Genomic DNA, 57,191 nt, shown 5'->3' on the forward strand with positions numbered 1-57,191 from the left:
AAAAGAAATTCGGACTTTCATTGAATTAATCAAGCAAGAATTTCCAACAGTTTCTATCAATCTCTACTCTGGAAAGAACTGGCTAGCCGACCGTTTTGATAAGTGGATCCAGATTGAAGCTGACATCACTGGAGAAGTCCCCACAATTCAAAATCTACTCATTCCTGTCTTAGATGTACTTGTCCCAATCCACAAACTTCTCTTGATTGATGAACCTACAATAATTCAGCGTCTCTACAATTATCTCCAAACTCTTGATTTTCCCAATACAGCTTTCTATCTTTCAAAAGATAATTACTTAGAGGTCACTGCTAAGAATGTCTCCAAAGAAAATGCCCTCCAAGAAATCGCTCAACACTATCAAATTCCGCTTCCTCAAGTCATGGCAATCGGAGATAATTTTAATGACCTTCCGATGATAAAGTTAGCGGGTTTTGGAGTCGCCATGGGAAACGCCCCTGAACCTGTAAAAGTTCAAGCCACAGCTATTACTCAGACCAATAACCGACATGGTGTTGCCAAGGCCATTGAAGATTATATCTTGATTGGATGTAAATAAAATTGTCAAAGTGCTGAAACATAAACGTTCTGACATAATAATACTGGTAAATCGTATCTTTTTACAAGTCGTATCATCCCTTTCTCCCATTCTAAAAGAGTCTGAGACAAAATAGTTCTCAGTCACAAAAAAGCTAGAGATTCCCAATTATGGAACTCTAGCTTTTTAAGTTTGAGTCGTTCTCTTATTGTATTTAAGGAGATTATTGGCCATGAGCACTAAACCCATGTCAATTTTCACCTGACGCTTGCCTCTTAGGTTACATCTCTTGTAACCCAAATAAGCCTTTATCTGCCCAAAGACAGGTTCCACATCAATCTTACGTTGATTGAAAATCTGTCTACCTTCGGGAGATAAAAGCGCTTGGCATTCTTTAGCTTTTAAGTGTTGATAACGTTCGTTGATATATAGTCCCTTTTGAGGGGCTGATTTAGGTTCATCAGCGTAGTAAACCTTGATTTCCTGTTGAAAGTCCGTCTGTGTTTTCTGATGTTTGATATGATGAAAACGATAGCACCAGCCATCAGGATGAGTGTAGCTATCCTCCTTGTCATCATAGTACCAATTCGCTAAGTTTCTAGCCGACTGTTTATACCCTTTCTTCTGTTCCTGATCAAACATGGCATATTTAATCAGATGGTTCACCTCATTTTCATCTAAACGAAGGAGGTTCTCTTCACTTCCATAGCCGGCATCTGCGACAACGGTCTTCAAGTCATGTGGATAAGTTTCAAGGAATGGCAGGAGAGTCTTGGTATCTGTCGGATTTGAGAAGACATCATAATGAAGAACAAATTGATTTTCAGTAGCGATTTGAAGATTGTAAGCAGCCTTGAGTTGACCATTCTTCATGTGGTCTTCTTTCATCCGCATAAAAGTGGCATCTGTATCTGTTTTGGAAAAGCTGTTACGCCCTTCAAATGTCTCTTGGTAGCCTTCATATTTTTCAGCACGTACTGAAAAATCATCCTTGACTTTACGCAGGACTTTCTTGAGTTTCCGACGTTGAGTTTTACGTTCATCCTTTCCTTTAACGGGTGTCTCCTCAATGTCTTGGTTCAGTTTTTCCAATTCTTCTTCGAGGACTTGAGCGAATTCAATCAACTGCTCTGAAGCAATCGGTTCTTCTTCGTCCAGCCTAATGGCCTGATGGATAAGGGGAGTGATTTCTTCTTGAAAATAGACCTGTATCTGTTCTTGAAGTTTGACGGAAAACTTGTCTGTGGCCTTTTTCCACACGAAACTATACTTGTTAGCGTTGGCTTCAATCTTAGTCCCGTCAATAAACAGACAATCTAAGGTCACTAACTCTTCCATTTTTAAACGAAGATTGAGGTCAATGAAAAGATCACGAATGAGGTCTTCCATCCCTTTAGCGACTCGAAATCGATTGATAGTGCGGTAGCTGACAACCAACTGTCCTGTTAGGTACTGCATAGCCAGATTTTCAATCATCATTTTTTCGATTTTTCGTCCAGAGAAAATCCCTTGCGAGTAGGCAAATAGTAGAGCGGCTAAAAGCATTTTAGGGTGATAAGACGGGCGACCAAAGTTATGATAGAACGTGTGGAAGTGACGATCCTCCAAGGCATTCACCACTTTTTCAATAGTAAAGACGAGATGGTCTTGTGGCAAGAAAGAACTGATTTCTAGTGGTAAAGTTGTTTGATTTGTGTTATAGTGAATATGCATGGGATAGCCTTTCTAAATGGTTTATTGGGCAATTCTATTTTAGCAAGACTATCGTAACCATGCAAAAAGCAACGGCAAATCCGTTGCTTTTTTTGTAGCAAAGGGACTATTGTCCCAGACTCTTTTATGATTATTTAAAATCCTTGGCATCGCCGTCATAATTTGCCCATTCTTTGCTAAAGAATCGATTATTTATCTGATAGTTAGGAGCTGGTTTTGGATTTGAAATAAAAGGATTCACAGCCTTATCAAACGCTAGCCAACCAAGCCATCCCATATGAATCGTATCCTGCATAAAGTAAGGTTTTCCGCCATCGTTTGAAAAGTCAGCAATATTCTTGAATCCTTGACTTTCTAGTTGATAACGAATTTTTTTCACAGCCTGTTGGTATTTTTCCTGACTCAATCCTGTGTAAGCCGTCCATTTCGCATTAACGGGCGGAATCACAAAAATTGGATTGATTTTTGACTTTGCGAACTGATTCAAGACAAGCTGCAAATCATTATACTCAGGAGATTTGGTATAAGAAAACCTTTTTTGCGTTCCTTTAAGTTTCTTTATGCGCTTTCGCAAGCGATGTTTATAAAACTTATTGTCAATTCCTAAGTCATTGTTTGTTGTATTCCTCTGAGCATCTCTTGTCGCAAATTTCTCTAGATCTGAGTAAGAAAATTTATCTGGCAATCGATTGACCTGAGGTTGTACTAATTTTTCATAATTCTCATTATGTTCGGAAAAAAGGGAGCTAAAAAGAGCGTCTTCGCGGTTATTCAAGCGGCTTATAAGGCGAATGTACTGTTTATCGAAATTTGACAGTTTCTGATTGTCAGAGACTTTTTTTACATTATCTTTCATAGCTACTGTCGGATACAGTTGTAAGAGACGCTTCGCCGCATATTGAGCAGCAATGTCTCCTTCTTGTTGGTGCAAGAAACTAGTTAATTGATCACTATTAAAATATTGTTGAAAAGCTGCAGGGCTGTAACCTTTTTTTGTAAACCATTGAGGAGAAATCACATAAACAGCTGTTTTATTTTCTATTTGGGGGAGCATTTGTTGCATCCCAAAATATTGTGTGAGAGATGCCGCTCCACGTTGTCCCAAAAAATATGGACGATAATTCCGCTTGTATTTTTCAGACAAAACAGCAGGGTGCATACTATCAAATCGCAACCATTCACTTGACCCAAAGTAAGGAACAAAACGATGCTTTTTATCTGTTAAAGCACGTACTTTTTGTGTTCTTCCTTTGAAACTTCCTGCTGTCAAGGTAACGGCTGAACGTTTTTCTGATTGATAATCATGTCGCTGCTTGGTTGGATAGAAAAATAGTAAGGTTACAACCATCAAAAAGGCACAGATAACCGGACCTAAAATAAGCCATAAACGTTTAAGCATTACGAAGCTCCGTTACACCTTCAATAATTTTATTAGCTGTATTCCAATCGTCGCGACCAAATTCTGATACTGGAACATGAATATCAAAGCGATTTTCTAACTCAACAATCAATTCAACTGTTCCCATACTATCCAGAACGCCTGCATCAAACAAATCTTCATCCATCATGTCTGATATATCTTCCATAAACAATTCATCAATAATTTCCAATACTTCTGCTTTTATATCCATTAGAGAACTCCTTTTTATTTTTTAAACCATAAATCATTCAAAAATCCTGAAAAGATTAAGAATGAAAACATTACAACATTAAAGGTGATAAACATTCCCGCTACTTGCGTCCATTTGTTATCTGACAAGGGAGGTAAATTCTTCTTTTTCCGCTCTTTATTGATGATCTTCTTCTTTCGCACCCAAGCATCATTGATAACGAGTCCTAGACCGTGAAAGAGTCCATAAGCAATATAATACCAAGTGACTCCGTGCCAAAAGCCCATGACTAGCATATTGATGATATAAGCTACACTTGAAGTGGTATTCCGATTTTTAAAAACTTTGTTTCGGATAAATACTGTAACCAGACGCATAAAGACAAAGTCACGGAACCAAAATGATAAACTCATATGCCAACGATTCCAAAATTCTTTCAAATCATGCGAAATAAAAGGCTTATTAAAGTTAATCGGACTTTTAATTCCCATTAGATTGGAAATAGCAAGGGCAAACATCGAATAGCCTGCAAAGTCAAAGAACAAATCCAGTCCAAAGATATACATTACTCCTAGCGTCGGTAGATTAAACCAACCACCCATTTGTAATGCGTACTGCTTCAAAGGCGGTAATATCATAGAGCCGAAGATATGTGCTAAAATAAACTTATATAGGAAACCTAGCATGATATAATGCACTGATTTCTCAAGCATATCCAACAATTCATCACGCTCAGGAATCTTTTCATAGTCTTGATTAAAACGTTTGAAGCGATCAATCGGTCCACTTGAAAAAGTTGGCATAAAGAGCATGAAACGTAAAAATTCCCATAAACTAAAGTCTTTGAGCACACCATCTCGAAGTTCAATCATCATTCCTACTGAACGGAAAGTTAAGTAGGAAATTCCTAAAAAGCCCAATAGTGATTGATGACCATAAATAGCCGGCGTTACCTTTACAAAGAAAAGCGGCAGAACAGAGAGCGCAACATGTAAATAGAATATCCACTTACTATCTCTTGTTTTTCGATAAATTTTATAAGTCCAAACCCAAAGCATTTGCCAAAGAACATAAAACAGTAGAGCATAGATTTGCGTTAATTTAGGTCCAATTAACATAAAAATGATGAAAGCTAAACTAACTAAGGCCTCATAAATGGGAAATCTCTTTTTGAAGAACAAACCAACAAAGATAGGCAAAACAGCTAAAATGATATACACAAAATATTGTGGATCCCCGTACGGTTCCAAATGAGGAATCTGTCTTATGAAATCCATCATCGATTGTTAACCTCACTAATCAAACCTTTAATATCAATCTTCCCATTCGGTGTTAGTGGTAAAGATTCACGATAAAGGAATTTTGAAGGCATCATATAAGACATCATAATATCTTGTAAGTCATCCTTGATAGCTTTTGTGATGTCGATCTCACGCTCAAATTGTTCTTTCACTCCGTCTTTCAAGATAACATAGGCTAAAAGATTTTGTACTTTATGATCTTTGTTATATCGCGGTACAGCCACAGCCGAGTCGACATATTTGGATTTGTTCAGATTTTGTGAGACATCTTCCAGCTCAATGCGGAAACCATTAAACTTAATTTGGAAGTCCATGCGACCACCGTAAAGAAGTAAACCTTCGTCAGTCATGGTGCCAACATCTCCTGTATGATAGGCTGGTAGCCCTTCAAATTCAAAGAATGCTTCAGCTGTTTTTTCTAGATTGTTCATATAGCCTTTTGACACAGCGGGTCCAGAAACGATAATTTCGCCTTGCTCACCGTTTGGTAACTTGTTTCCATCTTCGTCAATAACAAAGGTTGGTGAATCTAGTTTGGTATAACCAATCGGCAAGCGTTTCATGTTTGCTAGCATATCATCTGTTATGGCAACGGCAGATAAAGCCACCGTTGCTTCTGTCGGACCGTAAGCATTGATAATACGCGCATTTGGGAAACGGTCACGCAATTTTTGTGCTGTTTTAACCGTCAATTCTTCCCCGTCAAAGTAGAAATGCGTAATGCTTGGCATTTTTCCAGCGTTGAAATCTTCCGATAGCATCGCCATATCTGCAAAAGACGGTGTTGATGTCCAAATGGCAATCGGCAAATTCAAGATAGTTTCAAATAACTGCTTGAAATCTTGCGTAATGGCAGACGGAACCGCAAAAAGTGTGCCTCCAAGTGCTAAGGTTGGCGCCCAATACATAACCGATAAATCAAAAGAATACGGTGGCTGTGCCAGCATTTGTGGCTGCTCTGGAGTCGCAAATTCCTTATCTGTAATCATCCAGTTAGTGAAACTGAGCAAATTATCGTGCGAGATTTGCACACCCTTTGGCTTTCCAGTCGTTCCTGAAGTGAAGATGATATAGTAATTATCATCCCCTTTAACAGAATGTGTAAGCTGGTAAGGCTTTTTTTCTGCAAAAGCTGCTTGAACTGTTGCTAAATCAAGAATTGGTATCGATTTATCTTTCAGTGGAAATTCATTGATTGCAATGATGAGACTAGGTTGTGCCACTTCCACAATTGCTGTCACACGTTCAAGGGCGGAATGACTATCAATCGGGATATAGGCATGACCTGACTTCGTTAAGGCTACAAAAGTCGCCAACATGTCGTATTCTTGCCCACCAAAAACTACTACTGGTGATTTCTCAGGAAGCGCAAGGCTATCAATCTTTGCAGCAAGGGAATCTGAGTCCACTTTCAAATCATGATAAGTATGAACTTCTCCGAGGACATTGTAAACTGGAAAATCTGGTTGAGACTGAGCAAAATACTCAATCGTTTCAATCATATCATTAATTACTGAATTGGTCACAATCTGCTCCTAAAATTCATTGTAGATAAAACCACCTTGACCTTGGCCAAGATAATTAAAGAAATAAAGCAAGGCTAAAAATATCACAAAATAAAGTAGCGTCTGCCCAAAAAATTTAAAAATTATTTTATGTTTTTTCATTATATTCATCACTTTTGTCTTACTTCTAAGATAGACTTAGTATATTTTACCATTTTCTAGCGCAATTTTTCAATACAAAACATTCTTTAATTAATGAATTAAGCTAGAATTAAGGTTTATTTACAACAAACCTAGGGAAATCACAGATGTGCTGTCTCAAAAAACTAGAAAAGAAAATGGTTTTAGACTTACATTTTAAAAATATATAAAAATTTTATATATTTTCTTGACTTTGAAAGTGAAAAGCACTATACTATGTATAGAAAAATTATATATAAAAATATTATACATAGGAGGTGACTCATGTATTTTCCAACATCTTCTACCCTGATTGAATTTCTCATTCTAGCGATTTTGGAAAGTGAAGATTCCTATGGCTATGAGATTAGCCAAACGATTAAATTGATTGCCAATATCAAGGAATCAACCTTATATCCTATTTTAAAAAAGTTAGAAAAGAAGCGTTACTTAACAACTTATTCTCAAGAATATCAAGGTCGAAAACGAAAGTATTACTCTCTTACTTCAAATGGACGGGAGCAATTAAGTACCCTTAAGGAGGAGTGGAAAGTGTATACAGCGACAGTCAACGGTATTATAGAAGGGAGCGTTCGTCATGACAAGAACTGATTATTTAGCCGCATTAGAGAAATACTTAAAAACATTACCTGAGGCAGACTATAAAGAAGCGATGGATTATTTTACGGAATACTTTGAAGACGCTGGATCTGAAAATGAAGCACTAGTTATTAAAGAGTTAGGAGATCCTAGAGATGCAGCAGAAGAGATTATTCGCTCGCTTTCAGTACATTCGACAGAAGAGATAAATTCTGATAGTCCAGCAAAACAACCATCTCCGAATATTCATCCTTCACAATATGCTAGCGACACTTATATTTTTGAAGATTACTCAACCGTCTCTGAATTGCATATTGATGTGAGTACTAAAGATATTCAAATTGAGCCTTCACCTGATGCTTTCTTTCATATCAAATACTACAACGGAAAGAGCAGCAACCAGTTAAGTTCGATTGTTCGTGACAAGAAATGGTATATTACAGAAAAAGGAGCAGCAAACTCTAGTGGTTTGAACTGGATTATTCATGTCATGAAAAATGGTCTGGATCGTTATCCAGTTTGCATTCAAATCCCAAGAGAAAACCCTCTTCAAGTCTTCTCTTTGCAATCTTCTTCAGGTGATGTTGCTATCTCTCGTCTTCAAACACAAAAGGGAGATATCGAACTTGCAAGTGGCGATCTGTCCATGCGGCATTGTCAATTACAACAGACCGATGTTACCCTTACTAGTGGCGATATCCATCTGGCACATGCCAAATTAACAGATTGTAAAATTACTCTTGTATCAGGTGATCTCGACACGCATTCTTTAGAAATTGCTGGTAAAACCTCTATTCAAACAACAAGCGGAGATGTTACGCTTCATTTGTTGCACCATGATTTTAGCTATGATATTGAAACGGTACATGGAGATATTTCTATTTCTGATCAGCTCCAGCCAAGCCACCAAATTGTTGGCAACACAATCCATCATAAAGTATCAACTTCTACAGATTCTCTTGCTATCCAAGCTGTCAGCGGAGACATCAATCTTTATTAGAGGTTTAGCATGAAACAGATTGATTGGTTATTCTTTGATGTTGGCTCACCTTTGGTAAATGAAGAAAAAGTCTATCAAGATCGGATTAAACAGGCTCTTGCTGATACTAATATTTCTTATGCAGCATTTTATCAAACTATGATCCACTATTTTATGGAAAATAAAAAAGGCGATGTAGAAGCTCTGAAATATTATGGCTTGAAATGTCCGTCTTGGAAGTCTGATTTAGAAACGCTATATCCTGGCTGCAAACATGTGCTAAAAACTCTTCACTCACACTACAAGATTGGTGTCCTTGCTAATCAATTGCCGAATTTACTGGCAAGATTGAGAAACTTTGGTATTGATTCTTACATAGATCTCATTATTTCTTCTGCCGATGTTGGCCTGGCAAAAGCTAATCTAGCCATTTTTAAGCTGGCTCTCCAACAAGCAAACTGCTTGGCTGAACACGCTGTGATGATTGGCGACCGTTTAGACAATGATATTCTTCCAGCTAAACAACTTGGTATGCGAACTATTTGGATCCGGCAGGGTTTTAGTCGCTTGACTCACATAACTAATCCAGCAGAAACTCCTGATTGGACTATTGATAATTTGACAGAAATAGGAGATATTTTGAAGAATTAGTAACATAAAAAGCTAGAGCAAGAAACTCTAGTTTTTTACTGTCATTAATTTTATTACAGCATATATTTTCCTTCAAAAATAGACTTGTTTTTTACTATTGTGCTATATTGAAGCGCAAGGAAGGGGAATTGTTTAAGCAGTTCCTTAATGTTATTCTTAAATTGTATGATTGGTTTTATTGTGAAGGTCAAACGAAAGAGGTTGGGGCTCCCCAACCTCTTTTTATGCTATTTCCGACCTCCGCTCATCCCATTTGCATTTTGAGTAGTTAGGCTAGCTGTTGCAGTCGTGGATTGTCCATTGACTGTAATGGTGTAGCTTTTACCGTCTTTAATAGCAGCTGAGCTCGCCAGAACAGATTGGAAATTCTTAGCAGCGGTGTAGCTGAGGATTTCTTTTCCTGACGAATCAGAAATCGTCACCTTAGCACCAGCATTCCCAGATACATTCGTAAGGATAGAGGCCTGTTTAGAGTTTGAGCCAAAGCCCATTGCCATGCCATTGCTACCGACCATTACAACGGTGCCACCAGTAATGGTGCCATTGCCATCATAGTCAAGAGCGCCATTGCCACCATTTGTGGGACCATCCACATAAACTTCCCCACCTGAAAGGGTTAAATCCCCGTTAGAATCCAAACCGTCACCTTGTGCGTTAATCTTTATCTTACCACCAGTAATTGTCAGGCTGACACCAGCAGTAGCTTGTCCCGGATTCTTTTTACTACTACTGCTACCGTCTGCGGCATTGATTCCATCGTCATTCGCTGTCAAGTCTAAATCCCCACCGTTAATGGTTACGGTTTTGCCTTCCAGCGCTTCTTCGCTCTTTTCTACCTTAATCGTACCACCATCAATAAGAGCAGTATTAGAAGCATGAATACCATCATCTCCAGCGTGAATGGTTATCTTGCCAGAATGGATATAGAAATTCCCTAGAGACGTATCTTTATCATTGTCTGCATGAATTGCATCATAAGTAGCAGTCAAATTCATTGTTGCGGCTTTGATATTGATTGCGTCATTAGCTGAAAGGGCGTTTTTATAACCTTTAATCGTATAAGTTCCGCCTGAAATACGCAAATCATCATTAGACTCAATAGCATTCCCATAATTGCCTTCTACCGTCAAACTGCCAGAACCATTGAAAATGAGATCATCTTTACTGTAAATTGCAGCATCATACTTTGTATTCTTGTGATGGGCAGAATCCGAAATCGTATTCTTACTACCTTTTGCAAGGGTGATAAAAGTCTTATCTGCATTTTCTACGACAATTGCAGCATCTGTTCCAGTCATCCTGACACCATTCAGAACTAGCTGAACCTTATCTTTTTTCTTAACTTTCACAATGATTTGAACGTTTTCACTTGAACCAGACAAGATATATGTCCCAGCTTTAGTAATTGTCACCGTAGATCCCGACACTTCTGCACCAGAACCAGAAGCCTTAGCAGATGAACCGCTCAGACTAATCTTAGTTGCTTTTGATTCATCATAAGAAGCATCTTGGTCACGCTTGGTAAAATAATTGGACAGTGTAACGGTCGTTACCTTACTGGTGCTAGAGGAATTGGTACTGGTTGAACTACCGTTTTTCGCACCACATGCTCCCAAAGCAACTGTCAATAGGATAAGCAGAATCAAACGTTTGAACTGTTTTCGTTTTGAGGTTGATTTTCTCATGGCTGTCCTCCTTTTACAGTTCATTTTCTTTTGTGACATAGCGGCTAATGGCAATCTCTAAATTCCCATTTCGCGTCCGCAGAGCGTCTACCAATTCTTTCTCTGTCATCGTACCATTTAATTGGACAATATACTTAATCTTGAACAAACTTCCCATATCAGACGTTTTGACATTTGCCAGTTCAACATAGTTGGTCGCCTTTTGAAAGATGTCATCAAAGACCATCTCATAATCCAAACTTTCTGGAATGACAACAGTCACTTGGCGCATAGAATGCTTCATTTGCCCAAAATTCACCGTTTCCAGCAACAACATAACCACCGACATAATGATTGTAAAGACGCTAGCAAAAATAAGATAGCCCATGCCGACAGCAATCCCAATCGTCATAACAAGGAAAATTGCGAGCAATTCCTTAGCACCACCCGGTGCTGAACGAAAGCGAATCAAGCTGAAAGCTCCCATTACCGCAACCCCTGCTCCCAGACTACCATTTACTAAAAAAATGACAATAGCAATCAAAGTCGGTAGCATAACCAAAGTCATCATAAAGGACTTGCTGTAAATGGTTTTGTACTGATAAACCTTGGCTAATATCAGTCCCAGCACAAGGGCAACACCAATCGTACCAAACATACTGGCTGGATTGATTGTTGTTCCTGTAAAAACGTTATTAAATAACTGATCGAACATGTCTGATTACTCCTTTATAGTCTGTTGTTTTCTTATAGGCGACTCCATATTTTGAGAAAGATTTTGGAAAAACGTGGTAGCAGTCCAAAATTTCTGCCAGCCAGAGTGGATACGCCCCAGGTACCTTAATTTCCATGATAACATGGTTGTCAGGTAGCAGGTTCTTGCCATCTTTTCCTGCTAACAAACTTAATTTTTTCGTTCGATAAGCGACATCATAATCGATGGTAATCCGCACATTTGAATCTTCCAAACCTTTTAAAGAGTAGCGGTTGTAGTAAATATACATCATGGGCTGCACACCTCCATACCGCTTGCAGAGCCATTCGATTTCTTTCTTAATTTGCGAATCCTCAAGCTGGCATTCCCCCGCGAGGTATCGCTCTGCTGTCAACAACTCAGTCGCAATCCGACGTTTATACACAACCTTACGCACTTTTTTCTTGATTTCCAAAAAAACTTGGCTATCAGCCTGAGGGCTAGCGTCATAAGTCCGCACGCGCAATTTTTCCTTGAAATAAGGCTTCTCCAAAGACTCCCGAATCATCTGATAGGTCGGCGTGTCATAGTAGAGGTTGCCAATCGTTGAATAGGCATGCTCGTCTTCTGCCATATACGCTTCAAACTCCTTTAGCAAATCTGCCAACGTTTCCTTTGAGATGACATACTTGGTTTCTATCCGTTGAAATTTATCTTTAAATGTTTTTTTAGCCATGAGATTGCTCTCCTTTGTCGTTCTTTATCTACGTAGTTTACGGGCAAATCCTTAAAAGAAAGCTAAAGAAAACTTAAAGAAAACAAAACACCCCCATTTTCTGGAGGTGTTTAATAGATGTCTGTAGAATGAAATAGAAAATAGAAGTTGTCACATCTTATTATTCACTCTTCTCTGCTTTTTCTCTTTTGATAAGAAAAGTACAAATAACGAGAATATCTGCTATCAGCAAAATCCAGTACCACACGGTATCACCGCTTATTGGACCAGAAGAGAAAGTACGTAAAAAATAAAACATCATATACAAGGAAATATCATTATAAAATTCCCAGTTAAAATGATAGCTGCCTACTGGATAAGATCGCTTATGAGAGCACTCTGGCACAAAGATCTGTAAGAGCAAAAATATTCCCAGTACAGTAAAATAAATCACATTGAATACGTCCCATTTCGCATAAGGATCGACCGAGGAAAAGAATATCATCATGCTCAACAGATAAAACCGCCACCGAAACCAAAATTCGTTATTAAAATGAAATCTTATCATCCCATCACACTTTCTAATTTTCTGCTCGTTCCTCTTCGTCTTTATCCTACCACTCTGACAGACAAACTTCAAGTAAGATGAAGGAGAAATGTTAACTGATTTCTGCTACTTTTCCTGCTTCTGCTTTAGGCTCTTTGCCCTTGCGACGGGCAAGGACATCCGCATAGTGCTTGCGGCTGTTATTGAGCACGGAAAGGAAGGTCGCATAAAAGCCATCGTCTTTGACTTGGTGCAAAATCACCACATAGTCCGCCAACTGTTGGTAAGGCGTCGCCACTTCTTTGCGCAATCGCTTGACATCATAGCTCACTTTTTGCAACTTCTCTTGGGAGCGAGAAGCAAAAAGTTGTTCAAAAGCCGAATGGCTTTCGGTCAGATTTTCAACGAATTTCCCAAGCGCTAAAGTCCCCACCTGCTCCTTATATGGGGCTGTTTTTAGCTTGTCCAGTAAGCTGACAACGAGGGCTGTTTCTTCCTCGTAATGCTTCTGATGAGCGTCTTTGTATTGGTCAAACAAGCGTTTCAAGCTGGCATAAGCTGCCTTTTCCTCTTCCCGCTTGGCTGCCCGATAAGGTTTCAGCGCATCGCGAAGAGCTTGCAAATCAGCGTCGCGCAATTCGTCAGCCGCACTAATCGAAGCTGATTTTTCACTCGCCCGAATCTGACCGAGAGAGGCTTGATAAGCAGGCAAGGCTGATTTTATCTTCTTGACGAGAGCGGTAATGACATCCTCATTTTTAAAGTCGAGCGCTTCTTTCTCCACATCATCTAAAAAACGAGTGATAAACTGCGTGAATTCCGCATGACGGAGATTACTAATTTTAAGTCCAATGAGCTTTTCTTGCTTCATAAATTCCTTCTTTCCTTTTTTACTTGTCACTTAAAGCGACCGTTTCAATGACTTCTCCTTTTTCCGTCAGCGCGGCGGATAACCTCAACTACTTTTCGTTTGCTTCGTCCGCCCAGCGGAAAGTTTCCCTTACTTTTGGTTTACTCCGTCCGCCCGGCGGACAGCATGAATCAAAAGAAGTTTATCTCGTCCGCCGGGCGGACGGAGTGAACAACAATCAGTTTGCCTTGTCAGCTCCGCGGACGAAATAAAATTGTCTCGCCTCACCTCATTAGCCAACGAAATCCAGAAAAATCATCTCATTTAGTATAACATGAATGGGAAATTTTCTGAAAAAGAGGAGTGTTTTTTGAAAAAGTTCAATATTTCATTATTATATTAAACCATTCTGGTAAAGTCGTCTGCTCTTCATTCAAGACTTCAAAACCATTGTCTTTTTTTAAATAAATCAGCGTAGGTACACCAGTCACATTATATTTTTCCATAGCTTTCTTTATTTGAGAATTCTTATGAGAATCTTCTGTATTTAAGTAATAAATTTTAAAAGGCGTATGATACAAGTCTGATGTTTCTTTCAAGACCGGAAGAAATTCTCTACAAAACGGGCACGTCTCACGACCAAAATAGAGCAAATTTCCCTTTGTTAATTTATTGTTTAAAACATTTTCTGCATTCGTCTCTTGAAAGCTCTTTACAATTTCTTTGTATAATTTTGTCAATTTTAAATCGTGTTCTACCTCATTTTCACTTGTTGAAACCTGAGAAACACTTGAAACTGTAGAGCTTTCAGAAGCTTGTGATGAAGAGGTGCATGCAGAGAGGAAAAAGAGAGTTGTGCAAATAATAATGAAGTATAGACTCATGCGAATACATTTCATAAAAATTCTCCTTAATCTTTTGGGATTTTTTTATTATTGTCGTTAAAAGCAGAATTATATATGCTCCCAAAAATAGAATATCACCTATCACATCATCATGTGAGAAATATAAAAAGTACAGTATCAATACAATTGTATAAAAATAGAAATGATATTTCTTATAAAAGTATTTGTCAAAAGAATATTTTTTCTTCATTATTTTCACTCCTTTTTTAACACAGAAATAATAAGTCTATTTCGCTATGCTTTTAAGCATTGATATACTACTGGTCCATACGCCATAAGCAGAGAATACCATGTGGTTGAAAAGCTAAATACACCAAGCCCTAAAGCCCATAAACAATCTCTTTGCGCTGGTGTAAGAGTAGCCGAAGCACTCCCATCTTTCAAACAATATCTTTTGTAAGTATAGCTATTCTTGTTCATATCTCCACATACACCTCGATCCCGGAAAGGAACTACTTCTTCATATTTCATACTATTCGCATAAATAACAGAAGTTGAGGACGGTATAACTGTTGCACCGATCATAAAAGCTGCTGCAATCGTAAGGAAAATTTTATATAATTTTTTCATAGTATATACCTTTTTCTTTATAAAGACAAATACTTTTAAAAAAACAATACTAATTACATCAACACTTATAGTACATTGGTTTCACTCCTCCCTTTCTTTAAATTGTAGCACTATATACCAAATGGTGGCCACCATGGAAATGTACCAATTATTGCAGTAATAAAAGATAGTATTGAGAAAAATCTAAATTTTTTCATATATTTTCATCTCCTTGTCTTTATTTATCCTTATGATATAATATTATGAAAAGGCATTCACAAAATGCCCACTATTTTCACATTTCATATTTAACACAAGGAGTCGCCTATGCATTGGGATATTGGCACAGTTTACAAGACGATTCGAAAATCAAAGGGAATCACCCAGCAAGAGATTTGCGGAGATTGGATTTCGCGCTCCAATCTTTCCAAGTTTGAAAGCAACCAATCCGTTCCCAGCTATGAAACCATGGAATTTCTGCTCCACCAGATTGACATGAGCTTTGGGGAATTTGAATATATTTGTGATTACTATAAACCGCGGACAAGACAAGTGATTATCAATCAGATGTCCAATCATTTATCTACTTCAGATAGTACAGAATTGATTAAAATTGCTCAGCTTTGTAAAGAACACTTAAAAAAAGTTGAACATGATCTTCCTATCCAGCACATACTAGAGACCTTAAATATTATCATAGAAATCCGAAAAAATAGTTTTAGTGACCACTCTAGAGAATTAGCTGAAGCCATGTGGTCTGATCTTAAAAGGCGTGATATTTGGTACAAAAACGACTTTAATATGCTAGGTGTGATTCTCTTTATTTTTCCTATTGAGACGCTTCAGGATATTACAGAAAAAATCTTAATTAACCTTGAAAAATACAAGGATTACAAAAGCATCAAAAATGCCCAAGTTTCCTTGCTGCTCAACCTTTCTACTATCTATCTCTGTAATCAATTATTAGATGACTGCGAACACATCTCCGCTATCGCCTTAGACTTAGCCAAACAACTCAAGCGCTATGATTTTCTCGGCTTTGCTCAAGTCCGTCTTGGAATCTGTCAAGCAAATGATGAACTAACACGGAAAGGGCTTAGTCTGTTGGAATTAACCGAAGAAACAAAATTGTTAGAAGATTTACAAGAAGAAGTCAAACAATATCGTGCTTCCTATTTCTCTCATATTTCACATGGAATTTCAACCACTTCAATAGAAACGGAGAAGTAAATGACTTACAACGGATTTGTATTTTTTGATATTGATGGTACTTTAGTAAATAGTCAGGGACAAGTTCCGATAGAAAATAAAAGAGCCATTGCTCAACTACGAGCCAATGGCTTTCTTCCCATTGTCTGTACCGGACGTGGCCGCGGAGAAATGGGAACGGTTCTGGAAGACGCTGGGATTCATTCTGCCATTTTGCTAAACGGAATGGAAATTCTCTATGAGAAGCAATTCCTGTTTGAAGGACGGATTGCACAAAACAGCATTCTCAAGCTCCTGCAACTGGCAAAGGAAAATAAGCACGGCCTCGGTTTTTATTCACAAGGAGAAATGCGTGTGACAGCACTCAGTTCAACTGTTCAGCAGAATTTCCGTTATTTCCATCAAGACCTGCCCCAAGTTGGACCGACCATTTACCAAAACCAGCCTTGTCAGATGTTGCTCATTTTTAGTGAAGATCCCGAAAAAGACACTCAGTACCAAACAGAAGTCCCTGAACTGCACTTTTTCCGTAACAGCCCTTACTCGATAGACATCACGCCGCACGGTTGTAATAAAGGCTCTGGAATTCAGCACCTACTGACCTTATTAGCAGATGAAGCACCAACTTACGCATTCGGAGACGGACTCAATGACCTATCAATGTTTGAAAGAGCGGATTATTCAATTGCAATGGGCAATAGCCAAGCAATCGTCAAAGAAGCAGCCACTTTCATCACGCGCTCTAATGATGAAAATGGCATTCCACACGCCCTTGCTCACTTTGGTTTAATTTAAAAAGAAGCTCCTGTATTCGAGATACAAGAGCTTTTAGATTAGACTAATTCTTTTTTATTCGGATTGTAGACCAAGAAACCAAGACCGACAAAGAGCAGCAGAACAACTGTCATGAAGGCAACTTGTCCACCGACTTGCCCTGTTATCGAAATTGTTTGACGCAAAGCCGAAACAGAGTAACTCATTGGCAACCAAGGATTGATATTTTGGAAAATCTTATCCGTCAACGGAAGTGGGTAAGTCCCTGCACTAGAGGCTAGTTGCAACAATAACAAAATCAAGGAGGTGAAAGCACCAAGCTTAGTGTCCCACGTTACCAGAGCCGTCACCACCGCCATGAAGCACATGCTCGTTAAAAGAATGATTCCAAGCGTTGCCCATTCATGATTGGCAGTCAAGCCAATCATGTGCACTGCACCATACACCAATAAACCTGCCAAGAGAGAAATAACGCCATTGACCTGAATACGTGCTTTCAGCCATTCCATACGTGTCTCAGGTTTCTTACCAGAAGGCAACGTGTTAAAAATGATATTGGTTGAAATCGCTGCTACAAAAAGTGCCACAGAAATCATGTATGGAGCCATACCGATACCATTTTTACCAACATGGTCTTTATCTATTTTCTTCGTTGTCAATGGATTTGCGAGAGCTTTAGCATTGGCTTTATTGGTTGTCACCATAGATAATTGATTTTTGGCATCTGTCAAACCTGCTGTCAAGGCGTCCACACCCGACACAAGCCTTCCCAAATTAGACGTCATCATTGAACTACCATCCGCCAGCTTCGTAGAACCATCTGCTATTTTACCAGCACCATCAGACAACTTACCTACTCCTGACACTAGTGCCGCAGAATTGCTAACTAATTGATTGGCTCCTGCTGCCAATTTTGCCAAGCCTGCGTCAATTTGACCATTATTACCAGCTAATTGATTGGCTCCAGAAGCAACCTTTGCCATTCCAGATGTCAATTGACTGTTTTTACTAGCTAAAACCTTAGAACCTGAACTAATTTTCGCCATGCTAGATGTTAGTTGCTCGTTATGACTAGATAAGGTGTTAGCTCCTGCCGTAATTTGAGCCACTCCATTTGTATAGTCTGTCACACCTTTCACCAATCGACCAGCACCCGTTGCTAAACTCCTTTGCAATTGGTCAACTCCTGCTGCCACTTGACTAGCACCCGTAGTCGATTGTTGTAATGCCGCAAGAATGCTTTCTTGAGATTGTTGTGCACTCGTTTGGAGACTTGAAAGAGCACCTTTGGCTTGTTCGATGACAGCGATGCTTTGTTGGTTAGAAGATTGATCTGGCAAATTTTCCACTTGCGCCTTGAGCGCTTGAATCGTTGTCAACATCTTTGTCACGGCTGTAGAAGTTTGGCTTGGAGCTTGTGAAATAGCGGTATTGATTTCTGCTTGTTCACTAGCACTTAATTTTTGATAAGCAGCTGTAGCAGCTACGTTATTTGTAATCGTAGCCTTATCTGTCGCAACACTATTGACAAGCATATTTGCAGTTGTTTCCATATCATTCAAAGCAGTTGTCATGCTCGCTTTAGCAGCTGACAAGTCTGAACCTGTTGACAGAGCAGTTTGAACAGCAGTTAAACCTGTTTGCAAAGCTTGTAGTTTTTGAACTTGCTCAGCTGTCATACCAGATTGTTTAACAGTCGCCATCAAAGTGTTCAGACCCGTAGCTAGTTGATGCGCACCGCTTGATAATTTTTGAATTTCCTCATTAGAAGCAGTTAATTGATTGACTCCTGCCAATAAATTTTTTGATTGATCATTTAATTGATTGGCACCACCTGCAAGATTTGCCACGCCATTAGTATAGTCGCTTAAGCCATCTGAAAATTGTTCTGAACCGTCCGCTAACTGACCAACAGCATTTGTATAGTCTGTCAACCCTTTTGATAATGTTGTTGAGCCAGAAGCTAATTGACCGACACCTGATGTATAAGCTGAAAGGCGTGTTGACAAGGTACCAATCCCGTCTGACAACTGACGCACACCAAGAGTATACGTTCCCAAACCTGTCGTTAATGTATTAGCACCATCCGCAAACGTCATACTAGAACTAGATAAAGTCTGTAAATTATCTGTCAAGGTTTGACTACCCTCTTTCAATTGTTGACCACCAGAAGCGAGTTGACCACTACCAGAAGCAGCTGTTGTCATACCTTTTCTCAATTTATTCATACTCTTAAAAAGAGAAGTCATATACGTATTGGTCACATTGTTTGCGACAGTTTGTTGAAGTCGCGTCATAGCCGAATCACTCATCTTACTAGCAATAAAGCTATGTCCACTAGACGTTTGATAATCAATCTGCATTTTTTGTGGCTTATTATCCAGAATACTAGCTGCCTTTTGGGATAAATCACTCGGAAGCGTGATAATCATATAATAATCACCCTTCTCCAAACCTTTCTTTGCCTTTGCTTCAGATACAAAATGAAAATCTAAAGCATCATTCTTTTTAAGGCTTTTCACCATATCATCCCCAACAGACAACGTGTTACTGTTAAATCTTGCATGTTGATCCTTATTCACCACTGCTACTGGTAATTCCGATACTTTTCCATAAGGATTCCACATTGAACTCAAAAAAATAACATTATAAAGAGCCGGAATCAAGGAAACACCAATCATGACAATAATGAAGAGTGGTTTTTTAAAAATTGCTTTCCATTCGTTGAACATTTTTTCTCCTCTATCTTAGACACTCTGTATAAAAATTTTAATTTTTGAAATATTTTTATACACATTGTCTAAATATTTGATATAATAGATTATACAGTTTCTGAAATTTTTCACAAGAGAAAAAATTCATTTTTATACATGTTGTATAAAATTGTTCAAAAGAGGAAAGGCATATGGTAGAAAGTAACAAACGTCAAAAAACGAAAATGATTATTGAAAATGCAATGGTCGATCTGCTTAAACACGAATCATTCGATCAGATTAGCACTGTCAAGTTGACAAAAACGGCCGGTATCAGTCGCAGCAGTTTTTATACACACTATAAAGATAAATATGATATGATTGAGCATTATCAACAGAAACTTTTCCATAAGTTAGAATACATTTTTGAGAAGTATGCTCAAGACAAGCGTAGCGCGATTATAGAAGTTTTTGATTTCCTTACACGCGAATCCCTCCTTTCTGCTTTGTTAACAGAAAACGGAACAAAAGAAATCCAAACATTTTTACGTCATAAATTTCAAATTATGCTGGCTGAAGACCTACAAGAGCGCTTTAGTAGTAAACTACTAAGTCAAGTGGAGAAAGAATATAGCTATGTTTACCTGACAAACGCCTTTTTTGGGGTTTGTCAAATGTGGATTGCTAGAGGGAAAAAAGAGAGCCCTGAACAAATGGCAGATTTTCTTTTAAAAATGTTGGATTAGAAGATAATTCTATTTTGCTACTATCAAGATTATTCAAATATTAACGAATAAAGCCATTTAGTGTTAAAATGTGAAAAACTTCAAGACAAAAATGCTCATCACTTTTAAAACTAGAAAAGAGAAAACGAATTTGAACTGCACCCCAAAAGTTAGACAGAAAAAATCTAACTTTTTTGAGGTCAGTACATTTGTTTTCTCTTTTTTGATATTTTCAATGAGTCATAAAAAAGAAGCTGGGAGTCTTCCCAACTTCGGATAAGTCTTAGATTAAAGTTGTTTGTTGTAGTATTCAACGACAAGCGCTTCATTGATTTCTGGGTTGATTTCGTCGCGCTCTGGCAAACGAGTTAATGAACCTTCCAATTTGTCAGCATCAAACGATACGAATGCCGGACGTCCAAGAGTTGCTTCAACCGCTTCAAGAATTGCAGGTACTTTCAATGATTTTTCACGAACTGAAATCACTTGACCTGGGATTACGCGGTATGATGGGATATCAACGCGTTTTCCATCAACAAGGATATGACCGTGGTTTACGAATTGACGAGCTTGACGACGAGTAGTTGCAAGTCCAAGACGATAAACAACATTATCCAAGCGACGTTCCAAAAGAAGCATGAAGTTGAAACCAAGGATTCCACCTTTGATTTTAGTAGCTTGTACGAACAAGTTACGGAATTGTTTTTCACCTACACCGTAAGTGAAACGAAGTTTTTGTTTTTCAGCCAATTGCAAACCGTATTCTGACAATTTGCTACGGTTGTTTGGCCCATGTTGACCAGGTACATAGTTACGGCGAGCCAATTCTTTACCTGTACCAGTAAGAGAAAGACCCAAACGACGAGCTTGTTTCCAAGATGGTCCTGTATAACGTGACATAAAAATGTCCTCCTATAAAGTATTTTTGAGGAAATAGTCACTTAGAAAGCCCTGATTCGTGCAGAACATTTTCGCCTAAACAGCCAAGGCTACTTTTATAGCTATGTTCTGTTGACGAGCTTCATGCTCTCCTGCTGCTATTTCACACAAAAGCCATTATATCAAAAAAAATCCTATCTGTAAAGACGGATTTTGTCAGATTATTTCTTTCTATGGAAAGAACCTTTCTTTTTCAATAATTCCTCTATCGCAATTATATTTTGCCGTTCAGATGTTGCTAAAATAGTTTCAAACCCCAGACTTTTAGCAGTATCTAGATTAACCTGTAGATCATCTATAAACACACATTGACTAGCTTGCAATGTATACTGGGTCAGTAATTTTTGATAGATACTTTTATCTGGTTTTGCACATCCTACTTCATAAGAAAGGATTTTCCCCGTCAATACTTTTGTCATTGGTAATAAACCGGCATTTTCAACTATATAAAAGATCTCACTGGTAGTAGATAAAATATAAATACTATACCCCATCTGAACCCATTCAAAAATTTTCTCTTGTAGCTGATAATAGCTATCTATTACCTCATACCAACGAGTAAAAACAGCTTCAACAGTAGGAGCATACGAACCGTCTAGCAATTTTTGAGCTTTCCGAATGGCTTGTTTCAAGCTTAATTCTCCAATATCCGTCTGAGCCCAAATTCCCGAGTCAAAAACAGCCGTTTTGACACGCTTACGATCTTCTTCATCCTCTACGAAAGCAGCTAAAATCTTAGCAGGGTTCCATTCAATTAAAACATTGCCAAAATCAAAAATTAGATTTTTAATCATTTCTTACTCCAGCCGCATTACATTAAAATAAATTTATCTTAATCTAAATACCGAATCAAGTTTTTCTCTGTTAAAATATCCGAATAAGTATAGGATTCGACGTAAGTATTTTCAATTTCACCTGGATTACTACTATTGTTGGTATATTCAACGATAAACAAAGAAGGATAGACTTCGATTAAACGACCTTGCTTATTTTTTTGACGTTTACGACCGTTTTCAAGAGTCATTTCTACCATTTTTCCTTCATGGGCCTTGATTTCTTCTTTAATTTTTCTCATTTTTGCAACATCTGTAAATGCATCACTCATTATCTATTCCTCTCTCTTAGAAATACTTGAAAACTTATTGTATTCTTTTTGAAAAATCAATTCCACCGTACCACGTGCACCGCTACGGTTCTTTTCGATAATCACTTCGACTTTGTTGTTTGGAATCCCTTCAGTTTCTTCACCGCCCCGTTCATAATAGTCATCGCGGTAAAGAAAAGCTACAATATCTGCATCCTGCTCAATTGAACCAGACTCACGAATATCTGACAAAACTGGTCTCTTATCCTGACGTTGCTCCACACTACGCGAAAGCTGGCTCAGCGCAATAACAGGCACTTTCAACTCTTTTGCTAAAATCTTTAATTGACGAGAAATTTCAGAAACTTCCTGTTGACGATTTTCTCGACCAGTCCCTGTAATTAATTGCAAGTAATCAATTAAAATCAAGCCAAGATTTCCTGTTTCTTGCGCTAATTTTCGAGCACGTGAACGAATCTCTGTAATCCGAATTCCTGGTGTATCGTCAATGTAAATGCTAGCTTCTGCTAAATTTCCTTGTGCAATCGCATACTTGCTCCATTCTTCATCTGTCAATTGTCCCGTTCGAATTGAATGCGATTCAATCAAACCCTCAGCCGCCAACATCCGGTCTACTAAGCTCTCGGCACCCATTTCTAGAGAAAAAATAGCAACTGTTTTATCTAGCTTGGTTCCAATATTTTGTGCAATATTGAGGGCAAAAGCAGTCTTACCAACCGCAGGACGAGCTGCCACAATGATGAGCTCTTCTTCATGGAGACCAGTCGTCATATGATCTAAATCTTGATAACCTGTCGCAATCCCTGTAATATCAGAAGTTTGTTGGGAGCGTGTTTCCAAACTACCGAAATTAAGATTCAAAATCTCTTTGATATTTTTAAAACCACTTCGACTAGCATTTTCACTAACATCAATTAACGCTTTTTCCGCTCCAGCAATGATTTCATCTGCAGGACTAGCACCATCATAAGCTAGGTTGATAGAGTCTGTCAAACGTGAAATTAACCGCCGCAGAACAGCCTTCTCTGCTACAATTTTAGCATAATATTCAGCATTGGCAGAAGTCGGCACTGAATTTACAACTTCAACCAAGTAAGACAAACCACCAATGTTTTGCAAATCACCCTGACTGTCTAAAATATTACGAACAGTCGTTGCATCAATGGCATCACCTCGATCTGCCAAATCAATCATCGCTTTAAAAATTAAGCGATTGGCATATTTAAAGAAGTCGTTTGGCTCGATATATTCACGAACAAAAACTAGCTTACTCTCATCAATAAAAATCGCACCTAAAACAGATTGTTCTGCCAAAATGTCTTGCGGCTGTACTCGCAATTCATCAATATCTGCCATAAGACCTCCTCTCTCAAAAAATAATCTTCTTTATTAGCCTTCTTTTACACGTAAATTGATAACGCTAGTCACATCTTGATAAATTTTCACTGGCACATCAATCAAGCCAACAGAACGAATAGGATTCTTGACTTGAATCAATCGTTTATCAATCTTAATTCCAAATTGCTTTTGTAATTCTTCAGCAATTTTTTTATTGGTAATAGAACCAAAAGTACGTCCATCTGGTCCTACTTTTTCAGTAAATTCAACAATTGTATTTTCTGCTTCCAGCTTTTCCTTAATAGCTTGTGCTTCAGCTAACATTTCTGCATGCGCTTTTTCTTCTGATTTTTGTTTACCACGAAGTTCACCAATAGCTGCAGCAGTTGCTTCCTTTGCAAGATTTTTTTTAATCAAAAAGTTCTGTGCATAACCAGTTGGCACCTCTTTAATCTCGCCTTTTTTCCCTTTTCCTTTAACATCTGCTAAAAAAATTACTTTCATTTCTTTAACTCCTTATCTTTTAGTACTTCATGAACAATAATTTCATTCAACCGTTGGATGATTTGTGCGATTGTCTGGTCAGAAATTTGCGCTGCTGCCAAATTAAAATGACCGCCTCCGCCAAGCTCTTCCATAATCCGCTGTACATTGATTTTACTACGACTACGAGCAGATATCGATATACTATTTTGTTTATTTTTGCTGACAACAAAACTCGCTTCAATTCCCGACATAGCTAGCATAGCATCTGCAGCTTTACTAATAACAACTGTATCATAGCATTTTTCTTCTGCTCCAGTGGCTACAAGTACATTTGGCAAGATTTTCTTACCATTTAAAATTAGCTCATTCACCTCACGGTACTCATCAAAGTCTGTGGCAGAAATATCCTGAATGGCTACACTGTCACTTCCACGCGTGCGCAAATAACTTGCTACATCAAATGTTCGACTAGTGACACGCGAAGAAAATTTCTTCGTATCCAGCATAATTCCAGCCATCAATACACTAGCTTGCATTTTACTCAAACGTCGATGCTTAGAATTTTGGAATTGAATCAATTCTGTCACTAATTCACAAGCACTGCTTGCTCCACTTTCAATGTAGCTAATAATGGCATTTTCTGGAAAATCCTGGTCTCTTCTATGGTGGTCAATGACGATAATTTGATGAAATAAATCATAAAATTCCTTTGATAAGGTCAGAGCTGTTTTTGAATGATCCACCATGATTAGTAAAGAGCGATTCGTTACCATTGTCATCGCATCAGCGACCGAAAGAAGATTGGTCTCTCCTTCATCTTGCAATCTATGAACTGCTCGCTCAATATCAGCAGCCATTTGATGAGGATCATAGACAGCATAGGTCTGATCAATAATATTGCTAGCAAATACTTGCATTCCAACAGCAGAGCCCAGTGCATCCATATCCAAATTTCTATGCCCAACCACAAAAACTTGGTCCACACTTTTAATCTTATCTGAAATAGCAGTCATCATAGCGCGCGTGCGAGTACGCGTCCGTTTCACAGATGCAGCTGATCCACCACCAAAATAAACTGGATTCTTTGACTCATCATTTTCTTTTACAACAGCCTGATCACCACCACGAACTTCAGCAAGGTTCAAGTTTAACAGAGCTACTTTACCAATCTGTTCATGATTGCTATCTCCATACGAAAATCCCATACTCAAAGTAAGAGGAATTTCCCGCTTTTTCGCCTCTTCCCTAAACTGATCAATCACTGTGAACTTATCTTGCATTAACTGATCCAAAACTGTGTAATCTGTAAAAATATAAAAACGATCCATCCCCACACGACGAGAAAACATGGCGTATTTTTCGGCAAATTCAGCAACAAACTTTGCGATGAAACTATTAATATGACTAATATCTGAATCTGACACAACATCCTCCAGATCATCATAATTATCAACTGAAACAATGCCGATAACTGGTCTTGTCGTCACGAGTTCTGTAGTTGCTTCATATTCGCTAGACGCATCAAAAAAGTAAAACACACTTGAAGCCTGATCCATATACACTGAATATTTGGTATCACCAATCGTTGCATACGATCCTGTATTTTCAAATGGTATTTTAGTGATTTTTTGCAGTAAATCCATATCAAACTCACCATCTTCATTGGTGAGAACCAACTCTGCATAGGGATTAAACCATTCAACATTTCCAGATGCTTGGTCTACTTTCACAACACCAACTGGCATCCTTTCAAGTAATGACGCCAAACTGTTTTCTGCTTGATTGTTTACATACTGGATTTGTTCTACTTCATTAAGTTCATAACTTTTTTGTTGGAAAATCAATAGAAAAATCAAAATAGCCAGCACCAAAAAAAGCACAACTAACATCAAAATGCCGCTACCAAGAACTCTTAATAAAATAGCTAAAATTCCAAAGGAAATAACACCCATGATTACAAAATGGATTGGAGTAAAACGAAATTTTTCCATCATAAACCTCTTAACCGCCATTTTACCATAAAAGCTCTAAAAAAGCGAGCTTTCCCTGTATAAAGCAAGCCAAATATCTTGTTAGACATCAATCTTTCTATTACTACTTGGTCTACTTTACAAGGAAAAACAAGTTCTGTCACTGTTTTCTCAACTTTACTAACTCAATAGTTTACAAACTTGTCAAACATTTTTCACGAAAAAGATACTTGTTCAATAGTATGAACAAGTATCTTCATCATTATTTTTTTGTTTTTTCCTGGTTTTTCGAAATACTTCGTGATTTACCTTCCAAATAAACCATCAAAATAGAAATATCTGCAGGATTGACACCAGAAATCCGACTAGCCTGACCAATAGTTTCTGGATTTATTTTCTTAAACTTTTGACGAGCTTCTGTAGCAATAGAATCAATATCATCCCAATCTATAGTTGCCGGAATACGTTTTTCTTCCATGCGCTTCATCTTCTCAACCTGATCCAGCGCTTTAGAGATATAACCCTCGTATTTGACTTCGATCTCAATCAATTCAATAATTTTTTCATCTAAATCTTCCGCTGCTGAGCCGATAAAATTGACAACATCTTGATATGAAACTTCTGGACGACGTAAAAATTCTTTCGCTGTAACTGCATCTGTCAATGGTTTAAAGCCTAATTTTTCAACCATTTCATTCGTTTCTTTAATTGGCTTTAATTTAATAGAATTCAAACGCTTCATTTCAGTTTCATATTGATGTTTCTTAATTTCAAAACGCAGCCAGCGCTCATCATCAACCAATCCTACTTTACGTCCAATTTCAGTCAATCGCATATCCGCATTGTCATGACGTAAAATGAGACGATATTCGGCTCTACTAGTCAAAAGACGATACGGCTCTACCGTTCCCTTAGTGACCAAGTCATCAATCATGACCCCAATATAACCATCACTGCGTTTCAAAATCAGTTCCGGTTTTCCTTGAACTTTTAGAGCTGCATTGATTCCTGCAACAATGCCTTGTCCCGCTGCTTCTTCATAACCAGACGTCCCATTCGTTTGCCCAGCTGTAAACAAACCTGAGATTTTCTTAGTTTCTAGAGTAGCACGAAGCTGATGTGGCATAATCATATCATATTCAATCGCATAGCCAGTTCGCATCAATTCAGCATTTTCAAGTCCCTTAATAGAATGCACTAAGTCTTTTTGAACATCTTCTGGCAAACTCGTTGAAAGCCCCTGAATATAAACTTCTTCTGTATCTCGTCCTTCCGGTTCCAAGAAAAGTTGGTGGCGTTCTTTATCTGCAAAACGAACAATTTTGTCCTCAATTGACGGGCAGTAACGTGGACCAACACCCTTCACCATTCCTAAAAACATTGGTGCACGATAAAGATTGTTTTGAATAATTTCATGACTCCCTGCATTAGTATAAGTCAACCAACAAGGAATCTGATCCTTAATATAATCTTCATCTCTAGAAGTGTAAGAGAAATGGTTTGCCTTCTTATCTCCTGGCTGAATTTCTGTTTTATCATAATCAATTGACGCCGCCTTTACACGTGGTGGCGTTCCTGTTTTAAAACGTCCAATTTCAAACCCTAAGTCACGTAAATTATCTGCTAAGTTAATTGCAGCTAAACTATGATTAGGACCAGAAGAATACTTCAAATCCCCAATAATAATTTCTCCACGCAGGGCTGTACCGGTCGTTACAACAACTGCCTTTGCAGCAAACTCTTGATGCGTAGCTGTTTTCACACCAATGACTTTCCCATTCTCAACTAGAATCTCATCTATAACGGTTTGACGCAAAGTCAGATTTTCTTGGTGTTGAACCGTCTTACGCATTTCTCTGGAATAGAGTTCTTTATCTGCTTGAGCACGAAGAGCACGAACAGCAGGCCCTTTCCCAGTATTAAGCATCTTCATCTGAATATAAGTTTTATCTATATTCTTAGCCATCTCTCCGCCTAGAGCATCCACTTCCCGTACAACAATTCCCTTAGCAGAACCTCCAATAGAAGGATTACAAGGCATAAAGGCTAACATTTCAATATTGATTGTCGCAAGTAAAACTTTACAGCTCATCCGGCTGGCTGCTAGTGAAGCCTCAACACCTGCATGCCCTGCTCCAATTACGACAATATCATAACTTTCAGTAAAATTGTATGTCATCTTTTCTTTCCTTATTTTTTCACCAAAAAAGTCAAACCTCTAGAAGTGCAGGACAAAAAGCCTGCAACATCCATGAGCTTTGACCATCATAGTTATTGCTACATCTATTTTAGCAGATTGCTAAAATATGTCAATCTAAATATACTGTTGAAGCTTTCCATTTTTATAGGCATTATCAATCAAACCACCACCCAAACATTCTTCTCCATCATAAAAAACAACAGCTTGTCCAGGTGTAATAGCGCGTTGCAATTCTGCAAAGTTGACAGTTGCCTTGTCACCCTTTACAGTAACTGTCACCTTAGAATCTGGCTGACGATAGCGAAACTTAGCAGTACATTCCATAGTAAATTCTTCTGGCATTTCTTTTGTGAAATGAACCTGACTAGCGTCAAGGCTGGTTGACATTAAGTTGTCATGATAAAAGCCTTGACCAACATAAAGAATATTTTGACTGAGATCTTTTCCAACAACGAACCAAGGTTCATTATCACCACCATGCTGACCACCAATTCCAAGACCACCTCGCTGGCCAATAGTATAATACATCAACCCAGCATGCTGACCCATATCTCGGCCATCCAGAGTCATCATGCGGCCGGGATGGGCTGGTAAGTATTGACTCAGAAACTCTTTAAAATTCTTTTCGCCGATGAAGCAAATACCCGTCGAGTCTTTTTTCTTAGCTGTAGCCAAACCAGCTTTTTCAGCTATTGCTCGAACTTCTGGCTTTTCTAGATGCCCCAGAGGAAACATGGTCTTCCGAAGTTGTTCCTGAGACAGTTGACTTAGGAAGTAAGTCTGATCCTTATTATTGTCCTTACCTCTCAGCATGTGGACTAAGCCATCTTCATCTCTCTTCACCTGAGCATAATGACCAGTTGCAACATAATCTGCTCCCAGTGTCAAAGCATAGTCAAGGAAGGCTTTAAACTTGATTTCCTTGTTACACATGACATCTGGGTTTGGAGTCCTACCAGCTTGGTATTCTGCCAAGAAATATTCAAAAACGCGATCCCAGTACTCCTTTTCAAAGTTGACAGAGTAGTAAGGAATGCCAATTTGATCTGCAACAGCTGCTACATCCTTGTAGTCTTCTGTAGCTGTGCAAACACCAAATTCATTTGTATCGTCCCAGTTTTTCATGAAAATGCCAATCACATCATAACCTTGCTCTTTCAAGAGCAAAGCAGTTACTGATGAATCAACACCTCCGCTCATACCAACAACGACACGAATTTTAGAGTTATCACTCATTGTATTCTCCCATCTTTTCGTTATTTCACGATTGAAGGTCGTGCTGTGCTTTCAACGATTGAAGGTCGCTTAGAGCAAGGTTTATTATAACATGAAATAAGTTTAAGAACAAATTTCAACAGCCAAATAGTTCTACCTTTACACCGCTGTAAACTAAAAATGTGGTAGATAACAACTATTGAGACAGTGATTGAACAATGGATACTCCATCAAAATAGTTTCTTGGAATCTAGTGAATGACTTTGCAACTTCTATCGTAAAAAACAGGCTGGAACATTTTGTCCCAACCTCAATTATTTCTCGTATTCATCAATACCAACCATTTGCTAGCCAGAAAGCCTTAGCAGCTGACCAAGAACCATAACGACCTGCTACATAAGCGTCTGCTACTTTTTCTTGATTTTCTGCTGATAAGTCACCATTTAAGTAAGATAAACTCAATTGGTAACGACCATAATATTGTCCATTTTGTGCTGTGTAACTACCACTTGATTCTTTTTGTGCAATCCATTCTTTTGCTGCTGCATCTTCAGCACTCAGACCAGATGTAGTAGTTGTAGAATTGCTTGATGCCGTAGTAGTTGTAGTGGTATCATCTAACTCTAATACTTGCCCAACACTAATCAGATGAATATTGCTAATCTTATTTTTCTGAGCAATGTGATCAACTGTTGTATTATGTGATGCAGCGATAGCTGAAAGAGTATCTCCAGATTTTACTGTATAGCTATCTGCATTTGCAAATGTAGGAAGAAAGAACAGCACTGTTGCTGTTAAACTCATTAAACCTACTTTTGTTTTTTTATTTGTGCTATTTAAATTCAACATCATTTAAATTCTCCTTTTCTATGATAGAACTATCATATACCTTAATTGTTACTCTTGGTTTTTCCTTTCATTAAAAATATTACAAACAAATTGAAGAAAGACTAAAATCCACCCTATATTTCTTTGCTTTAAGGTAACTATAAGAAAAGTTACATTGAAGCAAGTCTAGAAGTTGGGTCACATCTATTTTATCAATTAAAAAGGCAGAAAAATATACTGAACTTTGATATAATGAAGACAATGAACTTATAAGGAGTTACGATGAACTCACTAAAATTTCAATCTGTTTTTGATATTATTGGACCTGTGATGATTGGTCCGTCTAGCAGTCATACAGCAGGTGCTGTTCGTATTGGAAAAATTGTTTCATCAATTTTTGATGACGAGCCAACAGAAGTTGAATTTCAACTATTTAATTCTTTTGCAAAAACTTATCGGGGACATGGTACAGACCTAGCTCTGGTGGCTGGGATTCTTGGGATGGACACAGATGATCCTGAAATTCCAAACAGCCTTGAGATTGCTCATAAAAGAGGCATTAAAATTGTCTGGACGATTCAAAAAGATAGCAATGCTCCACATCCAAATACAACTAAAATAACCGTTAAAAATGATCGGAAAACGATTAGCGTTACTGGTATTTCTATTGGTGGTGGAAATATCCAAGTGACTGAATTAAATGGTTTCTCTGTTTCGCTCAGTATGAACACTCCGACCATCATTATCGTTCATCAAGATATACCTGGAATGATTGCTCATGTTACTGAAGCACTTTCTCGTTACAACATCAATATTGCACAAATGAATGTCACAAGAGAAAAAGCTGGTGAAAAAGCAATTATGATTATCGAAGTTGACAATCGCAGTTGCGAGGAAGCAATAGAAGAAATTCGCAAAATTCCTCATCTCCACAATGTCAATTTCTTCAAATAGGAGAACTTATGTTTTATTCAATCAAAGAATTAGTAGAACAAGCTGATTTAGACTTTCAAGGCAGCGTTGCCGAACTTATGATTGCTACTGAATACGAACTGACAGGGCGTGAACGAGATGAAGTTTTACGGTTGATGACCAGAAATCTAGAAGTTATGAAAGCCTCTGTCATTATGGGATTAGATGAAAGTAAATCTCGGAGTGGTTTAACAGGTGGTGATGCAACCAAACTTCACAAATATATTCAATCAGGAAAAGCACTTTCAGATTACACTGTCTTAACGGCAGCAAAAAATGCTATTGCTGTCAATGAATATAATGCTAAAATGGGGCTAGTTTGTGCAACACCAACAGCTGGAAGTGCTGGTTGTTTACCTGCCGTTCTTACATCAGCTATTGAAAAATTAGAACTTACTGAAAAACAACAACTAGACTTTCTATTAACTGCTGGAGCTTTTGGTCTAGTTATCGCTAATAATGCATCCATTTCAGGAGCCGAAGGAGGCTGTCAAGCTGAAGTCGGGTCAGCAGCAGCCATGAGTGCAGCAGCACTTGTTCTAGCAGCTGGGGGCACACCATTTCAAGCCAGTCAAGCAATTTGTTTTATCATTAAAAATATGCTTGGATTAATCTGTGATCCCGTTGCAGGTTTGGTAGAGGTTCCCTGTGTCAAGCGAAACGCTATGGGAGCTAGTTATGCTTTCATTGCAGCCGACATGGCTTTAGCAGGAATTGAATCTAAAATTCCCGTTGATGAAGTGATTGATGCTATGTATCAAGTCGGGGTTAGCATGCCAACTGCTTTTCGCGAAACTGCTGAAGGTGGCTTAGCAACTACACCTACTGGTCGTAAACTGTCTAAAGAAATTTTTGGAGATTGACCTCTTTTTATACAAAAAAGCTGGGATAACAACCTCCAGCTTCAAAGTACACTGTATAAGACACCAACGCTGCAATAACTGTTGCTCAAAGTAGCGCTTTGAAGCTGATAAGATTTGCAAGACAAATCTTAACACTGTTCACTTTTCAAGCTGAGAAGAGTACTTTTAACAAAACCTTCTTTTTCTTCATTCGCAACCTCAACAGTCTTCCAGACTGTCTCCCTTATAAAAATACAGACTATGCAAAATTTTAAGTATATTTTTTTCGATTTAGATGGAACACTTGTTGATAGTTCAGCAGGAATCAAAAATGCTTTCCACTATGCATTCACCTCGTTAAATATCAAAACCCCTGATAGCAAAGAGTTAGATACCTTCATTGGACCACCTTTAGAAGTAAGCTTTGCTTCTGTTGTTCCAGAAGCTGATATCAATCATGCTATTGCTTTATTTAGAGAATATTATAAAAATAAAGGTGTGTTTGAAACTCAGCTTTACCATGGTGTAAAGGAACTTTTATTAGAATTAGAAAATTCAGATTATCATATCTATATCACTACTAGTAAAAATGAAGTGATGGCTAATAAAATGGCACAATACCTAAAAATTGATAAGCATTTCAATGGCATCTTTGGCTCACTTCCGAATTCTTACCATAAAGCCGATGTTTTAACACGCGCTTTAAACTATTCTCATGCCAACCTTAACCAATCTGTTATCATCGGAGATACCAAATTTGATATGATAGGTGGAAAATCCGTTGGAATGAACACTCTAGGAGTTTTGTGGGGATTTGGATATCGAGATGAATTAATTAACAATGGAGCAGATTTTATCTCAAATTCACCACAAAATCTTTTAACAGCATTGATAAATAATACTTTACATAAGTTGTAAACTATATTTACGATATACAAAAAAAGATGAATAAATCTTTACTTGATTTATTCATCTTTTAATTAATCCGTTCTTGTTATTCCATTTAGTAATTCCAAGCTGATAACCCTTGTGCACTATATGCACGATAAGCAGCCTGAATTTGATCATCTACTGTAGCTGTTGAACCCCAACCTGGCATTGTTTGAAAAAGGCCACTAGCTCCTGATGGGTTATAAGCATTCACTTGTCCGTTTGACTCACGAGCAATAATCTGTTCCCAAGTTGACGCTGGAACACCTGTTAATTCTGCCATACGAGCAGCTGCATAAGCACCTGTCGCTCCTGCTGTATTACCATTAGAAAGAACAGCATTTGAAGAATGATTTGCTGTAGCTGGTTGCGAATAAGTAGTTGAAGCAGCAGGTGCATTATACGTCACATCTTCATAAGTTACAGCTTCTTCTGTTGCAGTCTCTGTCGAACCTGCTGAAAGATTCTCTTCATCAAGCTCTAAAATTTGTCCAACTTTAATCAAGTCCGGATTTTTAATTTTATTGAGCTCAACTAACTTTTCAACTGATGTATTTTTTTCTTTAGCAATTTCTGATAAAGTATCGCCTGATTTAACAGTATAAGATTCAGCACTTGCAATAGTTCCTGTTGCAAAAAAAGCAACTGCAGTAAGAAGTCCTGATAACGTTAATTTCATTGATTTCATGTATATATCAATTTCTCCTTTTTTCGTATAATACTATATTACACATAAAATATTACTCTAATCTTATAATTGTATTACAAAGATTACAGAAATATTGATTTTATACGCAAAAAACGCTTTAAAAGGCGTTTTTTTGCTAACAATAATATAAGTTTTTTAACTTTTTAAGAAAAATAACATCAAACCTAAGACAAACATAGCAAAAATAGAAAGTGTGTCTTCTTTTTTCCACCTCAACTGGCGGTAACGGCTTCTTCCTACACCACCTTGATAACCTCTCGCTTCCATAGCAGTTGCCAAAGCATCTGCACGTTTAAAGCTAGAAGCAAATAACGGAATCAAAATAGGAATAATTGATTTTACCTTTTGAACAACACTTCCTTCACCAAAATCAACCCCACGCGCCCTTTGAGCATTCATAATCCGTGTTGTGTCATCCATCAAAGTAGGGACGAAGCGTAAACTCATTGACAACATCAACCCTATTTCATGAACGGGTACCTTTAATACTGCTAAAGGCCGCAATAATGATTCAACTGCGTCTGCCAAACTAAGTGGCATGGTTGTTAAAGTTAGGAGAGTAGAAAAAATAATAATTAAAAGAAAGCGACTAAAAATGATGCCTGACTGAGCTAAACCTACCTCTGTGATTCTTATAAAGCCAAATTGAAATAACAACGAGCCACCAGATGTAAAAAATAGTTGGAATAAAGTAGTAAAAGCAATCAAAAAGACCATAGATCTTAATCCTTTAAGGAAAAAAACTAAAGGAATCTTTGAAAGCCCAACTAGTAATATTGCAAAGATGAACAATAGGCCATTAGTTACAATATTATTTGCTAAAAAGATAATTAAAATAAAGAAAAACATTGACAAAAGTTTGCTGCGAGGATCTAGTCGATGAATGATTGAATTTCCAGAAACATATCGCCCCAAAATCATACTATCCATGGAATACCTCCTTAAATTCTTCTATAGTGATAGGTAAATATGGAAAAGTTAGCCCTCTATTTTCTAATTCTTGTGCAAATTTTGTAATTTTGGGAACTCCTAGTTGAATACTTTCCATAAATGCTACATCTTGGAAAACTTGCCGAGGCTCTCCGCTTTTGACTAGTCTTCCTTTTTCCATCACATAGACAGTATCCGCAAAATTAGCAACATCATCCATCAAATGTGTTACCAAAACAATGGTCATTCCTGCTTCATGTAATCGCTTAAATAAGCTCATCAATTCTTTTCGTCCAGCGGGATCTAAACCGGCTGTTGGCTCATCCAAGACAAGAATTTCTGGCTCCATCGCTAAAATACCAGCTATGGCTACTCGACGCATTTGTCCTCCAGATAATTCAAATGGGCTACGTTCAAATAATTCTTCTGAAATTCCGACAAGAGTTAATTTTTCACGTGCTAAACGTTCAGCATCATCTTTTGATACTCCAAAATTTTGTGGACCAAAAGCAACATCTTTTAAAACTGTCTCATCAAAAATCTGACTTTCAGCAAATTGAAAAACCAATCCTACTTTTCTACGTACTTGTTTAATATCCTTGTTTATAGATGTCGAAGTAATTTTGACATCATTAATCACAACACTTCCTTCAGTTGGCACTAAAAGTCCATTCAGTAATTGTAAAATAGTTGATTTTCCACTACCTGTATGACCAACCAAAGCAATGTATGATCCATTTTTTATTTCTAAATTGACTTCAAAAAGTGCAGGACTCTCAAAGGGAGTGCCTGCTTGATAAGTATAACTAACATTTTCTAAAGTAATTCCCATAAATAATCCTGCAATTCTTTTTCTGTTAAATAGCGCTTTGGCAATTGAAAGCCTGAATTCATCAAAGTTGCTTTTACTTGATTTGTAAAAGGTTCATCTAAACCTAAATCCTCTAAATCCGCTCGTGAGAAAAGCTCACTTGGTGTACTAGTCGATTCTACCTGTCCTTCTTTCATCACCAAAACTCGATCACTAAGAGCTACTTCATCCAAATCATGTGTGATAGAAATAACAGTCATACCATGTTGATCTTTAATCTTTTTAACTGTCTGAATTAACTCTAAACGCCCTTCTGGATCCAACATACTAGTTGCTTCATCTAAAATAACGATATCAGGACGCAAAGCAACCACACCAGCAATAGCCACACGCTGCTTTTGCCCACCAGAAAGTCTTGCTGGTTCACGTTCTTTAAAGTCTTGCATTCCAACAATATCTAACGCTTCTTGAACTCTGTCAAACATCGTTTGGTAATCCATCCCTTGGTTTTCCAAACCAAAAGCGACATCATCCTCAACGGTTGCTCCCACAAATTGATTGTCTGGATTTTGAAAAACCATCCCAATATGCCGGCGCTTTTCCCATACATTTTCAAGAGTTAATTCATCTCCATCAATGATAATCTCGCCACTTTCTGCTTCTAACAGACCGTCTATTAAACGAATTGTCGTAGATTTGCCACTGCCATTATGACCTACAATAGACAACCACTCTCCTTGTTTCACGTGAAACGTCACATCTTTAAGAATATAGTCCTCTACATGATTATCATATTTATACTTTAAATGCTGAACGTCAATGATATTTTTCATATTATCTAAATGTATCTTTAAAGAGATAGGCACTTCCTTTGAAATAGTCATAACCCGAATAAATCGTAAAAATCAATGCAATATATAGCAAAATTTGTCCTAGCAATGTCCAGTGCAATAACAAAAAAATAATGGAAAACATCTGCGTAAATGTTTTTATTTTTCCTGGCATAGCAGCAGCTAAGACTGTCCCCCCAGTTTCAACCAATAATAACCGCAAACCTGTCACAGCTAACTCTCTGCAGATGATAATTGCAACAACCCAAGCAGGTGTCATATTCATTTCAATTAACATAATAAAAGCTGACATTACTAATAACTTATCTGCCATAGGATCAGCAAATTTCCCAAAGTTTGTTACAACTTTCCATTTACGAGCTAAATAGCCATCTAAATAATCTGTAATACTAGCTACTGCAAAAATAATCGCTGCAAAAACATGCATTCCAACAGAGTAACTTAAGGATAGAACTAAAATAAAAATTGGAATTAAAGCAATCCGTAACAAAGTTAAAGCATTGGGAATATTTTCTTTTTTCATTTTCATTTCCTTAATTATTTATTATAAGTGTAATTGTACCTGTCAAACTTGTCAAGCCTGATGTATCAATCTGCTGATTATCTATTGTAATTGTCACACCTTGAACCACACCAAGAGTAATTGTTGATGTAGTTCCTGGTGAAATAGTGGTTGACACACTTTGATTTTCAGGGCTTAATGTTGCACCACCTTCTAAGTCTGTACCTGTAACACTTACCCAGCTAGTTGTATCATTAACAGATAGTTTTAAATTGACAGGTTTGACTGCTCCTGTCAATATCGCTGTCAAGTTGCTGCCGTTTCCCGATACAGTCAAATTTGTTTTGGAACTGTTAGAAGATTCACTAGAAGTAGATCCATCATTTGAGCTAGATGAAGTAGTTGTTTGTTTATTTACAACACTATAACTTGATGAAGGATTTGTGGTTAACGAATTATGACGAACATATGTCCAAACATAATAACTAACAAAGACTAAAATAGCTAATGCTAGAATGGTTAAGTAGAATAATGGCAAAAAAGAAGTTCGCTGCCTTTTCGTTCTTCGGCTTCTAAAATTCTCTTCCTCATCAATGTCCACTTCATCATAAGTAATCATGCTTCCTTCTTCATAAGCTTCAAGAATAATTCGCTCATCTAAATCAACAGCCCAAGCATATTTTCTTAGAAAAGAACGAGCATAGAAAGGACTAGGGAGACGATCAAAATCATCAGCTTCCATAGCTTCTAGTAACTCCAACTGAATATCTGTTTTCTTTTGTAAATCTTCTAAGCTCATCCCTTGATTGATACGAGCCAATCTCAGGACTTCACCAATTGTTTTTTTTCTCATACGCCTCAGCCTTCTTTCTATTAAACACTATTTTACCAAATTTCACTAAAACATGAAATCATTTTGGAAAAATAGTAAAATCAATCATGTCACAAGAATCAATAAAATAATGTCCTATCTCAATCACATCAACTAAACTAATTGTCTGCAATATTTTGGGTAAATCAAATAAATTCTCACCTTCTGAAAAGGTTTTATATTGAGTTGCAATATACTCTAGCGAATTGAGCCCATGCAAAAAATCACCAAACATTTCACTTTTTATAGTATCAAGATGTTCTTCTGTCACATCAGGATCTTTTTCAAAATCCCGAATTGCCGAACGAAATTGGTGAGATAGAGTAACTGGTTCACTAGTATCCATTGTCAACATCACAAAGTGAAAATCTTTTTCTACCTCAACTTCTAACGATAGAGAGTTGTCTATTTTTCCAACTTCGTAAAGCGCTTGAAATCTTTTAGATGTCCAGCCAAACATCATTGCAAATAGCAGTTTTAAACCAATTTTATAACGAAATAAATCAACTTCCGCTAACGATTGATTTCCACGTAACCCGATTGCTAGCTTAGAACTTGCCACTTCCATTCGTACACTTCCAGTAGCAATAATAGGATTTAACGTAAGAGAAGAGCGTTGAATGAGTCCTTGTTTAGCAAAAGAATCCAGATGTTCTTGTTGCTCTTGAATAACAGTAATAGTCTTTTCTAAGTCAAAATTGCCAATCAACAATAGGCTCATATTGGATGGATGATAAAAGGTTTCAAAATTTTCATTCAAATCCTCAACTGTTATTTCCGTAACTGATTCAATGCTTCCTGCAATATCTTCTGCTAATGAAGTGTCTGGATAAAGATTTGCTAAAGTATGAAAAAACAAACAATAATCTGGATTATCTTGATACATGCTAATTTCTTGTTGAATAATTCCCTGTTCACGTTGAACTGACTCCTCGGTAAAAGAAGCATTTTCTAGTAAACTTTGCAACAATCTCACATTTTCTAAAATATTGTCCGTCGCTGAAAAAAGATAGCTGGTCTTAGTAAAACTTGTAAAGGCATTGCTCTCAGCTCCTAACTTAACAAACTGTTGTAAAATATCCTGGCCATTTTCATCTTCAAATAATTTATGTTCTAAAAAATGAGCAACTCCTGCAGGATATTGAACAACTTGATTAGAACCGCGCGGAATAAAACAAGTATCAATTGACCCAAAATTTGCTGTCATAATCCCATAAGTTTCATTGAAGTCTTGTTTGGGTAAAAGAAACACTCTTAAACCATTTTGCAAAGTAGTTTGATAGACTACTTCCCCAACTGCCGGATAATCCTTTCTCTCCATTTTTAAAATTTGCATTATTTTCCTTCCATGAAATAAACTGCTTGTAGTTTGAGTTGTTTTGCAATGACGATAATATCTTCTCTAGTGACTGTTTCTAAAGCATTTAACCAAACATCAATTGACATAAATCTTTTCTGCAAAACAGACGCCATATAAGCTCGTTCTATCAATGTATTTTGCCTATCTAAAGAAAGGAGCATCGTATTTCGAAGCATTTTTTTAGTCTGATTTAAGTCTTCATCTGTAAAACGTCCCTTTTTCAAATCTGCAATTTGTCGATAAATTAAACTGACTGTTTTAGTCCTATTTTTCCTGTCAATTCCAGCGTAAATACGCATCATACCTGAAAAAATATCAATACTACTTGAAATCGTGTAAGCTAAACTTTCTTTCTCACGAATATTAACAAATAATTTTGAATGAGCAAAACCACCTAAAAGTCCATTCAATACAACAAGAGGGATATGATTCCTATCTCCATATTGAACTGAAAAATGATATCCTAATTCAATAATGGATTGATGAGCATCATTTTGTTTCAATCCCTCTTTTAAAACATTCGAAAATTCTTGATGATAATGCAAGTGTAACTCAGGTTGACGAGGGTGTAAACCAAACATCTTTAAATGTTCATAGACTTCAATCTCATTAAAATCACCTATAAAAAATATGTCAATCTTATCATTTTGAAGCATGTCTTGAAAAACTGCAAAGCTACTTTTTGGAGTTTCTTTTTCAACCAAATCTAATGTGGCAAAATGAGGAATTTGCATGTCTTGCTTTGTATAAAATAATTTATTCAGTTCTTGATGAGCGTGATAAAAGTGATCCTCAATTTCAGCTTTTAAATCGTTAAGTACATTCTTCTTTTCAACTTCAAAAACAGTTCGATTAAAAGCCCTTCCATCTACTAAAGGTTTTAACAAGCTATCTTTTAAAAAATTAAGTATCTCTCCTGTTAATGTATTTTTACGACTTAAAAATGCATCACTAACAAAGGAAATATCTAAATCTACATAATGAATGAGTCCTCTTCGTGATAGTCTTGTTGAAAAGTTCGCACCATAAAGATTTGCTAATCGCTCACGAAAGATCTGTGACGTGGGATAAATTTCGTTAGCTGTTTCGAGCATATTTGCAGCCAGTACGCGTCCCGCTATCGTATCCATAGACATTGGAGCTGAAAATCTTATTTTTATTCGATTGGTTTTAAATTTTTTGGATGTTATAAAATGGAGATCTACTCCAGAAACCAACTCCATATCGTCCCTCATCTTCTTTTTTTATTGACCTCTATTATATCACGAAACAGTGCTTAATTTCTCATTCAAGTATTATTCTTTCATCTTAAAACGTTTTCTTCATGATACGTTTGAATAATTTTAATATCATCTTTTCACCCAATTATGATATAATGACAAAGATTGAGGTGAATTATGAAATACAAATTATTTGATGAATATATTACTTTACAAGCATTATTAAAAGAAGTTGGAATCATTCAAAGTGGTGGTGCTATTAAAAGTTTTCTTCAAGAAAATCAAGTTTATTTTAATGGAGATCTCGAAACTCGTCGCGGAAAGAAAATTCGTATTGGCGATATCATCACTCTTCCAAATCAAAAATTAGAAATACTATTGACTGCACCAAATGAGGAGGAAAGAATTGAGCACGAAAAAGAGCTTTTAGAAAAAAGACGAGTCGGTGCTCTTGTAAAAGAAATGAACAAAAGTATCAAAAAAAGTAAACCAGCAACAGTAAATCAAAAAGCCAATAAATCTAATAAAAAAGCTCCTATCCGCTTCCCAGGTATTTAAATATGTGGTTAAAAAACTTACAAATTCAACATTTTCGCAATTACGAGCTAACTGAAATAGACTTTCATCCTGGACTCAACATTTTTCTAGGTCAAAATGCTCAAGGAAAAACAAATATTTTAGAAGCTATCTATTTTCTTGCATTGACACGGAGTCATCGAACTCGTTCAGATAAAGATTTAATTTATTTTTCTAAAGACACCTTAAAAGTATCTGGACAACTTGTCAAGCAAACTGGAAAGATTTCTTTAGAGATTGACTTGACACCAAAAGGAAGAATTACAAAGGTTAATCATCTAAAACAAAGCAAATTATCAGATTACATTGGAAATATGAATATTGTTTTGTTTGCTCCAGAAGATTTACAATTGATTAAAGGAGCTCCAACCCTTAGACGCAAATTTGTTGATATAGAGTTGGGGCAAATTAAACCAATTTATTTATCTGATTTATCACATTATCATCATGTTCTAAAACAGAGAAATACTTATTTAAAGACAGCAAAAACAATAGATGAGACTTTTTTAACTGTCTTGGATGATCAGTTAGTAGAGTTTGGTTGCCGCATTATGCAGCATCGAATAGAATTTCTCAAAAAATTAGAATACTTTGGTCAGCAAAAACATTTGGAACTCTCAAATAATTTAGAAAATTTAACTATTAAATACTGCTCTTCTATTCGACTTTCAGATTTCAATAAACTAGAAGAAGCTTTTCGAATTGCATTAAAACAAAGTCGTAGCAGAGATTTATTTAAAAAAACTACTGGAGTTGGTCCCCATCGAGATGATATTGCTTTTTATATCAATGATATGAATGCTAATTTTGGTAGTCAAGGACAACATCGAAGCGTAGTCTTATCTCTCAAACTGGCAGAAATTGAGCTTATGGAAACTGTTACTAAAGAAAAACCAATTCTTCTACTTGACGATGTCATGAGTGAACTTGACAATAACCGTCAACTTAATCTACTTGAATCTATTTCCCAAAACATCCAAACATTTATCACCACAACAACTCTAGAACATTTACAAAACATGCCTTCTGATATTAAAATTTTCTCAATTCATGAAGGACATTTAACTGAAGACAAGGTGTAAACTAGATATTAACACGCTTTACACATTTGTAAAGTATGTTAATTATAAAAGCTCTGCATTATCTACTGCAGAGCTTTTATAATAGATCTTATTGTACAGAATAGTTTGGAGCTTCATTCGTAATTTGAACATCATGAGGGTGGCTTTCTTTCAAACCAGCCCCACTCATTTCAATAAATTGAGCTTTGTCATGTAGCTCTTGGAGATTGGCTGCTCCACAATATCCCATACCAGAACGAACTCCCCCAATCATTTGGAAAACGATATCTGCTGCTGCACCTTTATAAGCTACACGACCTTCAATTCCTTCCGGTACCAATTTATTTGCTTCATTAACAGAACCTTGGAAATAACGATCGCTTGACCCTTTCTTCATAGCTGCAATCGAACCCATTCCGCGATAAGTTTTAAACTTACGACCCTGGAAAATTTCCGTTTCACCTGGCGCCTCATCTGTACCAGCAAACATTGAACCGAGCATGACCGCATTGCCTCCCGCAGCCAGTGCCTTCACAATATCTCCTGAATACTGAATACCTCCGTCTGCAATAATTGTTTTCCCGTATTCACGCGCAACTTGTGCAGCATCATAAATTGCCGTCACTTGAGGTACACCAACTCCAGCAATGACACGAGTGGTACAAATTGAACCTGGACCGATTCCGACTTTCACAACATCAACTCCAGCATCGTATAACGCACGTGCACCTTCTGCAGTAGCAATATTTCCTGCAATCAACGTTCGTTCTGGAAAATGTTCACGAATCTCAGCAATCTTCCGAAGTACTCCCGCTGAATGTCCATGTGCTGTATCAATGACAATAGCATCTGCACCTGCTTCAAATAAAGCTTCTGCACGCTCAAATGTATCAGAAGTAACTCCTACTGCACCAGCAACCAAAAGACGACCATATTCATCTTTAGCTGCATTTGGAAATTCAATTACTTTTTCAATATCTTTAATTGTAATCAGACCAGATAAACGACCGTAGTCATCAACTAATGGTAATTTTTCAATACGATGCTCATGAAGTATACGCTCTGCTGTTTCAAGGTCTGTCCCAACAGGAGCAGTTACTAGATTTTTACTCGTCATATGCGCAGAGATAGGTTGATTATAATCCATAATAAATCTCATATCACGATTTGTAATAATCCCAACTAGCTTCCTATTTTCAAGAGTTTCAACAACAGGAACTCCACTGATACGATAACGCTCCATCAATTCTTCTGCATCTGAAACCGTATGAGTCGGAGTCAAGAAGAATGGATCAATGATAACTCCATTTTCCGAACGTTTAACTTTCCGAACTTCATCTGCTTGTTGCTCAATAGACATATTTTTGTGAATAACACCAAGACCTCCAGCACGAGCAATAGCAATGGCCATTTTACTTTCTGTAACAGTATCCATTGCTGCAGTGATAATTGGAATATTGAGTGTCAAATTTTGAGCCAATTTTGTTTGTAAATTAGCATCATTTGGCAAAACATGACTCTCAGCAGGAATGAGTAATACATCATCAAAAGTAAAACCTTTTTTCAAAAATTTAACGTCCCAGTTAGACATCCACAAATTCCTCTTTTCTTTATTTATTGAGCATAGCTCGTATTTATTGTTAATATGATACCATTCTATCTGTATTTGTCAATCTCTATTTTATAAAAAGTAAAAACCATCACGTTAGGTGATAGTTTTGCTCATTTTTATTGAAAATAGTTAATTCCCATAGCAGACTTTACCTCAAAAAGTGTTTGACTAGCTACTTGCCGTGCTCTATCACTACCTTTTTGTAACATAGTATAGACTTCTCCCATATCTTTTGAAAATTCAACACGACGTTCACGAATTGGACCTAATTCACGCTCTAAAATTTCTAATAAATAGCGTTTTGTTTTCACGTCTCCCAGTCCACCTTGTTGATAGTGTTCTTTCATTATTGTAATTTCTCGCATATCTTCTGGACGACCAAATACATCTAAATAATGAAAAACCATATTACCGTCAATTTTACCAGGATCTTCAATCTTGATATGGTCAGGATCCGTATACATGCTCATCACTTTCTTTTGTAGAGTATCCATATCATCAGATAAATAGATACCATTATTTAAAGATTTAGACATTTTTGCATTCCCGTCAAGCCCTGGTAAACGCCCTGCAGCTTCATTTTGAGGATAAATGCCTTCAGGCTCTACCAAGACATCACAACTATAAGTATGATTAAAAGAACGCACAATTTCACGAGTCTGTTCAATCATTGGTTTTTGATCATTACCTACTGGAACATAATTTGCTTTAAAAGCAGTGATATCTGCTGCTTGTACAATTGGATAAACTAAAAAACCAGTCGGGATACTTTCACCAAATCCTTTTTGAGCAATCTCTGACTTGACAGTTGGGTTACGTTCTAAACGAGCTAGTGATACCAGATTCATATAATACATTGACAGTTCTGACAACTCTGGGATTTGACTTTGAATAAAAATAGTTGTCTTTTCAGGATCTAAGCCAGCAGCTAAATAGTCTAATGCCACATTCCCGATTGACTCCACAATTGTCTTAGGATCCTTAGCGTGATCCGTCAAAGCTTGTTGATCAGCTAAAAATACAAATAATTCATATTTCCCTTCATCTTGCAATAAAACACGATTTCGCAAACTTCCTACATAATGACCAATATGTAACTTCCCTGTTGGACGATCTCCTGTTAAAATAATAGGTTTTGACATCACATTCTCCTTGAATTTTCTTGATAATATTATACCATTTTCAAGAAAAAAGTGTAGAAACTATTTCTACACTTCTAAAAATTATTCGACAATGGAATTGCCAGCTTTCACACGCCAATTATAATCAGAAAATATAATATCTTTCAAAGAATAACAGGCTTGCCAATTTAAAAATTCTCTTACTTTAGCAGTATCTGCTAACACACTTGCTGGATCACCGACACGACGTGCGACAATTTCATGAGGAATTTTTTTCTGTAAAATTTGCTCTACAGTATTGTATATCTCCTTGACAGTGTAACCATGTTCAGTTCCTAGATTGAATATCTGTGACGTTGACGAATCTGTAAACAAATAGTCAAGTCCCTTTACATGTGCCTGAGCTAAATCTAAAACATGAATATAATCACGGATGCATGAACCATCTCTCGTTTCATAATCATCGCCAAAAATTTTTAAAGCATCATTTTGTCCAAGAGCCGTTTTATTAATATTAGGGATAATATGTGTCGGATTTTTAACCCTCAAACCATTTGAAGCATCCATAGCAGCACCAGCAACATTAAAATAACGAAAAATGACATATTTCCAACCATAACGGTTGGCCATCCAATAAATCATGCGTTCTCCCATCAGTTTTGTCTCTGCATAAGGATTTACTGGATTTAATAGCGTATCCTCATTTGCTGGTTTATCCATACAATTATTTCCATAAACTGAAGCCGTTGATGAAAAAATCATCTTATTGATGCCTACTTCTGATAATACTTTTAAAACATGGTTCATGCCTGCTACGTTAGCCGCAAAATATTTACTAGGATTTTCAATACTTTCACTAACAACGATTTCCCCTGCACAGTGCAATACAGCATCAATTTTATGAGATTGTAAATAATCTTTTAATGCCAGCTCATCATAAACATCCAGTTCTTTAAAGTGCGCTCTTACATCCACCGCATCCCTGACACCTGATGCTAGATTATCCAAAACATGCACATCATAATCAGCATCTAAAAGTGCCTTTACAGTATGAGAGCCAATATATCCAGCTCCACCTGTTACTAAAATTGATTTCATTTTTTCTTCTCCTTGTTTTTTACATCAATACAAGAGTATCTTTTAGTAAGTATTGGTGTATTTCAACCAAACTTTCAATTCTATCTCCAATAAGAATACCATCAAATCCAATGGTTAAAATCTGTTCAATATCTTCACAGTTTACACCACCACCAAAAATCAACTGATATGTAAACCCAAACTTTACACTTGAATTATCTAAATAATTTTTTAAATCTTGGAAACTTTCTTCAACTTTTGTAAATGAATAATCCTTTTTTCCTTTTAATGTTGCACTTAATATTTCATAAGCTATGATAATATGTTTATCCTGAAGATTCAAACCATCTAAATATGTTGCACATTCAAAAATAGGTTTTTCATGATTTCCTACACAAATAATAGGGACAATATCTTTCTGTAAAGCATTGTCAAGCTTTGATCGAATAATTCTTGTTGTTTCATTTAAACACTTTTGCCTTTCTAAATGGCCTACAAAAGCATAGTTTATATTGTAATGTTTTAAATGTTGAGGTGATAAATCACCTACATTTCTTCCTTTAATTGACAAATTTTGAACTGCGATGTCAAAATGATACTCATCATAATTTGGTATAATAGGAGCTATAATCAATTGATGCTGCTTGTTTATTGGTTGATTGAACTTCTCTAACAATTCTAATTGTTGCTTGATTGACATCTGATTTTTAAAATTAAAAACAACTAACACTTTACTATTCCTTTACATCATATTTACAATTCTTTTAAAAAATAATCTTCCACTGTTTGTTTGTAAGATTCAAATTGAGGATTTTTTACAACATTATGGAAAGATAGTGTTTTTCTTTTCTTTAAACCACAAAATTCCATGGTCTTATGAAATGAAATCAAAATATCATCAACATCTTTTCCATCAAAAAATGTAGTCGGATTATTAAACGCTTCTTCTGGTGCATTCCAAGTTGTGGATAAGATGTACTCCTTGTTTTTCATTAAACCACCTTGACCATAAGTATCTGCAAACGAATAAAATTGACCATATTCAAAAACTTCATCCATATACAGCTTTAACTTTCCAGGCACATTAAACCAATAAATAGGAAATTGAAAAATAATCAAATCTGCCCACAAAAATTTATTTCTTTCGTTTATTACGTTGTAGTCCTCAACTGACGATAACTGAATATCATGTTTGTGTCGTAAATTTTCCAACATAACATTATACAAACTAAAATTTAATTCTCCTTTACAGAAATCATGCTTTTGATAACCATTTATTAATAAAATTTTCATTTTTTCCTCCTAAAAATTTATAAATTTATTATAAATCTATTTATTTTTTCTTACTTCTCTATATTCTAAAATGTAATATTTTATCCCTGAATCATTTGAAAAAAGTCAAATTTTCTAGTAAAATGAAACTAATTACAGAGTTAGGAGAAAAATATTGCTTACAGTATCGGATGTCTCACTACGATTTAGTGATCGAAAATTATTTGATGATGTGAATATCAAATTTACAAAAGGAAATACTTATGGTTTAATCGGCGCTAATGGTGCAGGAAAATCAACTTTTTTAAAAATCTTAGCTGGCGATATCGAACCAACTACTGGAAATATCTCACTCGGACCAGATGAACGTCTCTCAGTCCTTCGACAAAATCATTTTGACTATGAAGAAAATCGAGTTATTGACGTAGTTATCATGGGGAATGAGCATCTTTATAATATTATGAAAGAAAAAGATACCATTTATATGAAACCTGATTTTTCTGATGAAGATGGTGTCCGAGCAGCTGAATTAGAAGGTGAATTTGCTGAATTAGGTGGCTGGGAAGCCGAAACCGAAGCTTCTCAATTGCTACAAAATCTTCATATTCCTGAAACCCTCCACTACCAAAATATGAACGAATTATCAAATGGAGATAAAGTAAAAGTTCTTCTTGCTAAAGCTCTATTTGGTAAACCAGACGTTCTGTTACTAGATGAACCAACAAACGGTCTTGATATCCAATCCATCTCTTGGCTAGAAGATTTTTTGATTGATTTTGAAAACACCGTTATTGTTGTATCTCACGATCGTCACTTCCTTAATAAAGTATGTACCCATATGGCTGATTTAGACTTCGGTAAAATCAAACTTTATGTTGGTAATTATGACTTCTGGAAAGAATCTAGTGAATTAGCTGCTAAACTCTTAGCAGACCGCAATGCTAAAGCTGAGGAAAAAATCAAGCAACTGCAAGAATTCGTTGCTCGCTTCTCTGCTAATGCTTCAAAATCTAAGCAAGCAACTTCTCGTAAAAAAATGCTTGACAAAATTGAATTGGAAGAAATTGTCCCATCAAGCCGTAAATATCCATTTATTAACTTCAAAGCAGAACGTGAAATCGGAAACGACCTCTTGATAGTAGAAAATCTTTCTGTCAAGATTGACGGCGATATTATTCTTAATAATATCAGCTTCATTCTGCGTCCTGGAGATAAGACAGCCTTGATTGGACAAAACGACCTTCAAACAACTGCTTTGATTCGAGCTATTATAGGAGATATTGACTATGAAGGAACTGTAAAGTGGGGCGTTACAACTAGTCAATCTTATCTACCAAAAGACACCAGCAAAGACTTTGCTAGTGGGGAATCTATTCTTGACTGGCTCCGTCAATTTGCAAGTAAAGAAGAAGATGACAATACTTTCCTTCGAGGGTTCTTAGGGCGTATGCTTTTCTCTGGTGATGAAGTTAACAAACCTGTCAATGTTTTGTCAGGTGGGGAAAAGGTTCGTGTCATGCTGTCTAAACTCATGCTTCTCAAATCAAACGTTTTGATATTAGATGATCCAACCAACCACTTAGACTTAGAATCTATTTCTAGCCTAAATGACGGTCTGAAAAACTTTAAAGAATCTATTATTTTTGCTAGTCATGATCATGAATTTATCCAGACACTTGCTAATCACATTATTGTTCTTTCTAAAAATGGTGTCATTGACCGAATTGATGAAACCTATGATGAATTTTTAGAAAATCAAGAAGTACAAGAAAAAGTCAAGAACCTTTGGAAAGATTAAACCTTTTCGCCAGTAGGAGCTGATAAAAGATTCAGTTCCTTAATTTTTAGCATTTTATTATTTATCATAACCTATGAAAAAAATCAAAAAACTTCTTAAACATTATTATCTGTTTGCCTTTTTTATCCCATTTTTTATCCTGTTTTTAACTTATTTTATAAATGGAATTTATTGGAAAAGTGACACTTCTCCACTTTTGGGAGATGGTTTTCATCAGTATGTCATTTTCGATGTTACTTTAAGAAATATTTTGCATGGTACAGACAATATTTTTTACACGTTTACAAGTGGACTTGGATTAAATTTTTATGCTTTATCTAGCTATTATCTTGGAAGTTTCTTATCACCTTTAGTTTACTTTTTCAATTTAAAAAATATGCCAGATGCAGTATATTTATTTACTCTGTTAAAGTTTGGTTTAATGGGATTAACATGTTTCGTAAGTATTAAAGCTATCTTTAAAAAAATTTCTTCTCATCTTATTTTGATACTGTCAACATCCTATGCTTTAATGAGTTTTTCAGTTAGTCAACTTGAAATAAAAACTTGGTTAGATGTTTTCATCATTATTCCGCTTATTTTACTTGGTTTACATTATTTGATACTCCAAAAAGGTTATGTTCTTTACTTTACATCTCTGTCAATTCTTTTCATTCAAAATTATTATTTTGGATACATGATGGTTCTCTTTCTTATTCTATGGTATATTGTTCAAATTTCATGGGATTTTAAAACTAGGATTAAATCTTTCCTGGACTTTACAATTGTATCAATTTTAGCTGGGATAACGAGTCTTATCATGATTTTACCAACTTTTCTAGACTTAAAAACTCATGGTGAAAAATTAACAAAAGTGACAACCTTACTGACTGAAAAAAGTTGGTATTTAGATATTTTTGCCAAAAACTTCATTGGAGCTTTTGACACAACTAAATATGGCTCTATTCCTATGATTTATGTTGGTCTCATTCCATTATTGTTAGCAGTTCTATTTTTTACATTACGATCCATTAAGTTTCACGTGAAACTTGCTTATTTTCTTTTAATTACAATTTTAGTAGCTAGCTTTTCTTTACAACCGTTAGATTTATTTTGGCAAGGTATGCATGCGCCAAATATGTTTCTACATCGTTATTCTTGGACATTTTCCATTGTCATTATCTTCTTAGCTGCAGAAAGTTTAGAACGTCTAAAGGAATTTAAACTAACAAATATTCTAGTTAGTTTTTCTATCTTAGGATTTGGGTTTATTTCTACTTTTATTTTTAAGAAACATTACAAATTTTTAGGTTCCGTTAATTTTATCTTAACATTAGAGTTTTTAGTCGCCTATCTTTTAATTTTTTGGGCTTATACAAAAAAATATATCCCTTCTAAAATATTTACAGTTTCTACTTTATTATTTGTTTGTTTTGAACTTAGTTTAAATAGCTTTTATCAAATGGAAGGAATTGCAAAGGAATGGATCTTTGCAAGTAGGAATGCTTATGAACAAGATTTAACATCTATTGATTCACTCGTTAAATATAGTAAAAAGAAAAACTTAAATTTCTTTAGAACCGAAAAATTGTCTATTCAAACTGGAAATGACAGCATGAAGTACAATTATAATGGTATCTCTCAATTTTCTTCTGTTCGTAATACTGCAGCTAGTTCTATTCTTGATAAACTCGGTTTCAAATCATCTGGAACGAATTTAAATTTACGTTATCAAAATAATAGTATTATTATGGATAGCTTATTAGGAGTAAAATATAATATTTCAACAAATAATCCTCAGAAATATGGTTTTTCGTCTATTAAGACTAAAGATAATTTAACACTCTATGAAAATAGAAATGCTAATTCACTAGCATTTCTAACAAATTCAATTTACAAAGATGTAAAGTTTAATCATTTAACGTTAGATAATCAAACTCGTTTTCTCAATCAACTTTCTGGATTAAATTTAAAATACTATCACCGATTAACTCCTACAAGTAATCATAATGTTAAACAGGTTGGAAATAGAATAGTTGCAGAAGTAGATAAAAATGGTCATGATTCTTTTGCCAGTGTCTCTTATACTTTAGAAGTTCCAGCAAATAGTCAAGTTTATTTAACTTTACCAAACTTAACTTTCTCAAATGACAACCAAAAATCAGTTGACATAACTGTAAACAACAATCAAAAAATGCATTATAGTACTAATAATGTCTTTCCTTTTTTTAATCTTGGATACTTTAATCACAAGCAAACCATAACTGTAAAAGTAACTTTTCCAGATAATTCAAAAGTTTCGTTTGATAGTCCTGAATTTTATACTCTTGATACAAATCGTTTTCAACAAGCAATAAACAAGATTCAACAACAAAAAGTATCAGTAACAACAAAATATAATACAATAACAGCATATTATCAAGCTCAACGAAATAGTTCTTTATTCTTCACCATTCCTTATGATAAAGGTTGGTCTGCAACGCAAAATGGGAAAACAATCAAAATTTCAAGAGCACAAAATGGCTTTATGAAGGTTAATGTAAAAAAAGGAGAGGGAAAAATTAAATTGACATTTATCCCGAATGGTCTTAAAGATGGTAGTATAGCATTTTTATCTGGAATCTCGTTCTTTATTATTTATAATAAGATACGAAAGAAAAATTGTTATAATTAAAAACCCAAACTGTCTTTTTGCTCAGTTTGGGTTTTATTATATCTTGATAATATAAAAAAGCACCCTTTATGAATGCTTAGTAGCTCCGGCAGTAGGACTCGAACCTACGACATCATGATTAACAGTCATGCGCTACTACCAACTGAGCTATGCCGGATAATATAGTCCGTACGGGATTCGAACCCGTGTTACCGCCGTGAAAAGGCGGTGTCTTAACCCCTTGACCAACGGACCATATATGTTCTTTAACAGAACATATACTATTATACCAGTTTGGAAAACTTTGTCAATAGTTTTTATTTAAAAATTTAGTTTTTACTCATCCTTTTGATTCCTCTAAAATGGATTTCAACTTTCCAATTTTCATTCGAGTAATCGGACAACGGTGATCTTCATAAAAAATAATTTCTCTTGTTTTTTTATCATAACCTTTAATATTCCCAATATTAACTAGATAAGATTTATGAGGTGAAAAGAAGCGCTGTGTTTTCTCGTCTTTTTCCTGAATATCTGCAATCGTACCATAAAATTCTTTAAAAAAGTTTTTACCAACAATTCTTAATTTATGAGAAGAACCTGTCGTTTCAATATATAAAATATCATTAAAAGGCATTCTAACTTCGCCACCACGGAAACTATATTCAAAATAATCAACCATATCTTTATTTTCAATCAACGTTGCTTTTGTATATTCAATACTGTCTTTTATATGTTTTTTAAAAGCAGCATCATTCAAATTTTTATCAACAAAATCCAATGCAGATACTTTATATTTAAACGTCATAGTAGCAAATTCTGATTTTGTTGTAACAAAAACAATAATGGCATAAGGATTATGATGCCGTATAAATTTGGCTATTTCTAACCCTTTTGTTTCTTCACCTTTAATATCAATATCTAAAAAATATAATTGATTTACTTCATCGTTTTCAATATATTCTTTAAATTCTCTTACTTTTCCAGTTATTTTAACTTTTATCGGAATCCCCATTTCCTTAGCTATTTCTGCCAATGTTGTTTCCATTCTAACTTGATGTGTAATTTCATCTTCTAATATTAGTACTTTCATTATAGACCTTCTTTCCTTACTCTCATTACTTGTGTAAAATATTCATCCTCAATGTTTGTATCAAGAATAATTCCTTCATAGTTATTAATAATTTCTTTGATATTGCTTAAACCTAAACCTCGTCCCTCGCCCTTTGTTGAAAAATCGGTTTGATAAATCATTTCTAAGTCTAGTTGTCTTTTTTTACGTGAATTTTGAATGACTAAGATAGTTTCTGTATCCAAATCTACCAAAGAAACATTCATTGTTTTTTGATAACTTTCTGCTGCTCCTTCTATGGCATTATTTAAAAGAACACTTGTCATTCTAACTAGATCTAATAATTTAATCGGTAAAGGCTTGACAAAATCTTTTACTTCAAATGTTAATTCTATATTATAATCACGTGCCTTAAACAAGGTTTGTATCATAACGCTTCTAAGCGCTGAATCCCCAATGTTATTTAAATCAAAATAAGTATATTTATCTGAACGAAGTTGTAAATTAGCATTTACTAGTACTTCTTGATAAATTCGTTCTACTTCTCTTATATTACCTGTATGAATGGCAGATTGGAAACTTGCCAACATCCCACCATAATCGTGACGAAAACCTCGAATTTCATTGTAAAGACTCACAATTTCATCTGTATACTTTTGTAGTTGTAGCTGTTCTCGTTCTTTTTGTTTAATTTGCTCCTCTTTTTCATATTTTTCACGAATAGATTGTAAGTAGAATAAAATTGACATAAACATCAAAAAGCAAATCGTCGCAATCATACTAGAAAAACTATTTAAACTTTTCATATTGCTAAGCCAATGCGATACATTTAATAAAAAATGAATGAATAATAGATAAAAATTTAACTGTACAATCTTATCTTTGAAATCAACCTTTTTAAAATATTTAAAATTAAACTTAAAATAATCAATTGCTTTTAAAATGAAAACTAAAGAAATAATATTAATAAAAATATAGAACAATCCCCAATATCTATCAACAAACTTATCACCTGTAACAGAAGAAATAATAACTGAAAAGAAGGTTTCAGAACCTGATACAGCTAAAGATAAAAATAGTGCTAAAAATAAAGACGAATGTTTTTTAACTTTTTTTACTTTAACAAAGTATAAATAAAAAAATAATGGTTGAATAAAAAACATTATATATCTAACCGAATAATGTATTATTGTAGTAAAATCAGTCAAAAATACAATTCCTAAACATAATAAAGTAAAGTGAATATTCACTTTATTCACTCTACTTATCTTCTTATAACAATATACAACAGAAACAGCTTCTATAATTGAGAATATAATCCAATGTATAAATTCTATTTTCACTATACTTACTCCTAAATATTTATTTACCAAAAAGTTTAGAAAAATCAAATCCCATTCTTATTCGACTATCTCCACCAACAATTTTATTTAACTGTTCATCAGTAAGTTCTTTAAATGATTCAACTTCCACTTTAGTTATTTCCTTTTTGCTAAAAATTTTTTTCATAAATTCTCCTTAATGTTTGTTTTTTGTAAGAAATCTTACAAAGTAATTATACAAAATTTTTAAAACCAAATTGAAAAAATCTCCAAAAAACACATTTTTACATCTCAAAAGACTTTTTACACAGATATAGAAAAAGGCACGCTTCTCTCGTGCCTTTAAACTTATATGATCCCAGCAGGATTCGAACCTGCGACCGTTCGCTTAGAAGGCGAATGCTCTATCCAGCTGAGCTATGAGACCAATGCTTTATCATTTTAACAAAAAAAGTCCACAACGTCAAGATTACTTATGATAAGGACTTCCTTGTTGAATCATAAATGCTCGATAAATTTGTTCTACTAAAACTAATCGCATCAATTGATGAGGAAGAGTCAATTTTCCAAAACTCATCAATAAATTAGCTCTTTTTTTAACAGTATTAGATAAGCCAAGGCTTCCTCCAATCACAAAAGTAATATTTGAAATTCCACGAATGGTTATATCACTCAATATCTTACTAAATTCTTCTGACGGAAATTGTTGACCTTCAATAGCTAAAGCAATCACAAATTCCTTATCAGTTATTTTCGATAAAATACGATTCCCTTCTTTCTCCAGAATTTGCTGATTTTTTAAGTGACTTGCTTTATCAGGTGTTTTTTCATCTGAAAGTTCAATCAACTCAAATTTAGTAAAATGTTTTAAGCGTTTTGCATACTCTGCAATCCCATCTTTAAGATATTTTTCTTTTAATTTTCCAACAGTTACAAGTTTTATTTTCATATTTCTATTCTATCATATCCACAGTTATTTCACATCTTATTCACAAGATAAAACTTTAAATTTTCTTTCAAAAACCTTATAAATTACTAAGAAAGTCACAGATTTTGAAAGTTATCCACAATTTGTGGATAAGGTTAAACATTTAAGTTATAATTAAGATAAATTATTTATACTTTCAGTAATTGAAATAACTAGGAGGAAGATATGAAAAATTCTTCAAATTTTACAAAAAAATTATTATGGCTTTTCATGGTCTTAGCTATAGGTTTTATTGGTGGTTTATTTGGAAACTTAACCTCATCAAAATTATCAACAAATAGTTCCACAACAACTAAGGTTAACAAAGTTACTACTGCTTATAAAAATACAAATTCTACAACACAAGCTGTAAGCAAAGTAAAGGATGCAGTTGTATCTGTTATTACCTATGCTAATAATAATTCTCAAAATAGTGTTTTTGGAAATGATGATTCAAATACTAATAACGATAATTCTCAACAAGTGGCTAGTGAAGGATCTGGGGTTATTTATAAAAAAGACGGAAAATACGCCTACTTAGTGACCAATACCCATGTTATTAATGGTGCTAAAAAAGTTGATATTCGTTTGGCTGATGGGAACAAAGTTCCTGGAGAAATTATAGGTTCAGATACTTATTCTGATATCTCTGTTGTTCGTATTAGTGCTGATAAAGTAAAAACAGTTGCTGAGTTTGGAGATTCTAGTAAATTAACTGTTGGTGAAACAGCTATTGCGATTGGAAGTCCACTCGGATCAAATTATGCTAATACTGTGACACAAGGAATTATTTCTAGCTTAAATCGTAATGTGTCTTTAAAATCTGAAAGCGGTCAAACTATTTCAACACAAGCTATCCAAACTGATACAGCTATCAATCCAGGGAATTCTGGTGGTCCACTTGTAAATATCCAAGGACAAGTAATTGGTATTACTTCAAGTAAAATTGCTAGCAACGGTGGAACTTCTGTTGAGGGATTAGGTTTTGCCATTCCATCTAATGATGTTATTAATATTATCAATCAATTAGAAGCAAACGGAACTGTTACACGACCAGCTCTAGGAATCCAAATGATCGACATCACTAATCTGTCTAATTCAGATTTATCACGCTTAAAACTCCCATCCAAAGTAACTAGTGGGGTTGTTGTACGTTCAGCTCAAGCTGGGATGCCTGCAGCAGGAAAGCTTCAAAAATATGATGTTATTACAAAAGTAGATGGCAAAGACATTTCCTCAGTAAGTGATTTACAATCTGCTTTATACAAACATTCAATTGGTGATGATATAAAAATTACATTTTATCGTAATGGAAAAGAAACAACAACTACTATTAAGCTGACAAAATCTACAAAAGATTTAGATTCAAATAATTGACACTTTATTAACACATCTTTACAGAATTGTAAAGGTGTGTTATTCTATATAAACATGGAAAAATATCAATATATTACACTCAATGACATCCAAACAAATCCTTATCAACCAAGAAAAGAATTTTCAGAAGAAAAAATTGCTGAACTTGCTAATTCTATAAAAGAACATGGGATTATTCAGCCCATCATTGTACGAAAATCTCCAATAATTGGTTATGAATTATTAGCTGGTGAAAGGCGTTTTAGAGCTGCTAAATTAGCAGGCTTAACTAATATACCAGCTATTATAAAAGAAGTAACAGATGATGAAATGATGAAGCAAGCCATTATTGAAAATTTACAACGAGAAGACTTAAATCCTATAGAAGAAGCACAATCTTATCAATATTTAATTGACAAAGGGTTGACACACAAAGAAATCGCTCAAACAATGGGAAAATCACGTCCTTATATTACAAATTCTGTCCGTTTATTAAACTTACCTCTTAATATTATGGAAGCGATAAAAGAAGGAAGAATTTCTCAAGGACATGCTCGTTTACTTATCAACTTATCAGAAAAAGAGCAAAATCAGTGGTTCACTAAAATCCTATCTCAAGAACTTTCAGTTCGACAGCTAGAAAAACAATTGCATCCACATCAAAAAAAGACTTCAGCAAAAAACAAGTACCAACTTTTTCTCAAAGAAGAAGAAAACAGATTAAAAAAGATATTCGGTACAGAAATCTCACTCCAATTTTCTAAGCAATCGCAATCTGGAAAAATCTGTATTCACTTTTCAAGTCAAGAAGAATATCAAAGAATTATTGACAGCTTTAAATAAGGCT

The 57,191-nt window shown here is 35.7% G+C and carries 55 protein-coding genes and 3 tRNA genes (1 of these 58 only partly in view); 16 read left to right on the plus strand and 42 right to left on the minus strand.

The window, feature by feature from the left end:
* On the plus strand, positions 1-559 hold the 3' portion of the coding sequence (locus tag SCSC_RS09110) for a Cof-type HAD-IIB family hydrolase (RefSeq protein WP_006269330.1). 278 nt of this gene lie to the left of the window's left edge; only the last 559 of its 837 coding nucleotides appear in the window; its start codon lies off the left edge, out of view; the stop codon is at positions 557-559.
* 165 nt (positions 560-724) lie between these two features.
* Here SCSC_RS09110 and SCSC_RS09115 read toward each other — a convergent pair whose 3' ends face one another.
* From SCSC_RS09115 to SCSC_RS09140, 6 genes are all read right to left on the minus strand, one after another.
* Positions 725-2,251, minus strand: coding sequence for an IS1182 family transposase (locus SCSC_RS09115; RefSeq protein ID WP_115342911.1), 1,527 nt, complete (start codon positions 2,249-2,251; stop codon positions 725-727).
* A gap of 130 nt (positions 2,252-2,381) precedes the next feature.
* A complete protein-coding gene (gene dltD / locus SCSC_RS09120; protein ID WP_006270342.1) occupies positions 2,382-3,650 on the minus strand; it encodes a D-alanyl-lipoteichoic acid biosynthesis protein DltD in 1,269 nt (422 codons plus the stop codon).
* Positions 3,643-3,882 carry a D-alanine--poly(phosphoribitol) ligase subunit DltC gene (gene dltC / locus SCSC_RS09125; RefSeq protein ID WP_006270325.1) on the minus strand — a complete coding sequence of 80 codons (240 nt, stop codon included), beginning with the start codon at positions 3,880-3,882 and terminating at the stop codon, positions 3,643-3,645. Before dltC ends, dltD begins: the two co-directional genes overlap by 8 nt.
* Before the next feature lie 14 nt (positions 3,883-3,896).
* Positions 3,897-5,141, minus strand: a complete 1,245-nt coding sequence (gene dltB, locus SCSC_RS09130; RefSeq protein ID WP_006270331.1) for a D-alanyl-lipoteichoic acid biosynthesis protein DltB — start codon at positions 5,139-5,141, stop codon at positions 3,897-3,899.
* Positions 5,138-6,664 carry a D-alanine--poly(phosphoribitol) ligase subunit DltA gene (gene dltA, locus SCSC_RS09135; RefSeq protein WP_373852537.1) on the minus strand — a complete coding sequence of 509 codons (1,527 nt, stop codon included), beginning with the start codon at positions 6,662-6,664 and terminating at the stop codon, positions 5,138-5,140. The genes dltB and dltA overlap by 4 nt, the downstream gene beginning before the upstream one ends.
* 33 nt (positions 6,665-6,697) lie before the next feature.
* Positions 6,698-6,829 carry a teichoic acid D-Ala incorporation-associated protein DltX gene (locus SCSC_RS09140; protein ID WP_003026731.1) on the minus strand — a complete coding sequence of 44 codons (132 nt, stop codon included), beginning with the start codon at positions 6,827-6,829 and terminating at the stop codon, positions 6,698-6,700.
* Positions 6,830-7,132: 303 nt separating this feature from the next.
* On the opposite strand from SCSC_RS09140, the gene SCSC_RS09145 reads away from it, so the two are divergent.
* From SCSC_RS09145 to SCSC_RS09155, 3 genes are read left to right on the plus strand one after another with little or no spacing between them, the layout of a single operon-like run.
* Positions 7,133-7,459 carry a PadR family transcriptional regulator gene (locus SCSC_RS09145; protein ID WP_006269000.1) on the plus strand — a complete coding sequence of 109 codons (327 nt, stop codon included), beginning with the start codon at positions 7,133-7,135 and terminating at the stop codon, positions 7,457-7,459.
* A complete protein-coding gene (locus SCSC_RS09150) occupies positions 7,446-8,447 on the plus strand; it encodes a DUF4097 family beta strand repeat-containing protein (protein ID WP_006270332.1) in 1,002 nt (333 codons plus the stop codon). Before SCSC_RS09145 ends, SCSC_RS09150 begins: the two co-directional genes overlap by 14 nt.
* Before the next feature lie 9 nt (positions 8,448-8,456).
* Positions 8,457-9,077: an HAD family hydrolase gene (locus tag SCSC_RS09155; protein WP_006270361.1), complete on the plus strand. Its 621-nt coding sequence runs from the start codon at positions 8,457-8,459 to the stop codon at positions 9,075-9,077.
* Between the two features lie 227 nt (positions 9,078-9,304).
* Here the strand turns inward: SCSC_RS09155 and SCSC_RS09160 are convergent, their stop codons facing one another.
* The 6 genes from SCSC_RS09160 to SCSC_RS09185 all read right to left on the minus strand — a co-directional run bounded on the left by SCSC_RS09160 (position 9,305) and on the right by SCSC_RS09185 (position 15,022).
* Positions 9,305-10,762, minus strand: coding sequence for a carbohydrate-binding domain-containing protein (locus SCSC_RS09160; RefSeq protein ID WP_006270317.1), 1,458 nt, complete (start codon positions 10,760-10,762; stop codon positions 9,305-9,307).
* A 13-nt stretch (positions 10,763-10,775) separates the two neighbouring features.
* The gene (locus SCSC_RS09165) at positions 10,776-11,456 is read right to left on the minus strand and encodes a DUF4956 domain-containing protein (RefSeq protein WP_006270366.1); all 681 of its coding nucleotides are present in this window, start codon (positions 11,454-11,456) and stop codon (positions 10,776-10,778) included.
* A complete protein-coding gene (locus tag SCSC_RS09170; protein WP_006270365.1) occupies positions 11,437-12,171 on the minus strand; it encodes a polyphosphate polymerase domain-containing protein in 735 nt (244 codons plus the stop codon). The genes SCSC_RS09165 and SCSC_RS09170 overlap by 20 nt, the downstream gene beginning before the upstream one ends.
* A 638-nt stretch (positions 12,172-12,809) precedes the next feature.
* Positions 12,810-13,568: a DUF6261 family protein gene (locus SCSC_RS09175; RefSeq protein WP_006270328.1), complete on the minus strand. Its 759-nt coding sequence runs from the start codon at positions 13,566-13,568 to the stop codon at positions 12,810-12,812.
* Positions 13,569-13,927: 359 nt separating this feature from the next.
* On the minus strand, positions 13,928-14,446 hold the full coding sequence (locus SCSC_RS09180) for a thioredoxin family protein (RefSeq protein ID WP_006270343.1): 519 nt from the start codon (positions 14,444-14,446) through the stop codon (positions 13,928-13,930).
* Positions 14,447-14,686: 240 nt separating this feature from the next.
* Positions 14,687-15,022 (minus strand): hypothetical protein, encoded by a 336-nt coding sequence (locus tag SCSC_RS09185; protein ID WP_003071588.1) that lies wholly within the window; start codon positions 15,020-15,022, stop codon positions 14,687-14,689.
* Between the two features lie 306 nt (positions 15,023-15,328).
* Here SCSC_RS09185 and SCSC_RS09190 point away from each other — a divergent pair, with 306 nt between their 5' ends.
* On the plus strand, positions 15,329-16,231 hold the full coding sequence (locus tag SCSC_RS09190; protein WP_006270348.1) for a helix-turn-helix domain-containing protein: 903 nt from the start codon (positions 15,329-15,331) through the stop codon (positions 16,229-16,231).
* A complete protein-coding gene (locus SCSC_RS09195) occupies positions 16,232-17,005 on the plus strand; it encodes a Cof-type HAD-IIB family hydrolase (RefSeq protein WP_006270340.1) in 774 nt (257 codons plus the stop codon).
* A 38-nt stretch (positions 17,006-17,043) separates the two neighbouring features.
* Here SCSC_RS09195 and SCSC_RS09200 read toward each other — a convergent pair whose 3' ends face one another.
* Positions 17,044-19,716 carry a YhgE/Pip domain-containing protein gene (locus SCSC_RS09200; protein WP_006270318.1) on the minus strand — a complete coding sequence of 891 codons (2,673 nt, stop codon included), beginning with the start codon at positions 19,714-19,716 and terminating at the stop codon, positions 17,044-17,046.
* 173 nt (positions 19,717-19,889) lie between these two features.
* Between SCSC_RS09200 and SCSC_RS09205 the strand changes: the two genes are divergently transcribed.
* Complete coding sequence (locus SCSC_RS09205; protein ID WP_006270363.1) at positions 19,890-20,423, plus strand: TetR/AcrR family transcriptional regulator; 534 nt, start codon at positions 19,890-19,892, stop codon at positions 20,421-20,423.
* A gap of 267 nt (positions 20,424-20,690) precedes the next feature.
* Here SCSC_RS09205 and rpsD read toward each other — a convergent pair whose 3' ends face one another.
* The 9 genes from rpsD to apf form a co-directional block, all read right to left on the minus strand.
* Positions 20,691-21,302 (minus strand): 30S ribosomal protein S4, encoded by a 612-nt coding sequence (gene rpsD / locus SCSC_RS09210; RefSeq protein ID WP_006270359.1) that lies wholly within the window; start codon positions 21,300-21,302, stop codon positions 20,691-20,693.
* 200 nt (positions 21,303-21,502) lie between these two features.
* The gene (locus tag SCSC_RS09215; protein WP_006270354.1) at positions 21,503-22,135 is read right to left on the minus strand and encodes an HAD family hydrolase; all 633 of its coding nucleotides are present in this window, start codon (positions 22,133-22,135) and stop codon (positions 21,503-21,505) included.
* A 38-nt stretch (positions 22,136-22,173) separates the two neighbouring features.
* A complete protein-coding gene (locus SCSC_RS09220) occupies positions 22,174-22,446 on the minus strand; it encodes a Veg family protein (RefSeq protein ID WP_003071603.1) in 273 nt (90 codons plus the stop codon).
* Positions 22,447-22,449: 3 nt separating this feature from the next.
* On the minus strand, positions 22,450-23,802 hold the full coding sequence (gene dnaB / locus SCSC_RS09225) for a replicative DNA helicase (RefSeq protein ID WP_003071605.1): 1,353 nt from the start codon (positions 23,800-23,802) through the stop codon (positions 22,450-22,452).
* Positions 23,803-23,835: 33 nt separating this feature from the next.
* Positions 23,836-24,288 (minus strand): 50S ribosomal protein L9, encoded by a 453-nt coding sequence (gene rplI / locus SCSC_RS09230; RefSeq protein WP_003071606.1) that lies wholly within the window; start codon positions 24,286-24,288, stop codon positions 23,836-23,838.
* Complete coding sequence (locus SCSC_RS09235; protein ID WP_006270367.1) at positions 24,285-26,261, minus strand: DHH family phosphoesterase; 1,977 nt, start codon at positions 26,259-26,261, stop codon at positions 24,285-24,287. Before SCSC_RS09235 ends, rplI begins: the two co-directional genes overlap by 4 nt.
* Positions 26,262-26,502: 241 nt before the next feature.
* A complete protein-coding gene (gene mnmG, locus SCSC_RS09240) occupies positions 26,503-28,419 on the minus strand; it encodes a tRNA uridine-5-carboxymethylaminomethyl(34) synthesis enzyme MnmG (protein WP_006270316.1) in 1,917 nt (638 codons plus the stop codon).
* Between the two features lie 135 nt (positions 28,420-28,554).
* A complete protein-coding gene (mnmA, locus tag SCSC_RS09245) occupies positions 28,555-29,676 on the minus strand; it encodes a tRNA 2-thiouridine(34) synthase MnmA (protein WP_006270321.1) in 1,122 nt (373 codons plus the stop codon).
* A 309-nt stretch (positions 29,677-29,985) separates the two neighbouring features.
* Positions 29,986-30,507, minus strand: a complete 522-nt coding sequence (apf, locus tag SCSC_RS09250) for an aggregation-promoting factor (protein ID WP_022524604.1) — start codon at positions 30,505-30,507, stop codon at positions 29,986-29,988.
* A 258-nt stretch (positions 30,508-30,765) separates the two neighbouring features.
* Here apf and sdaAB point away from each other — a divergent pair, with 258 nt between their 5' ends.
* From sdaAB to SCSC_RS09265, 3 genes are all read left to right on the plus strand, one after another.
* Positions 30,766-31,437: an L-serine ammonia-lyase, iron-sulfur-dependent subunit beta gene (gene sdaAB, locus SCSC_RS09255; protein WP_003071619.1), complete on the plus strand. Its 672-nt coding sequence runs from the start codon at positions 30,766-30,768 to the stop codon at positions 31,435-31,437.
* 8 nt (positions 31,438-31,445) lie between these two features.
* Positions 31,446-32,318 carry an L-serine ammonia-lyase, iron-sulfur-dependent, subunit alpha gene (gene sdaAA, locus SCSC_RS09260; protein WP_006270347.1) on the plus strand — a complete coding sequence of 291 codons (873 nt, stop codon included), beginning with the start codon at positions 31,446-31,448 and terminating at the stop codon, positions 32,316-32,318.
* Between the two features lie 240 nt (positions 32,319-32,558).
* Complete coding sequence (locus SCSC_RS09265) at positions 32,559-33,215, plus strand: HAD hydrolase-like protein (RefSeq protein ID WP_006270352.1); 657 nt, start codon at positions 32,559-32,561, stop codon at positions 33,213-33,215.
* An 85-nt stretch (positions 33,216-33,300) separates the two neighbouring features.
* Here SCSC_RS09265 and SCSC_RS09270 read toward each other — a convergent pair whose 3' ends face one another.
* The 8 genes from SCSC_RS09270 to yfmF form a co-directional block, all read right to left on the minus strand.
* The gene (locus SCSC_RS09270) at positions 33,301-33,921 is read right to left on the minus strand and encodes a LysM peptidoglycan-binding domain-containing protein (protein WP_162837492.1); all 621 of its coding nucleotides are present in this window, start codon (positions 33,919-33,921) and stop codon (positions 33,301-33,303) included.
* A gap of 150 nt (positions 33,922-34,071) precedes the next feature.
* Complete coding sequence (locus tag SCSC_RS09275; RefSeq protein ID WP_003071624.1) at positions 34,072-34,866, minus strand: energy-coupling factor transporter transmembrane component T family protein; 795 nt, start codon at positions 34,864-34,866, stop codon at positions 34,072-34,074.
* Positions 34,859-35,698, minus strand: coding sequence for an energy-coupling factor ABC transporter ATP-binding protein (locus SCSC_RS09280; RefSeq protein WP_006268841.1), 840 nt, complete (start codon positions 35,696-35,698; stop codon positions 34,859-34,861). Before SCSC_RS09280 ends, SCSC_RS09275 begins: the two co-directional genes overlap by 8 nt.
* The gene (locus SCSC_RS09285; protein WP_006270357.1) at positions 35,683-36,510 is read right to left on the minus strand and encodes an energy-coupling factor ABC transporter ATP-binding protein; all 828 of its coding nucleotides are present in this window, start codon (positions 36,508-36,510) and stop codon (positions 35,683-35,685) included. The genes SCSC_RS09280 and SCSC_RS09285 overlap by 16 nt, the downstream gene beginning before the upstream one ends.
* A gap of 1 nt (position 36,511) precedes the next feature.
* Complete coding sequence (gene pgsA / locus SCSC_RS09290; RefSeq protein ID WP_006270330.1) at positions 36,512-37,051, minus strand: CDP-diacylglycerol--glycerol-3-phosphate 3-phosphatidyltransferase; 540 nt, start codon at positions 37,049-37,051, stop codon at positions 36,512-36,514.
* Positions 37,052-37,061: 10 nt separating this feature from the next.
* Entirely contained in the window at positions 37,062-37,883 is an 822-nt protein-coding gene (rodZ, locus tag SCSC_RS09295; RefSeq protein ID WP_003071635.1) for a cytoskeleton protein RodZ, read from the minus strand.
* A gap of 58 nt (positions 37,884-37,941) precedes the next feature.
* A complete protein-coding gene (yfmH, locus tag SCSC_RS09300; protein WP_003071636.1) occupies positions 37,942-39,237 on the minus strand; it encodes an EF-P 5-aminopentanol modification-associated protein YfmH in 1,296 nt (431 codons plus the stop codon).
* A complete protein-coding gene (yfmF, locus tag SCSC_RS09305; RefSeq protein WP_006270362.1) occupies positions 39,237-40,484 on the minus strand; it encodes an EF-P 5-aminopentanol modification-associated protein YfmF in 1,248 nt (415 codons plus the stop codon). Before yfmF ends, yfmH begins: the two co-directional genes overlap by 1 nt.
* A 174-nt stretch (positions 40,485-40,658) precedes the next feature.
* Here yfmF and yaaA point away from each other — a divergent pair, with 174 nt between their 5' ends.
* Together yaaA and recF are read left to right on the plus strand one after the other, a co-directional pair.
* On the plus strand, positions 40,659-41,039 hold the full coding sequence (gene yaaA / locus SCSC_RS09310; RefSeq protein ID WP_003071640.1) for a S4 domain-containing protein YaaA: 381 nt from the start codon (positions 40,659-40,661) through the stop codon (positions 41,037-41,039).
* Positions 41,040-41,041: 2 nt separating this feature from the next.
* Complete coding sequence (recF, locus tag SCSC_RS09315) at positions 41,042-42,139, plus strand: DNA replication/repair protein RecF (RefSeq protein ID WP_006270355.1); 1,098 nt, start codon at positions 41,042-41,044, stop codon at positions 42,137-42,139.
* Between the two features lie 88 nt (positions 42,140-42,227).
* Here the strand turns inward: recF and guaB are convergent, their stop codons facing one another.
* From guaB to SCSC_RS09340, 5 genes are all read right to left on the minus strand, one after another.
* Positions 42,228-43,709, minus strand: a complete 1,482-nt coding sequence (gene guaB, locus SCSC_RS09320) for an IMP dehydrogenase (RefSeq protein WP_006270353.1) — start codon at positions 43,707-43,709, stop codon at positions 42,228-42,230.
* A gap of 137 nt (positions 43,710-43,846) precedes the next feature.
* Positions 43,847-44,872, minus strand: a complete 1,026-nt coding sequence (gene trpS / locus SCSC_RS09325) for a tryptophan--tRNA ligase (RefSeq protein ID WP_006270346.1) — start codon at positions 44,870-44,872, stop codon at positions 43,847-43,849.
* 81 nt (positions 44,873-44,953) lie between these two features.
* Positions 44,954-45,949, minus strand: coding sequence for a UDP-glucose 4-epimerase GalE (gene galE / locus SCSC_RS09330; RefSeq protein WP_006270326.1), 996 nt, complete (start codon positions 45,947-45,949; stop codon positions 44,954-44,956).
* A gap of 19 nt (positions 45,950-45,968) precedes the next feature.
* Positions 45,969-46,658, minus strand: a complete 690-nt coding sequence (locus SCSC_RS09335; RefSeq protein ID WP_006270324.1) for a triose-phosphate isomerase — start codon at positions 46,656-46,658, stop codon at positions 45,969-45,971.
* A gap of 23 nt (positions 46,659-46,681) precedes the next feature.
* Positions 46,682-47,221, minus strand: coding sequence for an NAD(P)H-dependent oxidoreductase (locus tag SCSC_RS09340; protein ID WP_006270338.1), 540 nt, complete (start codon positions 47,219-47,221; stop codon positions 46,682-46,684).
* A gap of 154 nt (positions 47,222-47,375) precedes the next feature.
* Here SCSC_RS09340 and SCSC_RS09345 point away from each other — a divergent pair, with 154 nt between their 5' ends.
* Both SCSC_RS09345 and SCSC_RS09350 read left to right on the plus strand, forming a co-directional pair.
* Positions 47,376-48,998 (plus strand): ATP-binding cassette domain-containing protein, encoded by a 1,623-nt coding sequence (locus SCSC_RS09345; RefSeq protein WP_006270327.1) that lies wholly within the window; start codon positions 47,376-47,378, stop codon positions 48,996-48,998.
* 73 nt (positions 48,999-49,071) lie between these two features.
* Positions 49,072-51,651 carry a YfhO family protein gene (locus SCSC_RS09350; RefSeq protein ID WP_006270322.1) on the plus strand — a complete coding sequence of 860 codons (2,580 nt, stop codon included), beginning with the start codon at positions 49,072-49,074 and terminating at the stop codon, positions 51,649-51,651.
* Positions 51,652-51,734: 83 nt separating this feature from the next.
* Here SCSC_RS09350 and SCSC_RS09355 read toward each other — a convergent pair.
* The 7 genes from SCSC_RS09355 to rlmH form a co-directional block, all read right to left on the minus strand.
* Positions 51,735-51,808: transfer RNA gene (locus tag SCSC_RS09355), tRNA-Asn, on the minus strand.
* Positions 51,809-51,813: 5 nt separating this feature from the next.
* Positions 51,814-51,885, minus strand: a tRNA-Glu gene (locus SCSC_RS09360).
* Between the two features lie 85 nt (positions 51,886-51,970).
* Complete coding sequence (gene comE / locus SCSC_RS09365; RefSeq protein WP_003071650.1) at positions 51,971-52,720, minus strand: competence system response regulator transcription factor ComE; 750 nt, start codon at positions 52,718-52,720, stop codon at positions 51,971-51,973.
* A complete protein-coding gene (locus SCSC_RS09370) occupies positions 52,720-54,042 on the minus strand; it encodes a sensor histidine kinase (RefSeq protein ID WP_218028116.1) in 1,323 nt (440 codons plus the stop codon). The genes comE and SCSC_RS09370 overlap by 1 nt, the downstream gene beginning before the upstream one ends.
* A 19-nt stretch (positions 54,043-54,061) precedes the next feature.
* Positions 54,062-54,208 carry a ComC/BlpC family leader-containing pheromone/bacteriocin gene (locus SCSC_RS09375; protein ID WP_006270349.1) on the minus strand — a complete coding sequence of 49 codons (147 nt, stop codon included), beginning with the start codon at positions 54,206-54,208 and terminating at the stop codon, positions 54,062-54,064.
* Between the two features lie 166 nt (positions 54,209-54,374).
* Positions 54,375-54,448 (minus strand) — tRNA-Arg (locus SCSC_RS09380).
* 42 nt (positions 54,449-54,490) lie between these two features.
* A complete protein-coding gene (gene rlmH, locus SCSC_RS09385) occupies positions 54,491-54,970 on the minus strand; it encodes a 23S rRNA (pseudouridine(1915)-N(3))-methyltransferase RlmH (protein ID WP_006270335.1) in 480 nt (159 codons plus the stop codon).
* A 204-nt stretch (positions 54,971-55,174) separates the two neighbouring features.
* Between rlmH and htrA the strand changes: the two genes are divergently transcribed.
* Complete coding sequence (gene htrA / locus SCSC_RS09390) at positions 55,175-56,365, plus strand: serine protease HtrA (RefSeq protein ID WP_006270334.1); 1,191 nt, start codon at positions 55,175-55,177, stop codon at positions 56,363-56,365.
* A gap of 54 nt (positions 56,366-56,419) precedes the next feature.
* Positions 56,420-57,187: a ParB/RepB/Spo0J family partition protein gene (locus SCSC_RS09395; RefSeq protein WP_003071657.1), complete on the plus strand. Its 768-nt coding sequence runs from the start codon at positions 56,420-56,422 to the stop codon at positions 57,185-57,187.
* Positions 57,188-57,191: the final 4 nt, after the last annotated feature.

The sequence above is a fragment of the Streptococcus constellatus subsp. constellatus genome (genome assembly GCF_023167545.1).
In the GTDB taxonomy this organism is placed as follows: domain Bacteria; phylum Bacillota; class Bacilli; order Lactobacillales; family Streptococcaceae; genus Streptococcus; species Streptococcus constellatus.

Coding starts and splice junctions, on each gene's coding strand:
- SCSC_RS09115 (WP_115342911.1), bottom strand. CDS start 2,251: ATGCATATTCACTATAACACAAATCAAACAACTTTACCACTAGAAATC.
- dltD (WP_006270342.1), bottom strand. CDS start 3,650: ATGCTTAAACGTTTATGGCTTATTTTAGGTCCGGTTATCTGTGCCTTT.
- dltC (WP_006270325.1), bottom strand. CDS start 3,882: ATGGATATAAAAGCAGAAGTATTGGAAATTATTGATGAATTGTTTATG.
- dltB (WP_006270331.1), bottom strand. CDS start 5,141: ATGATGGATTTCATAAGACAGATTCCTCATTTGGAACCGTACGGGGAT.
- dltA (WP_373852537.1), bottom strand. CDS start 6,664: ATGATTGAAACGATTGAGTATTTTGCTCAGTCTCAACCAGATTTTCCA.
- SCSC_RS09140 (WP_003026731.1), bottom strand. CDS start 6,829: ATGAAAAAACATAAAATAATTTTTAAATTTTTTGGGCAGACGCTACTT.
- SCSC_RS09145 (WP_006269000.1), top strand. CDS start 7,133: ATGTATTTTCCAACATCTTCTACCCTGATTGAATTTCTCATTCTAGCG.
- SCSC_RS09150 (WP_006270332.1), top strand. CDS start 7,446: ATGACAAGAACTGATTATTTAGCCGCATTAGAGAAATACTTAAAAACA.
- SCSC_RS09155 (WP_006270361.1), top strand. CDS start 8,457: ATGAAACAGATTGATTGGTTATTCTTTGATGTTGGCTCACCTTTGGTA.
- SCSC_RS09160 (WP_006270317.1), bottom strand. CDS start 10,762: ATGAGAAAATCAACCTCAAAACGAAAACAGTTCAAACGTTTGATTCTG.
- SCSC_RS09165 (WP_006270366.1), bottom strand. CDS start 11,456: ATGTTCGATCAGTTATTTAATAACGTTTTTACAGGAACAACAATCAAT.
- SCSC_RS09170 (WP_006270365.1), bottom strand. CDS start 12,171: ATGGCTAAAAAAACATTTAAAGATAAATTTCAACGGATAGAAACCAAG.
- SCSC_RS09175 (WP_006270328.1), bottom strand. CDS start 13,568: ATGAAGCAAGAAAAGCTCATTGGACTTAAAATTAGTAATCTCCGTCAT.
- SCSC_RS09180 (WP_006270343.1), bottom strand. CDS start 14,446: ATGAAATGTATTCGCATGAGTCTATACTTCATTATTATTTGCACAACT.
- SCSC_RS09185 (WP_003071588.1), bottom strand. CDS start 15,022: ATGAAAAAATTATATAAAATTTTCCTTACGATTGCAGCAGCTTTTATG.
- SCSC_RS09190 (WP_006270348.1), top strand. CDS start 15,329: ATGCATTGGGATATTGGCACAGTTTACAAGACGATTCGAAAATCAAAG.
- SCSC_RS09195 (WP_006270340.1), top strand. CDS start 16,232: ATGACTTACAACGGATTTGTATTTTTTGATATTGATGGTACTTTAGTA.
- SCSC_RS09200 (WP_006270318.1), bottom strand. CDS start 19,716: ATGTTCAACGAATGGAAAGCAATTTTTAAAAAACCACTCTTCATTATT.
- SCSC_RS09205 (WP_006270363.1), top strand. CDS start 19,890: ATGGTAGAAAGTAACAAACGTCAAAAAACGAAAATGATTATTGAAAAT.
- rpsD (WP_006270359.1), bottom strand. CDS start 21,302: ATGTCACGTTATACAGGACCATCTTGGAAACAAGCTCGTCGTTTGGGT.
- SCSC_RS09215 (WP_006270354.1), bottom strand. CDS start 22,135: ATGATTAAAAATCTAATTTTTGATTTTGGCAATGTTTTAATTGAATGG.
- SCSC_RS09220 (WP_003071603.1), bottom strand. CDS start 22,446: ATGAGTGATGCATTTACAGATGTTGCAAAAATGAGAAAAATTAAAGAA.
- dnaB (WP_003071605.1), bottom strand. CDS start 23,802: ATGGCAGATATTGATGAATTGCGAGTACAGCCGCAAGACATTTTGGCA.
- rplI (WP_003071606.1), bottom strand. CDS start 24,288: ATGAAAGTAATTTTTTTAGCAGATGTTAAAGGAAAAGGGAAAAAAGGC.
- SCSC_RS09235 (WP_006270367.1), bottom strand. CDS start 26,261: ATGGAAAAATTTCGTTTTACTCCAATCCATTTTGTAATCATGGGTGTT.
- mnmG (WP_006270316.1), bottom strand. CDS start 28,419: ATGACATACAATTTTACTGAAAGTTATGATATTGTCGTAATTGGAGCA.
- mnmA (WP_006270321.1), bottom strand. CDS start 29,676: ATGAGTGATAACTCTAAAATTCGTGTCGTTGTTGGTATGAGCGGAGGT.
- apf (WP_022524604.1), bottom strand. CDS start 30,507: ATGATGTTGAATTTAAATAGCACAAATAAAAAAACAAAAGTAGGTTTA.
- sdaAB (WP_003071619.1), top strand. CDS start 30,766: ATGAACTCACTAAAATTTCAATCTGTTTTTGATATTATTGGACCTGTG.
- sdaAA (WP_006270347.1), top strand. CDS start 31,446: ATGTTTTATTCAATCAAAGAATTAGTAGAACAAGCTGATTTAGACTTT.
- SCSC_RS09265 (WP_006270352.1), top strand. CDS start 32,559: ATGCAAAATTTTAAGTATATTTTTTTCGATTTAGATGGAACACTTGTT.
- SCSC_RS09275 (WP_003071624.1), bottom strand. CDS start 34,866: ATGGATAGTATGATTTTGGGGCGATATGTTTCTGGAAATTCAATCATT.
- SCSC_RS09280 (WP_006268841.1), bottom strand. CDS start 35,698: ATGGGAATTACTTTAGAAAATGTTAGTTATACTTATCAAGCAGGCACT.
- SCSC_RS09285 (WP_006270357.1), bottom strand. CDS start 36,510: ATGAAAAATATCATTGACGTTCAGCATTTAAAGTATAAATATGATAAT.
- pgsA (WP_006270330.1), bottom strand. CDS start 37,051: ATGAAAAAAGAAAATATTCCCAATGCTTTAACTTTGTTACGGATTGCT.
- rodZ (WP_003071635.1), bottom strand. CDS start 37,883: ATGAGAAAAAAAACAATTGGTGAAGTCCTGAGATTGGCTCGTATCAAT.
- yfmH (WP_003071636.1), bottom strand. CDS start 39,237: ATGCAAATTTTAAAAATGGAGAGAAAGGATTATCCGGCAGTTGGGGAA.
- yfmF (WP_006270362.1), bottom strand. CDS start 40,484: ATGGAGTTGGTTTCTGGAGTAGATCTCCATTTTATAACATCCAAAAAA.
- yaaA (WP_003071640.1), top strand. CDS start 40,659: ATGAAATACAAATTATTTGATGAATATATTACTTTACAAGCATTATTA.
- recF (WP_006270355.1), top strand. CDS start 41,042: ATGTGGTTAAAAAACTTACAAATTCAACATTTTCGCAATTACGAGCTA.
- guaB (WP_006270353.1), bottom strand. CDS start 43,709: ATGTCTAACTGGGACGTTAAATTTTTGAAAAAAGGTTTTACTTTTGAT.
- trpS (WP_006270346.1), bottom strand. CDS start 44,872: ATGTCAAAACCTATTATTTTAACAGGAGATCGTCCAACAGGGAAGTTA.
- galE (WP_006270326.1), bottom strand. CDS start 45,949: ATGAAATCAATTTTAGTAACAGGTGGAGCTGGATATATTGGCTCTCAT.
- SCSC_RS09340 (WP_006270338.1), bottom strand. CDS start 47,221: ATGAAAATTTTATTAATAAATGGTTATCAAAAGCATGATTTCTGTAAA.
- SCSC_RS09350 (WP_006270322.1), top strand. CDS start 49,072: ATGAAAAAAATCAAAAAACTTCTTAAACATTATTATCTGTTTGCCTTT.
- comE (WP_003071650.1), bottom strand. CDS start 52,720: ATGAAAGTACTAATATTAGAAGATGAAATTACACATCAAGTTAGAATG.
- SCSC_RS09375 (WP_006270349.1), bottom strand. CDS start 54,208: ATGAAAAAAATTTTTAGCAAAAAGGAAATAACTAAAGTGGAAGTTGAA.
- rlmH (WP_006270335.1), bottom strand. CDS start 54,970: ATGAAAATAAAACTTGTAACTGTTGGAAAATTAAAAGAAAAATATCTT.
- htrA (WP_006270334.1), top strand. CDS start 55,175: ATGAAAAATTCTTCAAATTTTACAAAAAAATTATTATGGCTTTTCATG.
- SCSC_RS09395 (WP_003071657.1), top strand. CDS start 56,420: ATGGAAAAATATCAATATATTACACTCAATGACATCCAAACAAATCCT.